Origin of the sequence: Leyella lascolaii (assembly GCF_900079775.1) — a bacterium.
Taxonomy (GTDB): Bacteria; Bacteroidota; Bacteroidia; order Bacteroidales; family Bacteroidaceae; genus Prevotella; species Prevotella lascolaii.
The window spans coordinates 519,045-576,715 of record NZ_LT556049.1; the positions used below are offsets into that span (position 1 = coordinate 519,045).

General features: G+C 54.4%; 42 protein-coding genes (1 of these 42 only partly in view). 15 read left to right on the forward strand and 27 right to left on the reverse strand.

Annotated features, from left to right (window positions below; all coding sequences use genetic code 11):
- Window positions 1-910: 910 nt before the first annotated feature.
- From uvrC to mnmG, 3 genes are all read right to left on the reverse strand, one after another.
- Window positions 911-2,746 carry an excinuclease ABC subunit UvrC gene (gene uvrC / locus BN4609_RS12295; protein ID WP_068856919.1) on the reverse strand — a complete coding sequence of 612 codons (1,836 nt, stop codon included), beginning with the start codon at window positions 2,744-2,746 and terminating at the stop codon, window positions 911-913.
- 334 nt (window positions 2,747-3,080) lie between these two features.
- Window positions 3,081-3,611: an adenine phosphoribosyltransferase gene (locus tag BN4609_RS12300; RefSeq protein WP_068856920.1), complete on the reverse strand. Its 531-nt coding sequence runs from the start codon at window positions 3,609-3,611 to the stop codon at window positions 3,081-3,083.
- A 48-nt stretch (window positions 3,612-3,659) separates the two neighbouring features.
- Entirely contained in the window at window positions 3,660-5,531 is a 1,872-nt protein-coding gene (gene mnmG / locus BN4609_RS12305; RefSeq protein WP_068856921.1) for a tRNA uridine-5-carboxymethylaminomethyl(34) synthesis enzyme MnmG, read from the reverse strand.
- Between the two features lie 211 nt (window positions 5,532-5,742).
- Here mnmG and BN4609_RS12310 point away from each other — a divergent pair, with 211 nt between their 5' ends.
- From BN4609_RS12310 to BN4609_RS12320, 3 genes are read left to right on the forward strand one after another with little or no spacing between them, the layout of a single operon-like run.
- Complete coding sequence (locus BN4609_RS12310; protein WP_021993926.1) at window positions 5,743-6,429, forward strand: succinate dehydrogenase cytochrome b subunit; 687 nt, start codon at window positions 5,743-5,745, stop codon at window positions 6,427-6,429.
- Between the two features lie 36 nt (window positions 6,430-6,465).
- The gene (locus BN4609_RS12315) at window positions 6,466-8,448 is read left to right on the forward strand and encodes a fumarate reductase/succinate dehydrogenase flavoprotein subunit (protein WP_021993925.1); all 1,983 of its coding nucleotides are present in this window, start codon (window positions 6,466-6,468) and stop codon (window positions 8,446-8,448) included.
- A 24-nt stretch (window positions 8,449-8,472) separates the two neighbouring features.
- Window positions 8,473-9,228 (forward strand): succinate dehydrogenase/fumarate reductase iron-sulfur subunit, encoded by a 756-nt coding sequence (locus tag BN4609_RS12320; RefSeq protein WP_068856922.1) that lies wholly within the window; start codon window positions 8,473-8,475, stop codon window positions 9,226-9,228.
- Between the two features lie 459 nt (window positions 9,229-9,687).
- Here the strand turns inward: BN4609_RS12320 and buk are convergent, their stop codons facing one another.
- On the reverse strand, window positions 9,688-10,749 hold the full coding sequence (gene buk / locus BN4609_RS12325) for a butyrate kinase (protein ID WP_068856923.1): 1,062 nt from the start codon (window positions 10,747-10,749) through the stop codon (window positions 9,688-9,690).
- A 62-nt stretch (window positions 10,750-10,811) separates the two neighbouring features.
- Window positions 10,812-11,726, reverse strand: a complete 915-nt coding sequence (locus BN4609_RS12330) for a phosphate acyltransferase (protein WP_068856924.1) — start codon at window positions 11,724-11,726, stop codon at window positions 10,812-10,814.
- 446 nt (window positions 11,727-12,172) lie between these two features.
- Here BN4609_RS12330 and BN4609_RS12335 point away from each other — a divergent pair, with 446 nt between their 5' ends.
- Window positions 12,173-12,847 (forward strand): M15 family metallopeptidase, encoded by a 675-nt coding sequence (locus BN4609_RS12335; protein ID WP_084791600.1) that lies wholly within the window; start codon window positions 12,173-12,175, stop codon window positions 12,845-12,847.
- Between the two features lie 1,373 nt (window positions 12,848-14,220).
- Here the strand turns inward: BN4609_RS12335 and ybeY are convergent.
- Window positions 14,221-14,634 (reverse strand): rRNA maturation RNase YbeY, encoded by a 414-nt coding sequence (ybeY, locus tag BN4609_RS12340; protein ID WP_021992494.1) that lies wholly within the window; start codon window positions 14,632-14,634, stop codon window positions 14,221-14,223.
- Window positions 14,635-14,709: 75 nt separating this feature from the next.
- Window positions 14,710-15,156 carry a pantetheine-phosphate adenylyltransferase gene (gene coaD, locus BN4609_RS12345; protein WP_068856926.1) on the reverse strand — a complete coding sequence of 149 codons (447 nt, stop codon included), beginning with the start codon at window positions 15,154-15,156 and terminating at the stop codon, window positions 14,710-14,712.
- Window positions 15,157-15,359: 203 nt separating this feature from the next.
- Between coaD and ruvB the strand changes: the two genes are divergently transcribed.
- Window positions 15,360-16,394: a Holliday junction branch migration DNA helicase RuvB gene (ruvB, locus tag BN4609_RS12350; RefSeq protein ID WP_021992491.1), complete on the forward strand. Its 1,035-nt coding sequence runs from the start codon at window positions 15,360-15,362 to the stop codon at window positions 16,392-16,394.
- A 108-nt stretch (window positions 16,395-16,502) separates the two neighbouring features.
- Here the strand turns inward: ruvB and BN4609_RS12355 are convergent, their stop codons facing one another.
- The 10 genes from BN4609_RS12355 to BN4609_RS12405 form a co-directional block, all read right to left on the reverse strand.
- Window positions 16,503-18,206 carry a phosphoethanolamine transferase family protein gene (locus BN4609_RS12355; protein WP_068856927.1) on the reverse strand — a complete coding sequence of 568 codons (1,704 nt, stop codon included), beginning with the start codon at window positions 18,204-18,206 and terminating at the stop codon, window positions 16,503-16,505.
- The gene (locus BN4609_RS12360) at window positions 18,193-19,374 is read right to left on the reverse strand and encodes a BamA/TamA family outer membrane protein (RefSeq protein ID WP_068856994.1); all 1,182 of its coding nucleotides are present in this window, start codon (window positions 19,372-19,374) and stop codon (window positions 18,193-18,195) included. The genes BN4609_RS12355 and BN4609_RS12360 overlap by 14 nt, the downstream gene beginning before the upstream one ends.
- A gap of 34 nt (window positions 19,375-19,408) precedes the next feature.
- Window positions 19,409-20,353, reverse strand: a complete 945-nt coding sequence (locus tag BN4609_RS12365) for a PCMD domain-containing protein (protein WP_106390603.1) — start codon at window positions 20,351-20,353, stop codon at window positions 19,409-19,411.
- A 221-nt stretch (window positions 20,354-20,574) separates the two neighbouring features.
- Window positions 20,575-21,588: a cadherin repeat domain-containing protein gene (locus tag BN4609_RS12370; RefSeq protein ID WP_068856929.1), complete on the reverse strand. Its 1,014-nt coding sequence runs from the start codon at window positions 21,586-21,588 to the stop codon at window positions 20,575-20,577.
- Between the two features lie 36 nt (window positions 21,589-21,624).
- Complete coding sequence (locus BN4609_RS12375; protein WP_068856930.1) at window positions 21,625-22,599, reverse strand: T9SS type A sorting domain-containing protein; 975 nt, start codon at window positions 22,597-22,599, stop codon at window positions 21,625-21,627.
- A gap of 25 nt (window positions 22,600-22,624) precedes the next feature.
- Window positions 22,625-25,174, reverse strand: coding sequence for a TIM-barrel domain-containing protein (locus tag BN4609_RS12380; RefSeq protein WP_068856931.1), 2,550 nt, complete (start codon window positions 25,172-25,174; stop codon window positions 22,625-22,627).
- A gap of 179 nt (window positions 25,175-25,353) precedes the next feature.
- A complete protein-coding gene (locus tag BN4609_RS12390) occupies window positions 25,354-26,904 on the reverse strand; it encodes a S41 family peptidase (protein ID WP_241033261.1) in 1,551 nt (516 codons plus the stop codon).
- 117 nt (window positions 26,905-27,021) lie between these two features.
- Window positions 27,022-28,977 (reverse strand): DNA topoisomerase IV subunit B, encoded by a 1,956-nt coding sequence (locus BN4609_RS12395; protein WP_068856934.1) that lies wholly within the window; start codon window positions 28,975-28,977, stop codon window positions 27,022-27,024.
- A 17-nt stretch (window positions 28,978-28,994) separates the two neighbouring features.
- Window positions 28,995-30,167, reverse strand: coding sequence for a hypothetical protein (locus BN4609_RS12400; protein WP_068856935.1), 1,173 nt, complete (start codon window positions 30,165-30,167; stop codon window positions 28,995-28,997).
- Window positions 30,168-30,362: 195 nt separating this feature from the next.
- Window positions 30,363-31,634 (reverse strand): THUMP-like domain-containing protein, encoded by a 1,272-nt coding sequence (locus BN4609_RS12405; protein ID WP_068856936.1) that lies wholly within the window; start codon window positions 31,632-31,634, stop codon window positions 30,363-30,365.
- A gap of 165 nt (window positions 31,635-31,799) precedes the next feature.
- On the opposite strand from BN4609_RS12405, the gene BN4609_RS12410 reads away from it, so the two are divergent.
- Both BN4609_RS12410 and BN4609_RS12415 read left to right on the forward strand, forming a co-directional pair.
- Window positions 31,800-33,662, forward strand: coding sequence for a heavy metal translocating P-type ATPase (locus BN4609_RS12410; RefSeq protein ID WP_068856937.1), 1,863 nt, complete (start codon window positions 31,800-31,802; stop codon window positions 33,660-33,662).
- A gap of 81 nt (window positions 33,663-33,743) precedes the next feature.
- Complete coding sequence (locus tag BN4609_RS12415; RefSeq protein ID WP_021992036.1) at window positions 33,744-34,178, forward strand: Fur family transcriptional regulator; 435 nt, start codon at window positions 33,744-33,746, stop codon at window positions 34,176-34,178.
- A gap of 580 nt (window positions 34,179-34,758) precedes the next feature.
- Here BN4609_RS12415 and BN4609_RS12420 read toward each other — a convergent pair.
- From BN4609_RS12420 to BN4609_RS12455, 8 genes are all read right to left on the reverse strand, one after another.
- Entirely contained in the window at window positions 34,759-35,952 is a 1,194-nt protein-coding gene (locus tag BN4609_RS12420; RefSeq protein ID WP_068856938.1) for an esterase, read from the reverse strand.
- A 96-nt stretch (window positions 35,953-36,048) separates the two neighbouring features.
- On the reverse strand, window positions 36,049-37,038 hold the full coding sequence (gene dusB / locus BN4609_RS12425; protein WP_021993718.1) for a tRNA dihydrouridine synthase DusB: 990 nt from the start codon (window positions 37,036-37,038) through the stop codon (window positions 36,049-36,051).
- Window positions 37,039-37,048: 10 nt separating this feature from the next.
- Window positions 37,049-38,185 carry a DNA-processing protein DprA gene (gene dprA / locus BN4609_RS12430; RefSeq protein WP_068856995.1) on the reverse strand — a complete coding sequence of 379 codons (1,137 nt, stop codon included), beginning with the start codon at window positions 38,183-38,185 and terminating at the stop codon, window positions 37,049-37,051.
- Window positions 38,186-38,244: 59 nt separating this feature from the next.
- A complete protein-coding gene (locus BN4609_RS12435; RefSeq protein WP_068856939.1) occupies window positions 38,245-38,643 on the reverse strand; it encodes an acyl-CoA thioesterase in 399 nt (132 codons plus the stop codon).
- 19 nt (window positions 38,644-38,662) lie between these two features.
- Window positions 38,663-39,985 (reverse strand): DUF2851 family protein, encoded by a 1,323-nt coding sequence (locus tag BN4609_RS12440; RefSeq protein ID WP_068856940.1) that lies wholly within the window; start codon window positions 39,983-39,985, stop codon window positions 38,663-38,665.
- Window positions 39,986-40,083: 98 nt separating this feature from the next.
- Window positions 40,084-41,706, reverse strand: a complete 1,623-nt coding sequence (locus BN4609_RS12445) for a calycin-like domain-containing protein (RefSeq protein ID WP_068856941.1) — start codon at window positions 41,704-41,706, stop codon at window positions 40,084-40,086.
- A 16-nt stretch (window positions 41,707-41,722) separates the two neighbouring features.
- Window positions 41,723-42,481 carry a porin family protein gene (locus BN4609_RS12450; protein ID WP_106390605.1) on the reverse strand — a complete coding sequence of 253 codons (759 nt, stop codon included), beginning with the start codon at window positions 42,479-42,481 and terminating at the stop codon, window positions 41,723-41,725.
- A gap of 14 nt (window positions 42,482-42,495) precedes the next feature.
- Window positions 42,496-43,656, reverse strand: coding sequence for a PCMD domain-containing protein (locus tag BN4609_RS12455; protein ID WP_068856942.1), 1,161 nt, complete (start codon window positions 43,654-43,656; stop codon window positions 42,496-42,498).
- A 158-nt stretch (window positions 43,657-43,814) separates the two neighbouring features.
- On the opposite strand from BN4609_RS12455, the gene dapB reads away from it, so the two are divergent.
- The 4 genes from dapB to BN4609_RS12475 all read left to right on the forward strand — a co-directional run bounded on the left by dapB (window position 43,815) and on the right by BN4609_RS12475 (window position 47,407).
- Complete coding sequence (dapB, locus tag BN4609_RS12460; RefSeq protein WP_068856943.1) at window positions 43,815-44,570, forward strand: 4-hydroxy-tetrahydrodipicolinate reductase; 756 nt, start codon at window positions 43,815-43,817, stop codon at window positions 44,568-44,570.
- Window positions 44,571-44,626: 56 nt separating this feature from the next.
- A complete protein-coding gene (gene lepB, locus BN4609_RS12465) occupies window positions 44,627-46,075 on the forward strand; it encodes a signal peptidase I (protein ID WP_068856944.1) in 1,449 nt (482 codons plus the stop codon).
- 32 nt (window positions 46,076-46,107) lie between these two features.
- Window positions 46,108-46,722 (forward strand): WbqC family protein, encoded by a 615-nt coding sequence (locus BN4609_RS12470; RefSeq protein WP_068856945.1) that lies wholly within the window; start codon window positions 46,108-46,110, stop codon window positions 46,720-46,722.
- Between the two features lie 133 nt (window positions 46,723-46,855).
- Window positions 46,856-47,407, forward strand: coding sequence for a DUF3332 domain-containing protein (locus BN4609_RS12475; protein ID WP_021993707.1), 552 nt, complete (start codon window positions 46,856-46,858; stop codon window positions 47,405-47,407).
- A gap of 207 nt (window positions 47,408-47,614) precedes the next feature.
- On the opposite strand, the gene BN4609_RS12480 is transcribed toward BN4609_RS12475, so the two are convergent.
- Window positions 47,615-49,483: a DEAD/DEAH box helicase gene (locus tag BN4609_RS12480; protein ID WP_068856946.1), complete on the reverse strand. Its 1,869-nt coding sequence runs from the start codon at window positions 49,481-49,483 to the stop codon at window positions 47,615-47,617.
- Window positions 49,484-49,707: 224 nt separating this feature from the next.
- Between BN4609_RS12480 and BN4609_RS12485 the strand changes: the two genes are divergently transcribed.
- On the forward strand, window positions 49,708-50,247 hold the full coding sequence (locus BN4609_RS12485; RefSeq protein ID WP_068856947.1) for an LOG family protein: 540 nt from the start codon (window positions 49,708-49,710) through the stop codon (window positions 50,245-50,247).
- Between the two features lie 395 nt (window positions 50,248-50,642).
- Here the strand turns inward: BN4609_RS12485 and BN4609_RS12490 are convergent, their stop codons facing one another.
- Window positions 50,643-51,206 (reverse strand): hypothetical protein, encoded by a 564-nt coding sequence (locus BN4609_RS12490; RefSeq protein ID WP_068856948.1) that lies wholly within the window; start codon window positions 51,204-51,206, stop codon window positions 50,643-50,645.
- A 324-nt stretch (window positions 51,207-51,530) separates the two neighbouring features.
- Here BN4609_RS12490 and BN4609_RS12495 point away from each other — a divergent pair, with 324 nt between their 5' ends.
- The 3 genes from BN4609_RS12495 to BN4609_RS12505 form a co-directional block, all read left to right on the forward strand.
- Window positions 51,531-54,704, forward strand: a complete 3,174-nt coding sequence (locus tag BN4609_RS12495; protein ID WP_068856949.1) for a SusC/RagA family TonB-linked outer membrane protein — start codon at window positions 51,531-51,533, stop codon at window positions 54,702-54,704.
- Between the two features lie 100 nt (window positions 54,705-54,804).
- Window positions 54,805-56,343, forward strand: coding sequence for a RagB/SusD family nutrient uptake outer membrane protein (locus BN4609_RS12500; protein ID WP_021993445.1), 1,539 nt, complete (start codon window positions 54,805-54,807; stop codon window positions 56,341-56,343).
- A 23-nt stretch (window positions 56,344-56,366) separates the two neighbouring features.
- A protein-coding gene (locus BN4609_RS12505) for a hypothetical protein (RefSeq protein WP_068856950.1) crosses the window boundary here: on the forward strand, window positions 56,367-57,671 show its 5' portion. The gene runs 564 nt beyond the window's last position; the window shows 1,305 of its 1,869 coding nt (coding positions 1-1,305); its start codon is at window positions 56,367-56,369; the stop codon falls past the right edge of the window.

The following is a 57,671-nucleotide window of genomic DNA, read 5'->3' on the forward strand; positions in this document are numbered from 1 at the left end:
GCAGCGCATATCATCCTTATACTCCTCATCATTCACTCAATGGCGTAAGCCCAGTAGAGACGCAAAATCTTGCGTCTCCCGTCCATGCCATAGCAATATACTCATTCAGTAATAGCTTGACAATAATCGCATATACCCCCTTGTGAGGCGCAAGATTTTGCGTCTCTACTATTGCAGCCAGCGCATATCATCCTTATACCCCTCATCATTCACTCAATGGCGTAAGCCCGGTAGAGACGCAAAATCTTGCGTCTCCCGTCCTTCCCATAGCAATACACTCATTCAATAATATGCTGACAATAATCGCATATACTCCCTTGTGAGACGCAAAATCTTGCGTCTCTACTTTTGCCGATAGCGTTGGTAGGATGGTGTTTCCTGATTGTCATACGATAGAATACAACACATTGTTCCGCAAACATCACTTTCTCACGGCGTGATTTTAACTTAAAAAATCTGCTGCAATTTACCTTCCGGATATTGAATTTTAGCGTCTGTGACTTCCTTTTTACCCCTATAGGTTATTATAAGGATATGTGTGAGATGTCGCGTCAGACGCCTTTAAATTGTCCGAAAAGCCCTTTTTGATGACAGATGTGTGCTCACGGATGTATAGAACCGCATCTTTTGGCTCACGTAACGTGCTCTTTGGCGAGCCGGAACGGGCTCTTTGGGAGGGTGAGAAAGGCTCTTTGGAGAGGTGAGAGGGTGTGTTTGGGGAGGGTGAGAAGGGATGATGGGGAGAATGTGAAGTGTAATGTGGTGATAGTCAGGGTGTTATTGAAAGCGCGTATTTTGGCGTTATTTGCAGCCGAGGGAACTGTCGGGCACAAATATGCGGGTTTTGAGAACGTTTTATTTAACACTTGCGGCTTTTTAGTTGACATATGGCAACTATGTACACAGTTGCTCACTGTGCGTTGTCGAAATGGCGTCTCAGAGCCTCTGCCCGCGCCTTTCCCACCACCTCCGCTATCGCCTCGATGTCCGCCTCACGTATGCGCTTCACGCTCTTGAACCGCCTCAGCAGTGCCTCCGCGCTCTTCTTTCCTATTCCGCTGATGTTGTCGAGCTCGCTGTGCAGTGCGTGCTTCGACCTTTTGTCGCGGTGGAAGCTGATGGCGTAGCGGTGTACCTCGTCCTGAATCTTCGTCAGGGCGTGGAAGAGTTCGCTGTCGGTCTTAAGTGCCACCACCTGTGGCGGGAAACCATAGAGCAGTTCGTTGGTGCGGTGACGGTCGTTCTTGGCGAGTCCGGCGATGGGTATGGCGAGTCCGAGCTCGTCCTCCACCACCTTGCGCACCACCTCCATCTGACCCTTTCCGCCGTCGGTTATGATGAGGTCGGGCAGGGGTTCGCCCTCCTCGCTCATGCGTCCGTAGCGCCGTCTCACCACCTCCTGCATCGAGGCGTAGTCGTCCGGACCGCAGACGGTGCGTATGTTGTACTTCCGATAGTCCTTTTTCGACGGTTTCATGGCTTTGAACACCACACATCCGGCTACGGCGTCGGTGCCCGATATGTTGGAGTTGTCGAAGCACTCTATGTGATACGGCATCTTCTTCATCTGCAGTTTCTGCTGCAGTTCCTTCATAAGCCGCGTCTGTTTCTGCTCCGGATTGAGCTTCTCTGCCTGTTTCAGACGGTCGAACTTGTATTGTCGGCAGTTCATCTCCGACAGTTCGAGCAGGTGCTTCTTGTCGCCCCGTTGCGGTACAATGAACGTAGCCTCGCGCATCTTCCAGCTCATCTCGAACGGGACGATTATCTCCGAAGCCTTGCTGCCGAACCGTTCGCGTATCTCCGGAATCGCCGTGAGGAGCAGTTCCTCGTCGGTCTCGTCGAGCTTACGCTTGTATTCGAACGTGAAACTCTGGTTTATCGCACCGTTTTTCACGTGTATGAAGTTGATGAAAGCGTTGCGGCGGCTGTCGTCGTCGGCTATGCTGAACACGTCAATGTCTGTTATGGTGTGGCTCACAACCTCGCTCTTGGCGCAGAAACTCTCTATGAGGACGTACTTCTGTTTCAACGCTTCCGCCTCCTCAAACTTCATCTCGGCTGCCTTTTGCATCATCTCCGCATATATGGCGCGGCTTATCTCGCGCGTGTTTCCCTTCAGAATCTCCTTCGCCTGCTCAATGTTGGCGCGGTAGTCCTCCCATGTCTGGCACCCGGTGCACGGCGCGTTGCAGTTGTGTATGTGGTATTCCAGGCATGGTTTGTATTTGTTCTGCTCTATTCCCTCCTTGGTTATCGGCATGCGGCACGTGCGGGGCTTGTAGAGCTTCTTTATAAGGTCGAGTATGGCATACATGCTTGCCAGATGACTGTATGGTCCGTAGAATGTGCCGAACTTGCGGTTTATCTGCCGCGTCTTGAATATTCTCGGCAGATATTCGTTGGTTATGCAGATGCTGGGGTAGGTCTTTCCATCCTTCAGCAAAACGTTGTAGCGTGGGTTGTATTTCTTTATCAGACTGTTCTCCAGCAACAGGGCATCCTCCTCGGTGTTCACCACCGTGTAGCTGATGTCTCTTATCTTCGAGACGAGCACCTTTGTCTTGAACCGGTCTACCTCCTTATGGAAATAGGAGGATACGCGCTTCTTCAGACTCTTTGCCTTGCCCACGTATATTATGACGTGGTTTTCATCATAAAACTGATAGCTCCCCGGCTTGTCGGGCATGCTCAGTACGATGCTCTTCAGTCTCTCGGTTATCTGCTGTTTCTCGTCTTTGTTCATGATGCGTAACTTGTTTATATAGAGTGATTTTGTGTGTTAAAGTTTCACGTGAAACCTTAATTGTCTCTTGCCTGCTTCCGTCTTGTCCCTGATGATGTTTGCTGGTGCTCCGGCACAAGTACCGTGCGCTCGTCGGAGGGCATACGTTCCGCGCTGTAGAATGTCTGTTGTATTGCTGTAGAATGTCTGCCGTGCTGTGGTCAGATTTTTTCTCGCGTCGCACGGTATCGGTGACGTGTGAGAGGTGATAAGTTAAAAACAGCCGGCTGAGCCGCGTTCTCCGATACGTCATTGTGTCGGTGTCGCGTTTCAGCCGGCTGGTGGAGTGGGTGCGTTACACTTGCAGAAGTGTGGTTATCTCTATGTCGTCGTCGAACACGTCGCGTCCGTTCATATTCTCGTTTATCAGTTCTATGATGAAGTTGCAGTACACCTTCTTCGGGTGGAACTTCTTCACGAGGTCGCATGCCGCCTTCATCGTGCCGCCTGTGGCGAGCAGGTCGTCGTGCAGCAGAATCACGTCGTTCTCGTCGATTGCATCGTTGTGAATCTCTATTGTGTCTGTGCCATACTCCTTCGCATATGTTTGCTGGACGGTGTCGCACGGCAGTTTGCCAGGTTTGCGGCACAATACGATGCCTGCTCCGAGACGGAGCGCGATGGCGGAAGACATGACGAATCCGCGCGACTCTATGCCTACTATCTTCGTGATGCCTTTATCTTTATAAAGCTCATACAGTTCGTCGTTTATTATCCTCAGACACTCCGGATTCTTGAACAGTGTTGTCACGTCTCTGAAGTTCACTCCTTTCTTCGGCCAATCCTTTATGCAGCGCAGGTTTGCCAGTAATACTTTGTTGTTCATTTTCAATAAGTTATGATGTGTTTATTATTCTTTTTGTTTCACGTGGAACTATCGGTGCATCAGCACAAGCAGTACATTGATGTCGCTCGGTGACACTCCCGGAATCCTGCTTGCCTGTGCCAGTGTCTCGGGATTTATCCTTTCGAGTTTCTGGCGCGCCTCTGTCGAGAGCTCGTGCAGTTCCGCATAATTGAAGTGTCCTCTTATCCTGATATTCTCAAGACGGTGCATCTTGTCGGCAATAAGCCGTTCACGTTCTATATAACCTTTATATTTGATACATATCTCAGCCGCTTCCACCGTCTCTTCCCGTCGCGCGTCTATCGAATAAATCAGTTCTTTCAGTAACGGAACAATCTCGCTGAGGTTCTCCATCGTTATTTGCGGGCGCGATATAAGGTCTGCCAGACTGCATCCCATGCGCAGCGGGGCAGTGCCGAGACGCTCGAGCGCGTCGTTTATTTCGCGCGGTTTTACCGATGTACGGTTACAGAATTCAACGATTTTATCGATGTTCTGTTTTTTCTTTATCCAAATGTCGTAACGCGGTCTTTTCACAATTCCGAGGTCATATCCCATCTGTGTGAGCCGCGCGTCGGCGTTGTCCTGACGCAGCAGTATGCGGTATTCGGCGCGCGACGTGAACATCCGGTACGGCTCGTCAACTCCTTTGGTGGTCAGGTCGTCTATGAGCACGCCGATATACGCCTCGTCGCGTTTGAGCACCACAGGGTCGCTGCCTGCGCAGGCGAGTGCGGCGTTGATGCCGGCGATTATTCCCTGTCCTCCGGCTTCCTCATATCCGGTGGTGCCGTTCACCTGTCCTGCCATGTAAAGACCTTTTATTATCTTCGATTCAAGCGACGGGTAGAGCTGCGTAGGGTCGAAGTAGTCATACTCTATAGCGTATCCGGCGCGGTAGACCTTCACATCGCGCAGTGCCGGAATCTTTCTGAGAGCCTCTATCTGTATGTCCATCGGCATGCTTGAGGAGAAACCGTTGAGATACATCTCGTTCGTATCCTCGCCTTCGGGTTCGAGAAAGAGCGGGTGCTGGTCCTTGTCTGGGAATGTGACGAGCTTTGTCTCGATGGACGGACAGTAGCGCGGACCGGTGCTCTGTATCTGTCCGTTGAAGAGGGGAGAGTCCGCCAGTCCCGACCGCAGTGTGTCGTGCACGTCCTTGTTGGTGTAGCATGTCCAACACGAAAGCTGTTTTAGAGGGCGCGGTTCGCTGATGTAGCTGAAGCAGTGGTGTCCGTTCTCGCCCGGCTGCTCTTCCATGTTCTCAAAGTGAACGCTCCGTCTGTCTATTCTCACAGGCGTCCCCGTCTTCATGCGCATGGCGTTTATGCCGTGGCGAGTTATGCTTTCCGTGAGATGAAGTACCGCCGGTTCGGCGCAGCGTCCGCCCGGAACCTTGTGCCGTCCGATGTGCATCAGTCCGTTGAGGAATGTCCCCGCCGATATGATTGTGCAGCGGGCGTGCAGCTCCACTCCCCATATCGTGCGCACACCTTCGGCGTGTCCGTCCCTGACAATCAGTTCCTCAGCCTGGTCCTGCCATATGTCGAGGTTGTCAACGGAGTCGAGCACGTGTCTCCACTGCCAGATGAACTTCTCCCGATCGCACTGTGCCCTCGGGCTCCATACGGCAGGTCCCTTGCCCCGGTTGAGCATTCTGAACTGTATCGATGCCGCGTCTGTCACCAGACCCATATATCCTCCGAGCGCGTCTATCTCACGCACGATCTGTCCTTTGGCTATTCCTCCTACGGCGGGGTTGCAGCTCATCTGGGCTATCTTGTTCATGTCCATTGTCACAAGGCATGTCCTCGCTCCCATTCCGGCTGCGGCTGACGCTGCCTCGCAGCCCGCGTGGCCTCCTCCGATTACGAGTACGTCATAAAATAAATCCATTATTTGCTGTATAATTTAGAGTCGCAAAATTAAGAATAAAAATCGATTTTTGCCTTAAAATAGTTTGATTTATCATTAAAATATAGTATTTTTGCATTCTGTATGGGGCAGCCGTTACCTACAAGAAAGTAACGGAGGGCGCGTGCTTAACTGCTATGTTATGTTGAATCTAAATAAATCTAACAGTTAAATAATTAAATTTCAATCATTTATGTGGTTAATCAATTCTTCTATTGGTAGAAAGGTTGTGATGTCGGTAACCGGTGTCGCGCTTATTCTATTCTTGACATTCCACATGTCAATGAACGTTGCGGCTCTCTTTTCCGGAGAAGCCTATAACATGATTTGTGAGTTCCTGGGTGCCAACTGGTATGCCTTGGTGGCTACGCTCGGTCTGGCATTCCTGACAGTGGTGCACATCGTGTACGCCTTCTGGCTAACGATGCAGAACCGTGCCGCACGCGGCAACGAGCGCTACTCGGTAACCGCGCGTTCCAAAAAAGTGGAGTGGGCGTCACAGAACATGCTCGTGCTGGGCATCATCGTATTGCTCGGACTGCTGCTCCACCTGTTCAACTTCTGGTACAACATGATGTTCGCCGAGCTGACCGGAATGGAGATGGCACACGACCCTGCCGACGGCTTCGCCTACATTCAGGACACTTTCGCCAACCCTCTTTATGTTGTGCTCTACATTGTCTGGCTTGTCGCCATCTGGTTCCATCTCTCTCACGGTTTCTGGAGCGCGATGCAGACATTCGGCTGGAACGGTAAGGTATGGTTCAACCGTTGGAAGGTCATCGGCATCGTGTACACCACGCTTCTGATGCTCGGCTTCCTCGTCGTAGTGCTGGCTTTCGCTTTCAACATAGCTCCGAGCCTGAACTGCTGCTACTAATTCATTCACACAAAACAACTCATAATTCATAAAGTTATGGCAAAACAACTCGATTCGAAGATTCCTGCCGGCCCCGTGGCTGAAAAATGGACAAACTATAAGGCTCACCAGCGTCTGGTGAACCCCAAGAACAAACTGAAGCTCGATGTTATCGTTGTGGGTACCGGTCTCGCAGGAGCCAGTGCGGCTGCCTCTCTCGGTGAAATGGGCTTCAATGTCCTGAACTTCTGCATTCAGGACTCGCCGCGCCGCGCCCACTCCATTGCGGCACAGGGCGGTATAAACGCCGCAAAGAACTATCAGAACGACGGCGACTCTGTATACCGTCTGTTCTATGACACAGTGAAAGGCGGTGACTATCGTGCACGCGAAGCCAATGTATATCGTCTGGCAGAGGTGTCAAACAACATCATCGACCAGTGCGTGGCGCAGGGCGTTCCCTTCGCCCGCGAGTATGGAGGCATGCTTGCCAACCGTTCGTTCGGAGGCGCACAGGTGTCGCGTACATTCTATGCCAAGGGTCAGACAGGACAGCAGCTCCTGCTCGGAGCGTATTCCGCGCTCAGCTGCCAGATACATGCAGGACGTGTGAAACTGTATACACGCTATGAGATGGAGGACGTTGTCATCGTGGACGGACGTGCCCGCGGTATCATAGCAAAGAATCTTGTGACAGGCAAACTGGAGCGTTTCTCCGCAAACGCGGTGGTTATCGGCACCGGCGGCTACGGCAACACATACTTCCTTTCAACAAATGCCATGGGCTGCAACTGTACGGCTGCCATGGCTTGCTACCGCAAGGGAGCTTACTTCGCCAACCCTTCTTATGTGCAGATACACCCGACCTGTATCCCTGTTCATGGCGACAAGCAGTCAAAACTGACGCTTATGTCGGAGTCGCTGCGTAATGACGGACGCATATGGGTGCCGAAGAAGCTTGAGGACGCCAAGGCTCTGCAGGCTGGAACAAAGAAAGGCAGCGACATACCTGAGGAAGACCGCGACTACTATCTGGAGCGTCGCTATCCTGCATTCGGCAATCTCGTTCCGCGCGACGTTGCCAGCCGTGCAGCCAAAGAGCGTTGCGACAAGGGCTACGGTGTAAACAATACAGGTCTTGCCGTGTTCCTCGACTTCTCTGAAAGCATCGAACGTCTCGGCATCGACGTTGTATTGCAGCGTTACGGAAACCTCTTCGACATGTACGAAGAGATAACAGACGTCAATCCGGGCGAGCTCGCCAACGAGATAAACGGTGTGAAATACTACAACCCGATGATGATTTTCCCAGCCGTGCACTACACCATGGGCGGCATATGGGTTGACTATGAGCTGATGACAACCATCAAGGGACTCTTCGCTATCGGCGAGTGCAACTTCTCAGACCACGGTGCCAACCGTCTGGGAGCGTCCGCGCTGATGCAGGGACTTGCCGACGGATACTTCGTTCTGCCCTATACCATACAGAATTATCTTGCAGACCAGTCCATATGGCCGCGCATCTCAACCGACCTGCCGGAGTTTGACGAGGCGGAGAAGGGTGTTCAGGCAGAGATAGACAGGCTGATGAACATCAAGGGAAAACGCTCTGTCGACTCCATACACAAGGAACTCGGACACATCATGTGGGAGCATGTAGGCATGGGACGTACGGCTGAAGGACTGAAAGAGGGTCTTGAGTTGATCAAGAAACTGCGCAAGGAGTTTGAGACCAACCTCTTCATTCCAGGTTCGAAGGAGGGTCTCAATACTGAGCTTGACAAGGCTATCCACCTCCGCGACTTCATCACCATGGGCGAGCTTATCGCTTACGACGCGCTCTCCCGCAACGAGTCGTGCGGCGGACACTTCCGTGAGGAGTATCAGACCGAGGACGGTGAGGCTAAGCGCGATGACGAGAACTTCTTCTATGTTGGTTGCTGGGAGTATCAGGGCGATGACACCAAGGCACCTGAACTCATCAAGGAACCGCTTGAGTATGAGGCTATTAAGGTTCAGACACGTAACTACAAGAATTAATAAACAACCACAGAACATACAATTATGGACAAAAATATAAGTTTCACACTTAAAGTTTGGCGTCAGAACGGTCCTAAGGCAAAGGGTCATTTTGATACCTTCGAGATGAAAGACATTCCCGGTGACACCTCTTTCCTCGAAATGCTCGACATTCTCAACGAGCAGTTGATAGAAGAAGGAAAGGAACCTTTCGTGTTCGACCACGACTGCCGTGAGGGCATCTGCGGCATGTGCTCGCTCTACATCAACGGTCATCCGCACGGTCCGGCTACCGGAGCGACAACCTGCCAGCTCTATATGCGTCGTTTCAACGACGGAGATGTCATCACCGTAGAGCCGTGGCGTTCGGCTGCGTTCCCCATCATAAAGGACTGTATGGTGGACCGCGGAGCGTTCGACAAGATCATCCAGGCAGGCGGATATGTCACTGTACGCACAGGTCAGCCGCAGGATGCCAACGCCATCCTCATACCTAAGGAGGCTGCCGACGAGGCTATGGACTGCGCCACATGCATCGGCTGCGGCGCATGCGTGGCTGCCTGCAAGAACGGTTCGGCAATGCTCTTCGTGTCGTCAAAGGTGTCACAGCTCGCACTTCTGCCGCAGGGACGTCCTGAGGCGGCAAAGCGTGCCAAGGCAATGATAATGAAGATGGAGGAGCTTGGCTTCGGTAACTGCACCAACACACGTGCCTGCGAGGCTGAGTGTCCTAAGAACGAGAGCATCGCCAACATCGCTCGCCTTAACCGCGAGTTCATCAAGGCGAAGCTTGCCGATTAATCTGAATCCTCGTTTTACAATCGTTTATGGGGCGGAGACTGTGGTCTTCGCCCCGTTTTTGTGTGATGCAGGATGCGTACGCCGGTGCATTGGCGGGCATGAATGGTAGTCACCGGCATTGTTATGATGCTCAACCGTTGCGTCATTGTGGCTTTTTATTGCGTGTGACGGCGTTTCCCTGCAATCGTGGACAGTTGTTCCGTTTGGAGGGTTTGTGCGCCCTGAGGCGCGCGGAAAAGCCTTTCCTGTGTTTTTATGTGTTATATGTTCATACGACGGAGTGTTTTTGCAGCGCGGTACGGATTAAAAGTAGAGACGCAAAATTTTGCGTCTCACAAGGGGGTATATGCTTTTGTTGTTTGCGATGTGTTGTTTGCTGGTGTCGCTATGGGCTGGACGTGAGACGCAAGATTTTGCGTCTCTACAGGCTGGCGCCATTATTTTTTTGAATGAAAAACATTACACATACTCCTGCACGGGCAGTTCTCCGTTGAGCGCACCCAGAGCGTTGTATGCCAGCGACTCCATCTCGCCCTCACCGGGCATCACCGTCACCGGCGCGAGAAACTCCGTCTGGCTTCTCAGTCTGTCCACGCAGTATGTGCTGTAGGCTATTCCTCCCGTGAGGATGATGGCGTCGGCATGTCCTCCGAGAGCCACATACATCGCGCCTATCTGTTTCGCCACGGTGTAGAGCATTGCTTCGAGCACCGACCGCCACGGCTCCTCACCCTGCTCAGCCTTGCTTGCCACCGTAATCATGTCGTTGGTGCCGAGGTGCGCCACGAGTCCTCCCTTACCGCTGAGCATAGCCTTTATCTGTTTCCTGCTGTACATTCCGCTGAAGCACATGTCCACCAGCTGACTTGCGGGCAGCGTGCCTGCGCGCTCGGGAGAGAACGGACCCTCACCATCGAGGGCGTTGTTCACGTCAATCACCTGACCCTTGCGGTGCGCCCCCACAGATATTCCTCCTCCCAGATGCGCCACGATGACGTTCATGTCCTCATATCTGCGTCCCACGGAGGCAGCGTGCTTGCGCGCCACCGCCTTGCTGTTGAGCGCGTGGAATATGGATTTGCGTTCTATGCCCGGCAGTCCGGTGAGCCTTGCCTGCGGCTGCATCTCGTCCACCACCACGGGGTCTGCGATGAATGCGGGGCAATGGCACTGCTGCGCTATCTCGTCTGCTATGAGCGCGCCGAGGTTGCACACGTGCTCGTGCTGCGCGTGTCTGAGGTCGTGCTTCATCCGTTCGTTCACGGCATACACACCTCCGTGCAGCGGCTTGAGCAGTCCTCCGCGTCCTATCACCGCGTCGAAGTCCAGCGCGATGCCCGCCTCCCTGAGGTTGCGCATGATGAAGTCGCGCCGGTACTCATACTGGTCGTTCACACATCTGAATGCCGCCGTCTCGTGTGCGGGATGGTGTCCGCCCGACATCCACACCGCCTTCTCGTCCTCGAAGACAGCGGTTTTTGTTGATGTCGAGCCGGGATTGATTACGAAAATCCGTTTCATTGGGTTGTGTAATATGAATATATGTCAGTCTTTTTTATTGGTAACGTCTCCTGCCGTATGCCTCATGCCAGACTGCATGCCATGAGCATGCTGCACATCTTTGCCTCCGCCGAGTCGGCTCTCGATGCTATCACCACCGGCGCGACGGCTCCGCAGAGCATTCCTGCGGTTGTTGCCCCTGCGAAGAGAGTTATGGTCTTGTAGAACGTGTTCGCCGCCTCTATGTTGGGAAAGATGAGTATGTCGGCATTGCCCGTCACCTCAGAGGTCAGTCCTTTTATGCGTGCGCTCTCGCTGTCGCATGCCGTCTTCACGTCCATCGGGCCGTCTATGAGCATCCGTCCGTATCTTCCTTCGGCGGCGCGCCGTCTCAGTTCGGCGTAGCTCAGTGTGTGCGCGAACTTCGCGTTGGTCTTCTCCGTGCAGTGTATGAGAGCCACCCGTGGTGTGCGTCCGTGTCCGTTGAGCTTTCTGAAGATGTTAAGGGCATATCTGAGTATGGCGTCAAACTGTTCGGTATCTGGGTGCGGGATCACCGCTGCGTCGGCAAAGAGCAGCAGCTTACCGTATTGCGGTATCTGCGTTGCCGTGATATGGCTCAGCGTGCGTCCCGGAATGAGCAGACCGTTCTCCTTGTCGAGCACAGCCCTGAGCAGCACGTCGGTGTTCAGCGTTCCTTTCATCAGCACGTCAGCCTGTCCTTCTCTCACAGCCTTCACAGCCATGCGCGCCGTCTCTTCGGGCGTGTCCGCCGTCACCGTCACTGCGTGTCCGGGGCATACCGCGGCTATTCTTTCCGCCGTTTCCGCCTTCTCGCGCCGTGCGAAGAGCACGAAGTCGGCAATGCCTTCCCTCATGCACCTGTCTATCACCTCCTCCGTGTGTGCGTCCTCCGGTGCCGCCACTGCCACCCTCCTGCGTCTGCCGCTGTGGAGAAGTCTTTGTGCCATGGCATCAAAATCAAGTTTCTCTTTCATACATATCCGGTTTTTAGTAAAAAACAGTGCCAGCGAGCGCAATGAGAGCTTGCTTTCTGATTGCCGAGTGCCGCCTGTTTTATTCAAAAACAGTGCCAGCGAGCGCAATGAGAGCTTGCTTTCTGATTGCCTAGTGCCGCCTGTTTTATTCAAAAACAGTGCCAGCGAGTGCAATGAGAATCTTCTTTCTTATTGCCTGTCGCAGTCTGTTTTTTACAAAAATAATGCATTTTCTTCAATCCGTATCAGCCATAATGAGTTTTTTTCATTAAGTTTGCAGTTAAAGAAGATTTATCGGACAGGAATGCGGAAGGGCAGGACAATCAGAGCAACTTGCGCTCCGTCGTTCGCGCCCTTTGCGATTGTTTGCGCGCCGGGTACGCTCCGTGTGAAAGACACCGTGCGTTGGCGGCGTGATGAAACACAGAATACAAAAAAGTCAGAATATGAAGAACTTATTATTACTCACGGCATTTGTCTTGTCGCTGTTTGCTGCGACGACGGGCGGAAAGCTCAGCGACACGGCACGGTCGCTGGAGAAGCGCGGCTATGTGAACGTACAGAAAGCCGACCCTTCAATCTTTGTGTCGCTCATGTACAGCCGTGCCGACAATTTCACGGGCGAGGTTTTGTATACCGATTTGCGCGAGGCTTATCTGCACCCCAAGGCTGCCGCAGCCCTCGTGAAGGCACAGAAGAGGCTCCGTCAGTTGCGTCCTGACCTAAGTCTGAAGGTGTATGACGCGGCACGTCCTATGTCCATACAGCAGAAAATGTGGGATAAGGTGAAGAACACGCCTAAGTATTTCTACGTAAGCAATCCTGCGCGGGGAGGCGGACTGCACAACTACGGCATGGCGGTCGACCTCACCCTCTGCACGCTGGAGGGCGACAGCGTACCCATGGGTACGAAGATAGACTACATGGGAGCGGCAGCCCACATCGACAAAGAGGCGTCGCTCGTCGCCTCCGGTCGCATATCGCGCGAGGCACAGGCTAACCGTCGGCTGCTGCGTGAGGTGATGGCATATGCCGGTTTCAAGCCGCTGCGCACGGAGTGGTGGCACTTCAACTACGTGTCGCGCGCTGTCGCGAAGAAATATTATAAGGTAATTGAATGACGCGCACGCCACCGCAGCTGCATCCGACGCCCGCGGTGGGGTGTGCGTGGTGCCGTGTGTGCGTTGCCGCTGCGGCTTGTGTGTGGGTGAGTCCTCGCGTTTCCGACGACCGTCTGCGGCGTGTTTGCGGAGCGGTCAAGTGTTCCGCATAGTGTATGCATGTTCTTGAAAGAATATGCATTTTTTGTCTCCGTATGTGCATAATGTCACAGTCTCAACTCCGCGAGAGTGCCTCCGTTTTCCCTCACCGCGTTTTCAGTGGCGTACGCGCCGTTTTTCAGCGTTTTTGTCAATGCCTTGACAGCCAGGCATTTGTGCTGTCCTGCCATCCGTATGAGGCATCATCGGATTATGAAAAAGGCTTTTCCGGACAGCCGAAGAGCCTTTTCCGTGCGGTGATAAGGTGCTTCCTGTGGTGCGGCGGAGGCGTTTCCGGCATGCGGGAGAGCCTTTACGGCAGTACAGTGGAGTGTTTCCAGTGCCCTGTTCGTATTATTATACGCATATTATACATGTCCGGCAGGCTTCCCGTTCCTGGTTTACGAAAATATTTTGTCATGATTTTTTACTGTCCGCAGATGTATAATTATGCAGTGGCGTAAAGCGGGCGACGCAGCGATATGGCGGTATTTTAATTGCGGAAGCATGGGAGCGCGGTGCGGGGGAGGATGTGATCGAGGATGATATTCGCTGTTTTAAAAGTAGAGACGCAAGATTTTGCGTCTCACAAGGGAGAATATGCATTTATTGCCAGTGGCGTTATAGTTGGGTATATTGCTATGGGTTGCTTGTGAGACGCAAGATTTTGCGTCTCTACTGGGCTCGCGCCATTGAGTGAATGATGAGGAATTAAAGGCAATATGCGCTGCCTGCAATAGTAGAGACGCAAAATCTTGCGTCTCACGAGGAGGTAAATGCTATTATTGTCAAGCGATTATTGAATGCGAGCATTGCTATGGGATGGACATGAGACGCAAGATTTTGCGTCTCTACTGGGCTCGCGCCATTGAGTGAATGATGAGGAATTAAAGGCAATATGCGCTGCCTGCAAAAGTAGAGACGCAAAATCTTGCGTCTCACGAGGAGGTAAATGCTATTATTGTCAAGCGATTATTGAATGCGAGCATTGCTATGGGATGGACATGAGACGCAAGATTTTGCGTCTCTACTGGGCTTACGCCATTGAGTGAATGATGATGGATTAAAGGACAATGTGGCTGCCTGTAAAAGTAGAGACGCAAAATCTTGCGTCTCACGAGGGGTTATATGCTGTTGTTGACAGCGGGCTTATTGCATGGGTATATCGCTATGGGCAGGACGGGAGACGCAAGATTTTGCGTCTCTACTGGGCTGGTGCTGTGGCGGTGGTCAGGTCATATCCTCATCGCCAGGGCGCGGTTCTCGGCGCGTTCCATTATCTCGCGTTCGCCCGGACCCTTGTCGTTGATGCCGCAGAGGTGCAGTATGCCGTGTATGATGACCCTGTGCAGCTCCTCGTCGTAGCTTTTGGCGTACAGTTCGGCATTAGACTTTACGGTGTCGAGCGATATTATTATGTCGCCGCTCACTATGTCGTCCTCGTCGTAGTCGAATGTTATGACGTCAGTGTAATAGTCGTGTCCGAGGTATTCGCGGTTCATCTCGAGCATCTTCTCGTCGTTTACGAAGAGGTAGCCCACGTCCCCTACGCGCCTGCCGTAGGTGGCAGCCACCGCCCTTATCCACGAGGTGATTGTCCTTTTCTTTATTTTCGGCATGTCGACGCCGTCAGTGTTGTATGATATCATATATTGTCTTTTGGTTTTTATCCGGTGTTCCGGAGCATGCGGGTGTGTCTTTTACGGTGTGTCTGCGGAGCCGTGTCATTCCTTGCCGGGTAGCAGTGCGGACACGTCTTTGCCGAAGTGCGACAGCTCTCTCACCACCGATGAGCTCACGCAGTCGAGTCCCGGCTCGGCAGGCAACAGTATTGTCTCCACTCCGGAGAGCATTCGGTTGATGTCAGCCTGTTCGCGCTCAGCCTCGAAGTCTCTCACGCTGCGCACCCCCTTCACTATGTATTCCGCTCCCATGGTGCGTGCGAAGTCTGCCGTGAGTCCCGAGTATGTCATCACGCTCACGCGGTCGTCTCCTTCGAATATGCGCTCTATCGCCTCCTTGCGCTGCATCGGTGTCATCATGCATTGCTTCGTCTCGTTCACCCCGATGCCTATTATCAGTCTGTCGAACAGCGGCAGCGCGCGTCTGACGATTGACATGTGACCTATGGTGAAAGGGTCGAAACTGCCTGCGAATAGTCCTGTTTTCATTGTCCGGCTGTTGTTTGATGTGTATTGCAAAAATACATATTTTCTATGAATAACGCCAAATTAAAGTGACTTTATATTAAGAGGAATCGGATTTTTTGCACTATCTTTGCAATAAGATAGGCTGCACTCGGAAAAAGGAATGCAGGTTTTCCGGCGGCAGGTCTCACTGTGTCTGCACACAGCATTAAACGACAGCGATTATAATGACGGACGATTTTGACATAAGACAGGAAAGTGCGGTATCGGGAGAAAAGGACTTCGAGAACGCGCTTCGCCCGCTGCGGTTCTCCGACTTCAGCGGTCAGCAGAAGGTGGTGGAGAATCTTGAGGTGTTTGTCGAGGCTGCCAGATACCGCGGCGAGCCGCTCGACCACACGTTGCTGCACGGTCCTCCCGGACTGGGCAAGACCACTCTGAGCAACATCATAGCCAATGAGCTGGGCGTGGGATTCAAGCTCACGAGCGGTCCGGTGCTCGACAAGCCGGGCGACCTTGCCGGTATACTCACGTCGCTCGAGCCGCGCGACGTGCTCTTCATCGACGAGATACACCGCCTCTCGCCTGTAGTCGAGGAATATCTTTACTCTGCCATGGAGGACTATCGCATAGACATAATGATAGACAAGGGTCCTTCGGCACGGTCGATACAGATAGACCTCAACCCGTTCACGCTTGTGGGGGCAACCACCCGCAGCGGTCTGCTCACCGCTCCGCTGCGCGCGCGTTTCGGCATAAACCTCCATCTGGAGTATTATGAGCCGGAGACGCTTGTGAGGATAATAAGACGCTCGGCAGGCATTCTGAACGTGCCGATAGACGACGATGCCGCCGTGGAGATAGCGCGCCGCTCGCGCGGTACGCCGCGTATAGCCAACGCGCTGCTGCGGCGTGTGCGCGACTTCGCACAGGTGCGCGGCACCGGGCGCATAGACATCGCCATAGCGGGCATGTCGCTCGCCGCCCTTAACATAGACCGTTACGGTCTTGACGAGACCGACAACAAGATATTGCTCACCATCATCGACAAGTTCAGGGGCGGACCTGTGGGAGTGTCTACCATCGCCACGGCAATAGGCGAGGACGCCGGAACCGTTGAGGAGGTGTATGAGCCGTTCCTCATAATGGAGGGATTCATCAAGCGGACGCCCCGGGGACGTGTGGTCACACCGCTTGCCTACGAGCATCTGGGGCGCAACCCGTATAAGGGAAACATCATGGAGCCGCATCTGTTCGACTGACGTAAGGCTGCCGCCATGACAGGCGGGCGGCTGGCGGCTGATAATGAAATGCCCACGAAAGCGATGTTACGGCTTTCGCGGGCATTTCGCGTGTGTGGATTTGATGTCCTATATGTCTGTTATGCCTTTCTTGCGGAACATTTCGAGGTCCTCGTCGTCCATGCCCGTCTTGTCGAGAGTGACGGGCTGGTTGTGGTCGTTGAGGTAGTGGCGTCGTCCGGGTGTGTAGAGGCGGCTTGCCACCGACAGGCTGTCGTTGCGGTATGCGGTGCTGATGCCTGCGAGATGGAGCATGGTGTGGAATGTGGTGACGCTGTTCTCCACGGTCTTCCCGCTGTTTGACGCGACGGCTGAGACCGTGGACGGATATGCGTCGGCGTACGACCGCGATGTCCACACTATGAACGGCACGTGCAGGTCGTAGTATGACGGTACGGGCGAGGCGTGCAGGAAGAGCCTGCGGCTGTCGTCGAAGATGTTCTCGCCATGGTCTGACGTGTATATAAGAGCCGACATCGCGCCGCTCTTCTCAAGCATTGTCATCAGTCCGGCAAGCAGGCGGTCGGTCTGCCGTATGGTGTTGTCGTAGGCGTTGATGAGCTGCGGTCGGTTGGCGGCTTTTGCCTCTGTGGCGTCGTCGGGTTTGAAGAAGGCGTCGCGGGAAGGGTAGCGTTCGCGATAGTTGAAGTGTGAGCCGTACGTGTGGAGCACCATGAACAGCTTTTTATGTCCCTCTGCCAGCTTCTCCTCCACGAGCGGAACAAGTCTCTCGTCAGGGGTGTTCGCGCCGTCACGGGAGCCGTCTTTGATGAATTTCCATTCGTCAGCTTCCATCCCGAAGAAGTCTATGAACGAGTGGTTGGGCTTCTGGTTGGACAGGAATACTGTGTGGAAGCCGGCTTCGCGGAACGCCGTTATGACGCTCCGCTCGCGGTAGATGCGGTCGTAGTCGGTGGCGTCGGCGGCTGAGAGAAGCATCGGCACGCTCTTGTGGGTGGTGTTCGACTGCGTGAGGGCATGGCTGAAGGCTGTCAGACCGGGCATGCGGCTCATCAGGGGAGTGGTGTCCCGGTGGTAGCCATAGATGCCGAAGTTGTCTGCGCGCGCCGTCTCTCCAATCACGAGAACGTATATCTCGCTGCTGTCGGCGGGGTGGGCTGACGATGCCTTGAACGAGAATCCCTCGGAGGTCTGCCCGTAGTGTGCCGTGGCGTCGGAGCGTTCCACCGCCAGCGCGAGGTTGTAGAACACGTTGGCGGGATAGATGTCGTTCTCGGTTCTGAAGTAAGAGTCGCCGAGCATGCACACAATGAGGCACAGCACACCTGCTATTATGCCGGTGAGGCTGTGTCTGCGCTGCTTCCTGACGAATGTCATGGGCAGCTCATGGCGCGCTTTCATGGAGCACGCCGCGAACACAAGCAGCGGCAGATAGACCACTATCACGCCGATGACGGCAGGGAGCAGGTTGTCGAGCAGTTCGGTGGCTTCGCCCGGATTGGTGGTCACGAGGTTGAGAAACATGTCAACGGCGATGACCGAGCGTCCGAACAGATAGAGCAGCACCATCTGGAACGCGGCGAAGAACACGAGCGGGAAGAGCAGCCACACCATCTTGCCGGTGTTGCGGCTGAGCGTCATCAGAAACCAGTATATCGCGACCGGAAGCACGACGTTGGTGATGCGCGTCATCAGCGGCACGCTCTCAGTGAAGGCAAGTGATAAGTTTGGCAGCGACAGAGCTATGACCGCCGCGATGAAAAGTACGTGCGGTGACGTACAGAAATGGTATGTTTTCCTAAAAAGCTTCATTTATGTTGAATATGAATCCTGACTGTCCGCCTTTGCCGAATCCGTAGTCGAGGCGCACGTTCACGTCTTTCTTGAATTCCCAGCGGTAGCCTATGCCGAAGTTGGGCAGCACGTGCGACGCCCGCATGGAGCTGAACTTATCGAACACCGTTCCCGCCCCGACCCACGCCACAAGGCTGTTGCGCTTCCATATGTGCTGTCTCAGCTCCGCCTGCGCCTCTATCTTGTGCTTGTCGCGGTAGCGTCCCTCGTAGTAGCCGCGCATGGAATAGGAGTTCCCCAGAAGAGCCATCATGCCCCATGAGGGGTTTCCGAAGTTGAGCTGGCTGCGCAGGTCGGTGGCGAGGATGCCCCCTTTCCACAGGCGGCGGTAGGCGTTGAAGCGCAGGTCGGTGGTGGAAAAGGCGTATCGGTTGCCGAGGAACGCCGGGCGGAAGTTCTGGGAGAGGCTCACGTAAATGCCCCGTTTGGGGTTTGTGGTGACGTCGCGCGAGTCGTAGGCGAAGGTCAGTCCCACGCCGACGTTGCGCGTGGTGCGGTCCATCCCTTCGAGCAGCTCGGGTCTTTTTATGTCCTTTCCCTGAATGAAATCGAAGGTGAGCATGGGTCCCACGTATGTGTTGCGCGCCACTCTGAACAGGAAGCTCGCCTTAGCCTGCGCCTGCCAGCGTTTCATGTCGGACTCGTTGTCGTCGTTGTCGCCGTTGGCGTAGCCCATTCCCCAGTATTTGCACGGGAACGAGTAGAAGTAGAGCGTGTAGTCCAGACGGTATCTGTCGTGTGGAAATATGTGCAGTCCGCGTACGCCGAGCATGTAGAAGCCCACGGTGGACACGTCTCCGAAGAGACTCATGTTTGACGGCGGGAGGATGGTGTCGTTGCGGTCTGTGCGGTAAAGCCCTGCCGCGACAAGTCCTATGCCGAGCTGTGTGTCAGAGCTGTAATGCGGTCCTCCTATTATGCTGAAGTCGAACTTCTTGCTGTAGTCGGTCTTGTTGGCGTCGTTGAAGTAGTCGAGAATCCTGTTTATAAACCCTTTTTTCCTCACCGTACTGTCCGCTGCTGCCATGTCGGCGATGACGCTTCCGGTGTGCGACAGAGTGTCGGCGGCGGTAAGCGGTAGTGCGAAAAGCACTGTAAGCGCGAATGATAAAGCCTGTTTTTTCATTGTGCCTGCAAGTGTGACGGATGGTATGAAGGTGTCAGTAGACAAGTTTTACGTTGTCAATCCACAAAGTGTTTCCCGGCGTGCCGATATATGCGCCTCCGTGGCTTGACGCGAACTGTAGGGCGAGATGCGTCGGCTTCTCGTCAGCGGCAGCCCATCCCGTCTCTCTTACAAGCACGCTTTTCCCGTGGCTGTTGAGCGCATAGTCGGTCTGTCTGAGCCCCATGAGCGCGGCGTCATACTTGGGGTTGTTCCTTATGTCGCCGTACATGATCTCGTATGTCGCGCCGTCCACCCATCCGTTTGTGCTCTTGCCGTATCTCACAACCATCGTCCCGACACGTTTTGCGGTGATGTTGCCCTTCGCGTCTTCCGTGCGTTTCTGAAGCACAAGCACCGTTATGGCATAGTCCTGTCCCGCTACGGTTGACGGTTTGCTGAATCCTGTCTGTCTGATTCTGTTCTTCTCGCCCGGCACATACACCTTGTAGTCGTATTTTATAGCCTTCGGCCTTTCCGTGAACGGAATGCCCCAGTTGAGGCTTTTGGGTCCGTCCTTAGTGCTTGTGATGGGTTCTTTCATGCTTCCGAGAAACATCGAGCCTGCCGCAAGCACCTTGATGTTCATCAGTCCGAGCACTTTCACGCTTTCGATGTGTGTCGTCATCTTGGCGCAGTAGCCGTTGCCGTGCCGGTCGCGGGTCACGGAGCAGTTTGTCTTAACCACTCCCATCACCTTCGCCATGACGTTTGATGTAGCCCACGGCGAGTTGCCTGTGTTGCTGTATGGCTTGTTGCCGTTTATGGTCTGGTTCGGTCCTACTTCGTATAGAGTCTTTGTGTTTCCTCCTATGACTGCTGACTCGTGGATGTTTCTTATCACCCAGCGGTTCATGTCACCGTAAGGTATCAGCTTTTCCTTGCTCTGGGCTGTGGCAGGACTGAATGTCCCGAGTGTCAGAACAGCCGCGAAAAGCATTGATGACAGTTGGTTTTGATTCATCATTATCTCGGTTTTTAATATGTTGCGAACGGCAAATATAGGCTAATTAGCGCAAACATGAAAACTAAAAGAGATAAATCAGTTTTACTTTATACATATTTTATACATATTAACAGAATACATATTATATTAACGTAAAAACGGCTGCATGGTGCGGAAACCTTGCAGCCGTTTTCTGTAAATGTATGGTTATAATGTTATTTTACCATTATTTTCACGGTTTTGTAACCTGTTCTGACTATATAAAGTCCGGGTGACACGTCCGTACGCGGGCTGTTCTTGCTTATGAGGGAGCCTCCGGCAGTGAATATCTCTGCCTTGCTGAAATCACCGTCTATGATGATGCAGCCTTTGCCGGAGCGCACGCCCGTGTTGTCGGCGGTTGTCTGCTCTATTCCGTCTGTGACGTTGTTGAATGTCACCTCACCCTTGTTCATGTCGAACAGCACATCATACCATCCCGGTGCGATAAGCCATTTGCGGTCGCCGTAGTAACGTGTGCAGTGTGCGGTCTCGCCGGGCTGCAGCACTTTGAGGTCGTCGCTGCTTCCGTATCTGCCCTCTGCCCAGTTGAGGTCTCTTCTGTGCGTGTATGTGGCGAAGACGGTGGCTTCGGCATATCCGGGGTTGTTCACACCCTCAAGCAGGTGTACTGTGCCCCGGTATATGCCTCCTCCGATGTGTGGAAGCGACTTTCCGTTGCGTCCCCAATACTCCTCATAGTTGGTGCCTACAAGGAAAACCTCTGGCATCCATGCTATGTTCCCGGTGTCGAAAGGAGTGATTTTCACTGTCATGGCTTTAAGGTCCACGTTCACTAAATATGCCCCGCCGTTGGTCTGATAGACGTTTTCGGGCTGTGAATATTCCTGAAGCGGACCCTCGCATATGGCAGGAGTGAGAAACCGTTCGATGTTGCTGTACGGACAAGAGAGAATCCGGTTGTCGTCGTTACCATAGCTGAAGAAGAGGTCACTGCGGTTTCCGTAGTAGTCGCCGCTGTCCTCGTTTGAGGCGTCAACATCCACCGTGCCCTCGTATTTGCCGTCACCGACGTGGTTGAGCGGATAGTTTTTCGTCGGATTCCATGCCGACTTGTCTGCCAGACCTCCGCGGCAGTAGAGCTTGTCGGGCCAGTTGTCCTGTGCTGTGGCATATATGCTGAATAGCGACACTGCCGCTGCTATTATGGATTTAAGAATGTATCTCATGTTGTATTACTGTTTTTGATGTTTTGTGTTATGCTGTTATATAATCACCTTCCGCACTGCGCTGCCGTTCTTTCCGGCAGCCTTTATGATGTAAATGCCTTTTTCGGGAATGCTTATCGTGACTTCCTGACCGGTCTGTCCGGCAACGCGCAGTCCTGACATGTTGAACACGTCGACGGTGATGCGTCCGTTTCCTTTCACAATGACGTCGTTGCCGTGCAGTGTGATGACGGGTGCGGAGCTTTCTTGCTGGGCGGATGAGACGCCGGTAGGCTCTTCCGTGCCGAGATACTCACAGCTGAACGACTGGAAGAAGATGTCCACCGATATCCTGTAGTAGCCGTCTTTGTCGATTGCCCATTTGTAGTCGTCGGGACAGTTAATCATGAGTTGGGTGGAAGTCTCGACCGGTTCGTCCTGCGTATAGGGATGAAGACTCTTTGGACTCCAGTCGTTTTGTCCGAGAATTTTGAACCGTTTGGGCTCCACATTCTCCTGTCTGTTCTTCAGTTCTCCCGTCCATGTCCATATGTAAGGATTGTTCTCGTCCTGTATAAGGGCGGGAGCCTTGCCTGCGTCCCATCCGCATTCTACGCATCCTCCGGCTATGTAGAGCTCGAGCCATGGCGAGAACAGCTCGCCGGAGACCTTGCGTGCCGATGTGTTGACGGTGAACTTGTACCGCTCGTCATCGAACAGTACCACCCATCCGGGGTCTGACGCGTCGGTCGTGGTGGTGTATGCCAGACCGTTGCTAACGATGTTTGAGTCGACATACCGCGGTTTCAGATATATCGTGTTTTCGTTTACGCCTTCGGTGTTTATTATTTTCACTTCGCCGTCAACGAGTTTTCCGGCAAACTTAAACTCGTTGTCAGGGAACTTTTCCAGCTGCTGGAGTCCTCCCGGTACGGCACTGCCTGTTATCCAAAGCTCGTCATAAGTCTGGGCACATACTACATTATGAGACACGATGGCGGCAAAAAGAGATATTATATATGTCTTGTTCATATCGTTAATCTTAAGTTATAGTCGGTTATTTTACTATCTTCCGCGTAACGCTCTTTCCGTCGGCGGTTATTCTGCATACGTATGTTCCGCGTCCGAGTGATGAGATGTCAGCGGTGATACTGTTGCAGTCGGTTCCTGTTGCGGTACATGTCTCGGAGCCGTTCGCTGAAACTATCTCCAGCTTGGCGTTCTTTGCCGTGGCGGCGAGATGTGCGGTTACTGTCCCGTCCTGTGCGTTGTATTCTATGGATGTCGCACCGTTCTCAGTGCCGTTGATGCCGGTAAGCTCGCTCTGCAGCACGGCATACCTCAGCTCTATCGCTGTTGCGACATCGCAGGATGCTGTCGGGATGTTTACTGTTACGGTTCTGTTGTCACTGTCATAGCTCCATGTTCCGGATGCGGCTTCATTCCCGTTGATGAGTACCCTTTCCGGTTTCTCGCTGCCAATGAACTCAGCTCTGTAAGCCCTTTCGTCCGGCATGCCCGGATATACGCCTGTGCGTGCTCCGATGTTGAGCGTCACGCTCTGTGCGTTTCTTGTCTGTGTGAATTCCGTGCGTGAGAAAACACCGTCCTTATAAAGCTCTGTGTCGCCCTCGTCTTCGTAGAGAGAATACGATCCGTCGGCACCTGGAACCACCTTTAATATAAGTGTCGGCGCTTTGGTAGTGACACTTTTCTGAGGCGGATTGTTCACTATGATGCTGCCAGCCTTATAGAAGTAAGGGATATCTTCCTGTCCGTAAGTGTCTGTAAAGGTTACGTTGCCGTCCATAAGCTTGGAGCGGCACACGTTCCACCATTTGCCTTCAGGCAGCCATACGGTGCGTCTTACGGTCTTGTCGGCGTCAGCCGGAGTCACGATGGGAGCTACGAGAATGTCATTTCCGAACATGTATTCGTCTTCATATTTGTATGCGTTGGCGTCTTCCGGATGGTCGTAATACAATGGTCTGCACATAGACACTCCCGTGTCGTACGCCTCGCGTGCCGCAGTGTAGATGTAAGGGAACATGGCATAGCGCAGTTGTACGGTCTTGAGGAGCGACGGGAAGTTCTCATACACCCATATCCTGCGCTCTATGTTAGCCGCGTTAGTGGCGTGAGTGCGGAATATTGGAGTGAACACTCCGAACTGCATCCAGCGCAGATAAAGTTCTGGGTCGTTGTCGCCCGGCTGCTGGTGTCCTCCGAGGTCGTGTCCCCAGTAGCCGAAGCCCACGTTGGATGCGGTTGCTGTGAAGTAGGGCTGGAATGCCAGAGTGGGGAAAGTGGCGAATGTGTCACCCGAGAAACCTATTGGATAACGGTGGCTTCCGAGTCCTCCCCAACGGTGGAATATCACCGGACGGTGCTCCGGACGGTTTAGTCTCATGTCCTCATAGAACACGTGGTTGCACCAGAACGTCTCGCCTAATCCCGTCATATTGTTGTTTGTAAGACGCTGCTGCCAGTCTATCCACCAGAAGTCCACGCCTTCGCTTTCCCTCAGACGAATGATGTTCTTGAACATAGCCTTGTAGAAATTGTAGTCTTCCAGCTGCCAGGGGATATTGGTTGTTGTCCCCGGATCCTTCCCGAGGTCAGCGCACATTTGCGCGAAGTTGTCCTCATAGTTGTTCACCCCGTCGGCAGGATGCAGGTTCAGAGACACCTTCATGTTGTGTTGGTGCATCCAGTTTATGAGTCCTTTAGGGTCTGGAATGAGGCTTGTGTTCCAGCTCCAGCCAGTCCATCCGTCCTTGTGCCAGTCCATGTCCATTATCATAATATCAATAGGGATGCGGTTGTTTTCAATGTCCATTGTTATGTCCATGAAGTCCTGGGCTGTGTATCTCTGGTATTTGCTGTACCAGTAACCGAACATGTAGTCTGGCGGCATCGGTATTCTGCCGGCTATTTTCACGTAGTCGCCGAGAGCTTTCTTGTAATCATGTCCGTAGCAGAGGATGTACCAGTCGGTCGCCGATTCGTCTGCGAGCGGTTTTGCCCAATCCATTCCGCCTTCCTCCATAGGTTCGAAGGCGAATGTCCGGCTTCCGTCGCCGCGCTTGGCACTTGCCGATTCGTCGATAAGAGCCCATCCCCCTCTTGACAGGATGCCGTTTTCGAGCTCTCCGCGTTTAGAGTCTCCGCGTCCGTTGTCGAGTGTACGGGTTGTCCCTTTCAGGTTGAGCGCGTCGTCTTTTCCCGGATACCACACCACTTCATGACCGTTCATGTTGAATGTGACGCTCAGAAACTCAGGTCTGTTCCTCAATGTCGTCGGGTTGCTTCCCGTTCTGTACTTCAGCGTCACAGCCTCGGTCTTGATGTATAGATAGCCGTCCTCCTCGCTCGTAGTGAACGCAGGCACAGGCAGTCTTCTGTTGACAACGGCGAAAGTAGCCCTGTCCTCGAACACCTTCTTGCTGCTGTACTGTATCCGTATCATCTGAGGCGTAAGGACAGTGAACCTCATGTTGCCCGACTGAACCACAGCGTCGGGGTCTGCAACAGGATTATACTCCTCCTGCGCATACGATTGCATCACGGTGAATAATGCAAGTATAAATGTAAATAAGTACTTCATTCATTTATTGTTTTGGTTAATAATATGATGTCTAACTCAGGTTTTATGCCCGGTATATTGACGGTCAGGTAAATAAGGTTTTCGTTTCCGGCGTATTTGTATGCCGTCTCCGATGGTCTCGTTTTATGTGTCCTGCGGGATATGTCGGCTTTCCGTCTTATCCCGCAGGACACCATTTGTCATTCAGATATCCTCTCCACGGCTTTCATAACAATGTGGTTGCTTGTGTTGATGACCTGGAAATATTCGCTCATATCCCACAGGTCGCGTGCCACGAGAGCCTTCATCTGCAGTCTGAGCTGCGGCAGAGTCCGTTTCAGCTCGTCTTCGTCCTTTGGCTTTATCTTGTCTTTCTCCGCCTCTTTCAGCATGCCGTCAATCACGCTCTGCGGAATCTCGAACTCCTTGTCGAACTGTTCGAACGACGCATATCTGGTGCGCAGTGTGCTGCGGTTGGCGTCAACGTATTTCAGGTTTGCGTTTATGATGTAGCTGCGTGCGCTCAGCTGCCGGTGCAGCGGAGTGTATTGTGTGGTGTCGAGCGGCACGAACAGGTCGGGCATTATGCCTCCTCCTCCATACACGGTGCGGTGCTTCCGCAGTGTCTGATATTTCAGAGAGTCGGCGAAGTGTATGCTGTCCGCGCTGTAAAGTTCTCCGTGTCTGAACCTCTTCTCTATGTCCATGGCATAGTCTTCGATGTCTCCTTTGCTGTAAGGCTTCTGTATGCACCTTCCGGCAGGTGTGTAGTAGTGCGCTATTGTGAGGCGCATCATCGAGCCGTCGGGGAATTCTATGGGCCGTTGCACAAGACCTTTGCCGAACGATCTGCGTCCCACTATCTCTCCGCGGTCCTGATCCTGTATGGCTCCGCTAAGTATTTCGGCAGCCGACGCAGAGTATTCGTTCACCAGCACAATAACCTTTCCGTCGAGCAGCCTGCCGTTTCCCCTCGCGCGGTATTCCTCGCGTTTCGACGTACGTCCCTCTGTATAGACTATCAGGTCGTGCTTTGCCAGAAACTCGTTAGCCACAAGCACGGCAGCCTGGAGATAGCCTCCGCCGTTGTCCTGCAGGTCTATTATGATGTTCCTCATGCCATGGCTTTTCAGCGAGTCGACACACTCCATGAACTCCTTGTGCGTAGTCGCGCCGAAACTTCCTATGCGTATGTATCCCGTCTCGGGCGTTATCATGTATGAAGCGTCCACTGTCTTCACCGGAATCTTGTCGCGTGTCACCATGAAAGTGAGCACATCCCTTATCCCGCGCCTTACTATCCCGAGCTTCACGTCAGTCCCGCGTTTGCCTCTCAGCCGTCTCATTATCTCCTCGCGGTCCATCTTCACGCCTGCTATGGTGGTGTCGTTCACGCTCACTATGCGGTCGCCCGCGAGTATTCCCACTTTTTCCGACGGTCCGTCAGATACGGGCTGGATTATCAGCAGAGTGTCTTCCACCATGTTGAACTGCACGCCTATTCCCTCGAACGAGCCTTGCAGCGACTCCTGCATTGCCTTTGTCTCCTTTGCCGTGGTGTATGAAGAGTGCGGGTCAAGCTCTTTAAGCATGCCTCTTATGCCGTCTTCCACAAGTTTCTGCTCGTCCACACTGTCCACATACAGATTGGTTATCGCCATTTCGGCTATCTGCATTTTGCGTATCGGACTGTCTTCTCCGAAATTCAGCCTTATCTGTGCCTCGACGCCTGTCGCAGCATACAGACACATGGCTGCGGCTGCGGCAACCGCTTTTGATATGATGTTCATGATGTTTGTAATGTCGGTTTAATGTTATACGATGGTGTACTCACACTCCGTCTGATATTCAATCAGCCGCACATCGCCTCACATCCGGTCTTCAGGCAGGTCTTCCTCTACTACAAGATTGTCTATTATGAAGTTCTGGCGTTCCATGGTGTTCTTTCCCATGTAGTATTCCAGAAGTTTCTGCACCTGGTCTGTCTTGTGCAGGGTCACCTGCTCCAGTCTCATCTCCGGACCTATGAAATGTGCGAACTCCTCCGGTGAAATCTCTCCAAGACCTTTGAACCGCGTTATTTCCGGGTCGGGTCCGAGCTCGCGTATCGCCTTCAGCCTTTCCTCGTCGCTGTAGCAATAGCGCACCACGAAGTCCTTTTTCTTTTCCGTCTTCGACAGTTTCCTGTCGGCGTCAGCCACCACCGACTTGTCCTTTATCCTCGACCGCTTGTTCCTCACTCTGAAAAGCGGAGTCTGCAATACATACACATGCCCCTTCTTTATCAGTTCCGGGAAGAACTGCAGGAAGAATGTTATTATCAGCAGCCGTATGTGCATGCCGTCCACATCGGCATCGGTGGCTACAATCACCTTGTTGTATCTAAGCGTGTCGAGCCCGTCCTCTATGTCGAGCGCGGCTTGCAGAAGGTTGAACTCCTCGTTTTCGTACACTATTTTCTTCGTCAGTCCGAACGAGTTGAGCGGCTTTCCTCTCAGCGAGAACACCGCCTGCGTGTTCACGTCGCGGCTTTTCGTTATGCTTCCGCTTGCCGAGTCGCCCTCTGTGATGAATATAGAGCTTTCCTCCTTCCTGTCGTTTTTCGAGTCGGAAAGATGTATGCGGCAGTCGCGCAGCTTGCGGTTGTGCAGGTTGGCTTTCTTCGCTCTCTCCCGTGCGAGCTTCGTTACGCCAGCCATAGCCTTGCGCTCCTTCTCGCTCTCCTGTATCTTCTGCTGCATCACCTCAGCCACGTCGGTGTGTATGTGCAGGTAGTTGTCCACTTCGGTTTTTATGAAGTCGCCCACATACTTGTTGATGCTCACTCCGCCTCCCGGCTCCATTGTGAGCGAGCCGAGCTTTATCTTGGTCTGGCTTTCAAACATCGGCTCCTCCACGTTGATGGCTATCGCCGCCACCAGACCGTTGCGTATGTCGCCGTATTCATAGTTCTTGCCGAAGTATTCCTTTATCGTCCGCGCTATGTGTTCCTTGAAAGCGCTCTGGTGAGTGCCCCCTTGCGTGGTGTGCTGTCCGTTCACGAAGGAGTGATATTCCTCTCCGTACTGGTTCGTGTGTGTGAAAGCTATCTCGATGTCCTCGCCCTTCATGTGTATGATAGGGTAGAGCCCGTCGGTTGTCATTGTGTCGTTGAGCAGGTCCTGAAGTCCGTTCCGGCTCGTTATCCTGTGCCCGTTGTGCATTATGATGAGCCCGGAGTTCAGGTAAGTGTAGTTGCGCAGCATCGTCTCCACATAGTCGTCGTGGAACGAATAGTTGGTAAACAGCGTGCTGTCCGGCTCGAAGAAGATGTATGTTCCCTGCTCGTCGCTGCTGTCCTCGGTTATGTCGTCAATGAGGTTGCCCCGTTCGAACGTGAGCCTCCTCACCTTTCCCTCCCTGTAGGAGCGCACCTCGAAGCGCGAGCTCAGCGCGTTCACCGCCTTCACTCCCACGCCGTTCAGTCCGACACTTTTCTTGAACGCCTTCGAGTCGTACTTTCCTCCCGTGTTGAGCACGCTCACCGCCTCCACGAGCTTTCCCTGCGGTATACCCCGTCCGTAGTCGCGCACGCTCACCCTGAGGTTGTCCTCGATGTCCACCTCGATGCGTTTGCCGGCGTTCATCTTGAATTCGTCAATCGAGTTGTCTATCACTTCCTTGAGCAGGACGTATATTCCGTCTTCCGGCAGCGAGCCGTCGCCCAGTCTGCCGATGTACATTCCCGGTCTGGTGCGCACGTGCTCCATGTCGGAGAGGTGCCGTATGTTGTCGTCCGTATATTCTACTGTCTGTATTATTTCGTTTTCGTTTGTATCTGGCATGTTTATGTTTTAGTCGTTTACAATGAGCTTTCCTCCTCCTGCGGGGAAATTCTCTTCACGTAGCATTTTCTTCTTTTGTGCATCACGGGGTTCAGCGCGTCCCACTGGCTCTGCACACCTCCGTTGGTTTCCATCTCCACCTGGCTCTCACCCCATTCGAATCCGTATTCCTGATATCTCGGTATGAGGTCGGCGAACATGAGCGCGTTGGCTCCCTTGCTGCGGTATTCGGGCAGCACACCCATGAGCAGCAGGTCCACGATGTTGGTCTTGTGATATTTCACGGCTCTCAGCAGATGCCACCATCCCATAGGCAGCATGCGTCCGCGCTTGCATTGCTGCAGGGCTTTCGAGAGTGAGGGGATGGTTATTCCCACGCCCACGAGCTTCTTTCCGGCGTTCCAGTCCTCCACTAAAGTGATGAGGCTGAGGTCGGCGAGTGGCAGATACATCTCCACATACTGGTCTATCTGTCTCTCCGTGAGTTCGGAGAAGCCGTACAGGTCTTTGTAAGTCTCGTTTATAAGCCGGAATATCTTCCGTCCGTATCCTTTCTTGAAGATGTCCGCGCGGGTCAGTTTCTTGATGTGCAGATTATATCTTTTCTCTATCATCTGCGCTATCTTGACATATTTCTCAGGCACGGTGTCGGGCACATACAGTTTGTATTCCACATATTTGTTGTCCACCTCGAATCCTCCGAGAGCCTCCATGTGTTGCGGATAATATTCGTAGTTGTAGATGGTAGGCATCGTTCCGAGCTGGTCGAAACCCCATGTGAGCATGCCCTCTGGGTCGAGGTCGGTGAATCCGAGCGGTCCCACCACCTCCGTCATGCCCTTCTTCCTGCCGTAGTCCTCCACCGCTTTGAGCAGCGCGCCTGACACCTCCAGGTCGTCGATGAAGTCAATCCATCCGAACCTAACGCGCTTCTGCTTCCATTTCTCGTTTGCCCGGTGGTTTATTATCGCAGCCACGCGGCCCACCATCCTGCCGTCTTTGAATGCCATGTAGTATTCAGCCTCGCAGAAGTCGAACGCCGCGTTCTTGTCCTTTCTCAGTGTGTTGACATCATCGCTGTACAGGTTTGGCACATCGTAGGGATTTCCCTCATAAAGGTCATAGTGAAACTCAATGAACTTTTTAAGGTCATACCTCGATTCCACTTTCTTTATTTCTATGGATGACATTGTTTCTTTTTTTATGTTATACTGAGTCCCTGCATATACCTATGCAGTAAAATGCAAAAGTACTGAAAATCATGCTAATCGCAAAAAATATGCCGTTTATTTATGATTATTTTCAAGATGACGGCGCGGTGTGCGCGCTTTTGCCATGCAGCCTGTTTCCCCGCGCTCCGGAGGTGCGTGCGCGCAGCCTTGCAGTCAGGGTTTCCCGCATATCAGCAGCAGGTGCTCCCCAGCCACTGTCGTGCCGAAAATGTATGTGTCGCCGCCGTCCTTCAGCCTCAGACGTTTCCTTAGCGCGTCAGCCGTCAGCGGGAAGTTGCGCACCGCCACGTTTGCCTTTTCCGTGCCGCCGAGCGCGCGCCTGATTTCCTTGCGGTTCATTGTGGCGGCGTCCTTTATGCGGAATGTCCTGCCGGGAAAGCCGTCCGACGCCCTGCCTGACACGAACATGTGCGAGTTCTTGCCGAGCGCAGCCACGTCCTGCCTTGCCGCAAGCAGACCGAAACATCCGGCTTTCATCACCGATGCGTCGGGAACGTGCAGCCACAGCCCCCTCAGCGCGTCCGCCACACTGCCTCCCGCCGCAGCCTCCGCCAGAAGAGCCGCGCATCGGGAAGCCTCGCCCGTTGCAGGCGGTTCCGCTGTCTCGCCGTCGTCATAGCCGAACACGCTGTCGCCGTTCACGCAGAAAATCCTTCTGCCTCCGCTTCCGCCGCGCCTTATCACCACAAGCATCTCCTTGCACTCGTTGCCTGCCGACACTATGTGCACCTCGCTCACGCGCGCCTCTCCGCCCTGTTCCACCTCGCGTATGGTCTGCGATATGTCGAGCATAGGGGAGAGCTTCACCATCACCGCCTCCGCTTTCCCGAGCATCACCGGCATCATCCGCACTATGTCGGGCGTGCAGTCGCTTATGGCGTAGGTGCGCGCGCCGTTGCTGTCGCGCCGTGCCGGGTCGGCGTAGAAGAGCGTCACCCGTCCCGAACCGGGCAGGTAGTCGGTGCAGTCGGCGCACACCGTGCAGGCGTTGTCGAGCCCGAGCCTTCTGAAGTTGTCCCCGGCTATGTCGCAAAGGCGTGCGTCGCGCTCCACGTAGACAGCCCTTCCGAACTCCCTCGCCATGAACGAGAAGTCCACTCCCAGACCTCCCGTGAGGTCGGTGAGCACCGTCCCGCCGCCGTTCTCCGCCACAGCCTGCTCCGCTATGCGGCGTGCCACTGATGCCTTGTAGCGTGCCGTCTGTTCAGACGAGCACTGTTCCATCGACAGATGCGGAGGATAAGTCAGTCCCTCCGTCGCCGCCCACGACGGCAGTTTGCGCCGTGCCGTCTGCCGTCCGGCTATCTGCTGGAGCGCGAACTTCAGGTCCACGCCTTCCGTGCCCTGATATTTCAGTGCGAGACGCCGCACGTCCTCGTCGATATGGGCGGCTATGAATGCAGCCGTGTCTGTTGTCTTTGTCATTTGATGTAGGGTGATGTCTGGCTTTACAAAGATAATGTTTTATTGTCAGAAAACACCGCAGCGCGTGTCATTTATTTGTCTCCCTGCGTGTGTAAAAGGCTGTTTGCAACCGGGTTGCACGGCTTTTGGACTAATTTTGCCGTTGTTAAAACAAAACATCAGGATATGTGTGAACATCATGAAAAGAATAATATAGCGCCGATAGCTGTGTCGGCTGTCATGCTCGCCGTAGGACTTTTAGCCTTCGGCACTGGTATGGAATGGACTGAGATTATTCCTCCGCTGCTGTGGTATGTCGTGGCTTTCCTGCCTGTGGGGTGGGGAGTGGCGCGCGAGGCTGCCGGACATGCATTGCGCGGCGACGTGTTCAACGAGTATATGCTCATGACCCTTGCCTCCCTCGGAGCCTTTGCCATAGGCGAGTATCCAGAGGCTGTGGCTGTGATGCTGCTCTATCAGACGGGCGAGATGCTCCAGGAGCGCGCCGTGGAGCGTGTGCGCCGCAACATCAGCAGTATGGTGGCGTTGCGTCCCGACCGCGCTTCGGTGGTGAGAGACGGCACCATTGTGGAATGCTCTCCCGAGCAGGTGGCAACGGGAGAGGTGATAGAGGTGAGGCCGGGAGAGCGCGTGCCGCTCGACGGTGAGCTGCTCACAGCCGGTTCACCGTTCGACACCTCCGTGCTCACAGGTGAGTCGCTGCCACGCATGATAGCCACCGGCGGCGAGGTGTCTGCCGGAATGATAGCCGCAGGAAACGTGGTAAGGCTGCGCGTGACACGTCCCGCGGGCGATTCGGCTGTTGCCCGCATACTGCGCCTTGTGGAGGAGGCGTCGGCGCGCAAGGCTCCCACCGAACTGTTCATACGCCGCTTCGCACGTGTCTATACGCCCGTGGTGTTCTCGCTGGCGGTGCTCGTGGTGCTCGTGCCGTGGCTCTGCAGCCTCGCCGGGCTTGCCGGTGCGTTCGACTTCGCGCTGTGGTTCAGGCGCGCGCTCATCTTCCTTGTCATCTCCTGTCCGTGCGCTCTTGTCATAAGCGTGCCTCTCGGCTATTTCGCCGGAATAGGAGCGGCGTCGCGCCGGGGCATACTGTTCAAAGGAGGCGGAAGCATAGACGCCGTGGCGGATGTTGACACCTTGGCGTTCGACAAGACCGGAACACTCACCTGCGGACGCTTCGAGGTGCTCCGTGTGGAGGGACTCTCCGACGACGACATTGCCATGGTGGCTGCGATGGAGCGCACGTCCGTTCATCCGGTGGCGCGTGCCATAGTGGAGTATGGAGCCCGTCTGGCGGCTCCTGACGCGGTGCCCGATGTCACCACAGTGCCGGGCTACGGTCTGGAGGCGGGCGGATGGCTTGCCGGGTCGCCGCGTCTGCTCGAACGCCACGGCATAAGCGTGCCTCAGATGGAGGGCGGCGAGGACGGCACTGTGGTCTGCGTAGCCGCCGGAGGAGCATACAAGGGGCGCATCGTCCTCGGCGACGTGCTGCGCGACGACGCCCGTCAGGCTGTGCAAGGTACGGGCTTGCGCACGGTGATATTGTCGGGCGACCGCCAGCCTATTGTCGACGCGGCGGTGGCGGCGACGGGTGCCGCGCTCGGCATAGGCGACCTCCTGCCGGGCGGAAAGGCTGAATACATAGAGTCGCTCAGGCGTGAGGGACACCGGGTGGCGTTCGTGGGCGACGGCATAAACGACGCTCCGGTGCTCGCTGCGAGCGATGTGGGCATAGCCTTCGGTGACGGCAGCGCGGACATGGCTGTGGAGACGGCAGACATAGTGATACACTCCGGACGGCTTGTGAAGACGGGCGAGGCGATAGCCGTGGCACGACGCACGCGCCGCATAGTGAAGCAGAACATCGTGTTTGCCGTGGGTTTCAAGGTGCTTGTGATGGTGCTGGGCGTCCTGGGAGCAGCCAACATATGGATGGCGGTGTTCGCCGACACAGGCGTGGCGTTGCTTGCGGTGCTCAACTCGATGCGCGTTTTTTCGCTCCCGAACCGCCATAAGGAGTGAAAACATTTTGAAATGTGCGTTTATTTGCCTATCTTCGCGGCATGAAGTGTACGGATATTCCGTATGGTTATAACAAAGACAATGACTGACGAACAATTCTTTCTTGACAAACTGAAGCACCGCGACATACGCCCTACGGCTACACGGCTGCTCATTCTGCGCGAGATGATGCGCGGTGATGAGGCTGTGTCGCTGCCCGACCTCGAGCGTTATCTGCCCACGGTGGACAAGTCCACCATATCGCGCACGCTGTCGCTGTTTCTGCTCAACCGCCTCGTGCATGTCATAGACGACGGCTCGGGCTCGCTCAAATACGCCGTCTGCGCCGACGACTGCGACTGTTCGGTGGAGGACGAGCACACCCATTTCTACTGCACATCGTGCCAGCGCACGTTCTGTCTGAAGCAGATAGCGGTGCCGGTGGTAGACCTTCCGCCCGGATTCACGCTTTCGAGCATCAACTATGTGCTCAAAGGGCTGTGTCCGGAGTGTGCCGCCGGAGAGCGGAGAGACTGACGGCTGAGGCGTCGCCGCGCGCTGACGGGGCATGGGCGGAGACGGCGGGAATGCATGATTATGCATTCGTGAAAGTAAAAAATATTGACAGAAGTTTTTCGTGAAATAGAAAACGGAGGAGCGCGGAAAAGGCTCTTCCGCCACGGCGGGGGCATGTCCGGACGGCTGTAGAGGCTGTCCGGACATGCCTTTCCAGTGTCTTCATGATGCGGAAAAGCCCGTTCCGCTCAGCCGCAAAGCCTTTTCAGAACGCCGGAACAGCCTTTGCCGTGACACAGGAAAGCCTCTTCGGCAAGTCGGAAGAGCCTTTTCCGCAATCCGGAAAAACACGTTCTGAACGGCTGATGCGCGCAATGCACTGGCTGACAAGGACTTGCCGCAAGTGTCTGAGAATGGTGCATACGGAGCATCCCGCGCTTTTTCCTGCCGCGACGGCACTCTCGCGGAGTTGTGGATGGATAAATATGCGGCTCCGATGTGCATTATCGCATAATTATGCATGGCGGCATGTCTCCGGCGTGAGATGCTTTCATATGCCGGCATGTGCCCTTTGTTCGCGTGCGGACACGCGGTAGGGCAGCTACATGTCCTTGAATATCATCTGCGCGTACATGCTCAGATATATTCTCCAGTTGCGCCAGATATGTCCTCCGTCGTTCTCGTAGTATTCGTATTTGTATCCTTTCTCGTCGAAGTACTGGCGCAGGTCCTTGTTCGGTCCGTACAGGAAGTCGTCCTTGCCTATGGCTATCCAGTAGAGCTTTGGGTGGGAGTCGAAGAGCTTCTGAAGCCTTCCGCACGTCTCCTTGTCGGCTCTCAGCCTTGCGGCGAAGTCTTTGAGGTCGCGGTTGCCCTTTATCCACGGTGCGGCGGAGAACAGTCCGTAATAGTCGAACGTGTCGGGATAGAGCATCGAGATGCCGAAAGTGTGGCCGCCGCCCATTGACAGTCCGCACACGGCTCGTCCCTCGCGCCTCTTTATGGTGCTGTAGTTGGAGTCGGTGAAGCTTACGATGTCCATGAAGCTTTCCTCCATCGACGCCTTCGCCTTCGTCTTTATGGTGTAGTGACCGGGGATGTACATGCCCGCCGACCATTCTCCCGGAGCCGCGCTGCAGTTGGTGTTGCCGTTGGGCATCACCACAATCATCGGCGTGGCTTTGCCCGAGGCGATGAGGTTGTCGAGTATCTGTGCGGCTCGTCCCAGCTCGCTCCATGCGTTCTCGTCGCCTCCCATGCCGTGCATGAGATACATCACGGGATATTGCTTCTCTGTGCTGTATCCCGCCGGAGTGTATACCGTGAGGCGTCGTTTCATGCCCAGTGTCGGACTGTCATACCACACCTTAGCCACCGTTCCGTGCGGCACGTCGTTCACGCTGTAGAGAGAGCCGCGGTCGCCTTTCTCCTTCGATATGATGAAAAGGCTGGAGTAGGTGGTTATGTCGCGGTTCATGTAGGCGTTGGACGGGTCGGTGACGCGCATGCCGTCCACATTGAAGCTGTATGAGTAAAGCTCCGGAGCGAGCTGTGAGGTGGTGGCAGTCCACATGCCCTTGTCGTTCTTCGTCATGGGCAGCGTCACCGGGCTTGTCTGGTTGAAGTCGCCCGTCACCTCCACTTTCTTCGCTTCGGGCGCGAAGAGGTTGAATGTCACGCTCCCGTCGGGATTCTCCACCGGCGATACGGCGGATGCCTTGTCCCACAGAGCCTGCTGTGCCATGGATGCCACGCTGAGTGCCATCCCTGCCAGAAAGATTGTCAAACGTTTCATGTCTGTGCTGTTTTAGTTATGTTATTGGTATAAGTGATTGCTGTCGGACGGATTTCCGGAATTGATTGCCGTCATGTCGCGTGCCGTTTATAGCCGTCATTTCAGTCCGGCGAGCCTGTGGCGGCAGTCCTCGAGGATGGCGGTGAGCTCGTCGGTGGTGGTGGCTCGCAGCATGGCTATGCGCGTCTGGCGGAAGTCGGGTATGCCCTTGAATACGGGAGTCGCGGCAAGATGCCTTCGCGTATGGAGTATGCCCCGGTATTCGTCGATGCGTTCCACGTTGATGCGGAGCTGTTCCTCGAGGATGTCAATCTTGCGGTCGAGTGTGAGCGAGAGGTCTTGCGGACGTCCGTCGAGGCGGTCGCGCATCTCCTTGAATATCCACGGGCGTCCGAATGTGGCGCGTCCCACCATCACGGCGTCCACACCGTAGTCGTTGAAAGCCCTCTCAGCGTCTTCGGGCGACGTGATGTCGCCGTTGCCAATTATGGGTATGTGTATGCGCGGATTGCGCTTCACCTCGCCTATGAGCGTCCAGTCGGCGTTGCCGGTGTACATCTGCGCGCGTGTGCGTCCGTGGATGGTGAGAGCCTGTATGCCGCAGTCTTGCAGCTGTTCGGCGAGAGTCGTGATGATGAGGCTGCCGCTGTCCCATCCCAGGCGTGTCTTCACTGTGACGGGCGTCCGCACCGCGCGCACCACCTGACGTGTGATGTCGAGCATCAGCGGTATGTTCTGCAGCATGCCCGCGCCCGCTCCCTTGCCTGCCACTTTCTTTACGGGGCAGCCGAAGTTGAGGTCTATGACGTCGGGACGCGCCTGTTCCACTATCCTCGCAGCCTCCACCATGGCGTCTGTGTCGCGCCCGTATATCTGTATGCCTACGGGTCGTTCACTGTCGCTTATGTCGAGTTTGCTTACCGTCGATTTGATGGAGCGCACGAGAGCTTCGGCACTTACAAACTCGGTATACACCATTGAGGCTCCGAAACGCTTGCAAAGCTGACGGAAGCCGATGTCTGTCACGTCTTCCATCGGGGCGAGAAAGAGAGGTCTTTCTCCGAATTCTATGTTTCCGATTTTCATTGTCTTGATGTTATTGAAGTAGATGATAGATGCCGCCGGCGTACATTTTCACCACTCCTTTCATCTCTAACGAGAAGAGGAGGGCTGACATGCGCTGCACGGGGATGCCCGAGCGTGCGGCGAGCATGTTGGTCTGCATGTCGTTGGTCTTTGCCAGTGTGGCGACGATGAGCCGCTCGTCGCCGGTGAGCTCGGGGAAGAGCTGCCTCTCGATGCCCTGCTGTCTGGCGTGGAGCAGGGCTTGGTCGCTGTCCCATGCCATGGATGCGGCAAGGTCGGCGGCGCAGGTTATGAGCGCGGCTCCGTTGTCGCGTATGAGTCTGTTGCACCCTTCGCTGTATGCCATGCCCACCGCTCCGGGGAAGGCGAACACTTCCCTGCCGTAGCTCTGGGCAATGCTTGTGGTGATGAGTCCGCCTCCTCGCTCCGCGCTCTCTACGAGAAGGGTGGCGTCTGCCATGCCCGCCACGATGCGGTTGCGGCGCACGAAGTTCACCTTGTCGGCGTTGGTTTGTGTGAGAAACTCGGTGATGAGCCCGCCGTGTGAGGTCATCTCGCATGCCGTCTCCCTGTGGCTCGACGGATAGACGGTGTCGAGTCCGTGGGCGAGAACGGCTGCCGTGTCGAATCCGGTGCGCAGTGCGTTGCGGTGGGCGCATATGTCCACGCCGTAGGCAAGACCGCTTATGATGAGCACGTCGGGGCATATCTGCCTCAGGTCGTCGCAGAAGCGGCGTATGAGATCTTGCCCGTAGGCGGTGCAGTGGCGCGTGCCCACGATGCTGAGCACACGTGTGCGGTTGAGGTCGGCGTTGCCCTTGTAGAACAGCATGAGCGGAGCGTCGCCGCATTCGCGCAGCCGTGAGGGGTAGCGCGTGTCGTTCATCGTGAGCGGAGTGATGCCGTGCTCCTCGTCATACCTCAGCTCCGCCTCGGCTATACGCAGCGGTCCGCTCATGTCTTTCAGCGCGTCGGCGAGCCTGGGCGACGCTTCGGGCACTATGTCGCGTATGTCGTTGCGGTGCTCCATGACAGCCGTCGCCGAGCCGAGCCGCCTGTACAGCTCGAGCATTCCGTTGAGGCTGAAGTAGTTTATGCGCGTCAGCGCGATGGTGTTTATTATCTCCTGTTGGTTGTCTGTCGGCATGATGCTGTCGGTATTGGTGCCTCCGTCGTCGTGTGGGTCGTCGTAAGGCATGTCGGGTGTCATATGTACGGAGCGAATGCGCGGTCGTAGTCGTCGCTGTTTCCGAGTCGTCCGTTGATGAGGCACACCAGTTCCACCGTGGCGCGGAAGCACAGGCGTCCGTCGCTTTTGCGGAATATGTCCTGGCTGAAGATGTAGCGCAGTCCCTCCTTGCGCAGGGCGAGGCGCGAGACAAATACGTCGTCGCATCTCAGCGGAGTCTTGTATTGCAGGTTCATGCGTGCCACCACGGCGTCTGTGCCCTGCTCGTGGAGCTTCGAGAAACTCACTCCGAGTGAGGAGAGAAACAGGTGTCGCGTGTGCTCGGTGTAGTGCAGGTAGTTCGCGTTGTTCACTATGCCCTGGATGTCGCACTCATAGTCGCGTACCTCCATCTCTGTTTCAAATATGTATTTCATCCTTATCGTTGTTTTGTTTTCAGTCAGTTACTTTGGCGGCAGGCGCCTCCCGGCGGCTCAGATACTCATATCCGAACCGGCACCGCAGACAGTCCTTGCGGTCGCAGTAGTTTTTCTTCAGCTGTATGAGAGCCTGCGTGTCGCCTGCGTTCTGCACCTCCAGTCCGCAATCCTCCCACATGCGCACGATGTTGTTGCGCTCGGGCGCGAGCTGTTCGAGAAAGTCTGTGGCGCGCCAGCACATCTCTTCAGACGACAGATGGCGTCCGTAGGCGAAGAGCATGGGTACGACGGTGTTGATGATGAGCAGGTCGACAGACTGTCGGGAAAGGGTTTTCGCGCTCTCGCGGCTTTCATGTCCGAAGGTGTAGTGGGTGCGCCAGTATGGCGTTACTGATGCCGTGAGCATGCGGCGGGCACCGTCGAGGGTGGGGCATTCGGCAATCATGCTCAGGCTGGTGCGGCGCGAATGGTAGAGCGATGCGAGCTGCGCGATGCGTATGTGAGGGAAGTTCTGCGGCCGGAGGCGGAGGAATTTCCACAGGCGGAAGTCTGTAGGAGTGAGCGAGAACTTGTGTGCGAGATACCGGTATTCGCCGCTCAGACGCACGAAATAGCCGTCGGAGAGAGCCGCCTCACGCTGCCGCTCGGGCATGGAGTCGGCAGAAAGCAGTCCTGCCTGACCGAGAAAGAGGGCTTCTGTCTGGAATATGTCGTCGCGGTGACGGGCTATGTGTGTCATGGGCATGTTGAGAGCCCATGTCTCGAATGCCTCGCTGTTGGTGCCGAAACCGTAGTTGCGCGCCAGCGTCACGAAGAAGGCGTCTTCCCACGAGCCGTCGCAGCGAGCCACACGTGCGTATATCGCCTCTGTCTTCTGTTCGAGACGCTCGGTCTGGAGCGCGCTCATCCATGAGTGTACCGATATGGACGGCAGGTCGGGAATGAGCTTGTGGCAGGGCGGATACCTGTCTTCGTGCAGCAGACGCTCGTAGTTTGACGACACGCCCGGGGGCACTTCGAGCCGCATCTGCGGAAGTGTGTTGCCGTTGGATGTCCTTACTTCAGAGTCGACGGTAGCCGCTATGTGGAGTATCACGTTGTCGTAGCGGCTGTCGCGGTGGTGTCCGTGGGTGTACCAGTCGGACGAGCGGTCGTGTATCTCGATGTTTCCCACCCACATGGTGCCGCCAATCCTCACCTTGGCATTGAAGAAGTCGGGACCGGCATCGTCGTTGTGGAGCCCCGGGTCGATTACTTCAACGCTGAGACCGTCGGTTGTCTCGAGTCTTCTAAGCGGGAAAATCTTGTGTTTCCATATGTAGTGGAGAAGCTGTTCCATATATAGCAAGGACTAAAAGGAATGTTACAAAGCTACACAAAAAATCCCGAACTGCGGACAGTCCGGGATTTTTTTCTTTATGAATATGTTGTCTTTGCTTATTTCTTCAACACTTTTACGGTCTTGCCATCAGCCTGACGGATGATGTAAAGACCTTTCTGCGACATGTTGTCCACGCGCTGTCCGTTCACGTTGTAGATGGCGGCGGTGCCTTTGCCTGTCGTTGTCTCTACCTTGTTGATGCCTGTTGTGGTCGCGCCTTCGATGTTGAGGGTATATACGTTTGTTGTCTTGAGGTCGTTCGATGTCACTGTTATTGTTACCTTCACGCCTTTGTCTGTGCCCTCCAAAGCCTTTGTGACGTATGCGCCCTGTCCGTCTGATACAGCCTCGATGTCGTCAACGCTTATCGCGCCTTCGCCTTTGAGGTCGTAGCTGAGCACGTTCTTGTCGAAGCCTTCAACCTCTGTGCCCTTCACTTTCAGCGATGCGAGGTGGGAGTTGTATACGAGTGATATGTCATCAACAATAATCATGTCCGGATTTTCGGCATCATTGCTTCCCACACCCGGCTGCGCGTTTGTAGAGATTGTCACAAGAAGGGCTTTTGCCTGAGCATCGTTGGAGGCGTAAGAGGTATAGTCGAACGGTATGACAAGATTCTGCCACTCGAATCCTTTGCTCTCAATTGTTTTGTCCTGTGCCTTTGCCACCACGTTGGTATAGGCTTTATCCTCAGGATCCTGATAGCGTGTTCCGTCTGTGATTACGGCACTTACAGTGGCGTAAGGATATTGTTCGTTCACCTGACCTTGCTTGTATTTCACCCATACTGACAGCGCGTCGGGACGTCCGTTCAGTACGGTGTAGAAGGGGTCACCGTTGCCGTCAGTGTCTGTTGAGGACATATCGAGGAATGAACAGTTGGCAGCGTCGGTGGCAGTTGTGCTTCCTGCCTGAAGCCTGCCGGTTGTCATTGTACCGTTGGCAGGCTGGAATCCCATTACGATAGATGATTTTATTGCCACACTCTTTGTTCCTGTCGAGCCGGGACGGACATCGTCTGATACAGACGTATTGCCGTTCTGAAGTGCGTATTTTGTAAGGAAGGATAATGATCCTGTGGCTATTCCGCTGTTGAATGAATGCCATGCGTTGGGCTCGTCGCTTGTGTATTTGTTCTTGCCATCTACATAAGTGGCAGTGTGGAAGTTCTCGAATCCGGAGTTCTCTATCTGATAACCGCCGTTTCCGAATACCACATCTATGTTCATTCCCATAAAGTTTATGTTGATTACGGTGTAGAACTTGTCACCGCGTATCTCTCCTGTCATGTTCACGGGAATGAGTGTTCCGTCCGCTGAAAGACCAGGACCTATCCACGAACCCTCATATGTGGGGTCGTCGCCTTCTGCTATCTCTATATCCTGACTGGTCTTCAGGGTGGTCACATCACCTTTTGTCACAGCCTCGACGTTTTCCAGCACGATTGTCCCGACAGGCATCGGAAAGACCTGGTCGCCTGAAGTCGTGTAGAGAACAAAGTTCTTCAGACTGAGCGTATAGCCGCTGTCGTCTGTCTTTTCAACAGAAATGGTGGTCTCTGTCGGCGTGGTCGGATTGCCGTCGAGGCTGACCGTCATCATGTCTTTGTAGTCGGTCGCCATGGAAGAGACGGCAAATGCGGCTGTCGCCAATAATGAAGTAAAAAATCTTTTCATCCTTTAAATGCTTTAATTAATTTAGTTTGTAAGTTATACCTATTGTTCCGTAAATCGGATAAAGGGTCTGTTCTATTGTCTTGAAGTTCTGTTTGAACACTCCGGACAGTCCCCATGACATGTCAAGATAGGCTCCGAAGTGGCGCGAGAAGTACCAGTCGGCACCCACGTCAACGCCAAACTGCCATTTGCGCATGTAGTCGGAGAAGTCGTAATTGCCCCGTGAGCCCTTGTCGGTTCCCATCTCCACCTTCTCGCCGGTGGGATTGCCCACGCGCAGATAGCCGTCGTAGGCGTAGCCGTCGAACTTGTTTGAAAGGAGATAAGAGAAATACGGACCGAGCTTCAGTCTCACTTTCCCGCTTACATCATAGGTGGCCTGCAACGGAAGTGTGACCATACGTGCCTCCACGTTGGACACCACCTGACCGGTAAAGACACCTTTCAGCGACTCGTTACCCTGACGCATCTCCATGCTGTAGTTCTTTACGCGGGCATCGGTGCCCATACCTTTCGTCTCGATATGGAATCCGCCCATTATCCCCCATTTGCCTCCTAACGGCTTGTAGGCGTCGAGACCGATGATGATGTTTGCCTTGACGGTGTATTTTGAAAGGCTTCTGATGGTTTCCGGCATGCCTATCGGCGCTGTCCCGCCGAGGCTGTAGCCAAGACGTCCGTAGTATGTGAGGTTGTCGAAGATGCCTTCACCTCTGGCACAGACAACGCCTGTCACAAGCAGGAGGGTTGTCAGAATGTGTCTGAAATTGTTCATTGCTGCCTTTTTTGTCATTCTGTTGATTCACAAATAACTCTTACCTTGTCTATGTAAAGGGTGCTTCCGATGGCTCCTTCGAAGCTTGCTCCCTCGATGCTTGAGGTGAACACCACTGCAAGATTGTAGCCGTAGTTGGCGAGCAGTTGCCCGTCCGGCTCCTGATTGTAGTTGAAGCTTACTTCAAACTCGGTCCATCTGTCGGTCTCTTCCACCTTGCCGACACGCGCTATCGCCACAATCTGCGGGCTTGTGAGCACGTTGTCGCCGTAGAGCACAGTCGGACTGCCGCTGTCGTCGGTATTGCGGTAGAGCACGGCATATATGTCTCCGGTGTCCTGTTTGTTCTCTACGGGCTTGCCGTTCTTGTCCTGGAACACTTCGCCACGCTTGTATTTGTAGTATCCCATGAATTTCACGGGCGGTTTTCCGGTGGTGTATTTCAGTCCGAACATTGTGGCTTTCATCGCTCCTCCCGGCTTTATTGCCGAGGTGGCGTCAAAGCGTCCGATGAAAAGATTGCCTGCCGCGATGCGCATGCCCTTTATCGCGCCGAACGGACCCGTGTCGCATGTGGTCAGCTTTACTGCCGAACCGTCCAGCCCGTCGACTACAGGCGTGGTGGGATATTCCTCCGGCTTGGCGGTGGAACGGCTTATTGCGAACCCCGGATTGCCTGTCGCCCAGTTGTTGGCTTCAGTCCCGTCCGGGTTCAGATCGCTCCATATGTAGTATTTGTTGTTTGAGTTGAGGGCGTATCTTTCGAAATCATAGTATATGGTATCGCTCACAATCTTAGTCTGGATGTTTACGGATACGTTGTATTCACGGCTCCACTGTCCGTCCTCCGACGTCACCTTATACTTTACCGGACCTTTTGAGAAGTCCTGTACAGAACCGCTCGCCGGAACAATCGTCGCTCCTTCGGTTATCCTGAAGCATGGCGCAATGGCTGTAAGGTCAGTCTCTTTCCTCACTCTGAAGTCTATATCGTGCTCCGTGTAAAGCACTTTTATCAAAGAGTCTGATGCATTGAAAAACATTTCTTCGGGATTGTCTGCATGTATGTACGCCTCCTCTATGTCGCATTCTGCATTGAGCGGCTCTTCCTTAAAACACGACGAGAGCGTTGCGCAGCATACGACGGAGATAAATAATACGTATGGCCTTCTCATTATTATAACTGAAAAAAACGGTGTAAAGGTAAGAAAAAAACTCTTTACGACCAAAAGTTTTTATAAAATATGGCTGTTTTTTACTTATATATCCTAATAAATGGCATGATTATAATAAATAATTAATAACTTTGCATGAATGTAATTTTTTATTTATTATGAACATAGCATTGATCGGTTACGGCAAGATGGGCCACATGGTAGAGTCCATCGCGAAAGCACGTGGCCACAGTATAGTAAGCATTATAGACGTTGATAATCTTTCCGACTTTGACAGTGAGGCGTTCGCCTCTGCCGATGTGGCGATAGAGTTCACCAATCCCACCGCCGCCTACGACAATTATCTGAGGGCGTTCAGGCACAACGTAAAGGTGGTGAGCGGCTCCACGGGATGGATGAAGGAGCATGGCGACGACGTGCGGCGTCTGTGTACTGAAGGCGGGCACACCCTTTTCTGGGCAAGCAATTTCTCTGTCGGAGTGGCGATATTCTCTGCCGTGAACAGGTATCTGGCGAAGATAATGAACGGTTTCCCGCAATATGACGTGCGTATGAGCGAGACACATCATGTCCATAAGCTCGATGCGCCGTCGGGCACAGCCATCACTCTTGCCGAGGAAATAACCGAACGGCTCGACCGTAAGAGCGGATGGACGAAGGGACGGCAGCTCCACGCCGACGGCACTGAGGACGGCACGAACGATGTGGACGCCTCGCTGCTTCCCATAGAAAGCCTCCGTCGCGACGAGGTTCCGGGAATACATTCGGTCATATATGACAGTCTTGCCGACTGCATCACGATAACCCACGACGCCCACTCGCGTGAAGGGTTCGCCCTCGGGGCTGTCCTTGCGGCGGAATACACCAAAGACCACACAGGTCTTCTCACCACCGCCGACCTGTTCAAGTTCTGATATGGCGGTGCGGAGATGCCATAATTATACCAAAACATCAAAACAAATAAGAAGCAATGATTGATAAGGAAAAAGAAAGAATAAACATGAAGGTGCAGTGGATAAAGTTCACTGCCGTTGCCATTCTTTATCTGCTGTTCCTCTATTGGGTGGGAAGCTGGTGGGGACTGTTGGTCCTTCCGTTCATCTTTGATGTGTATATAACGAAGAAGATACGCTGGCAGTGGTGGCGGTATGCCGACCGTCCCGTGCGCTTCATCATGTCATGGGTAGACGCTCTTGTCTTTGCTCTCGTGGCGGTATATTTCATCAACCTGTTCTTCTTTCAGAATTACGTCATCCCTTCAAGCTCTCTCGAGAAATCGCTTCTCACGGGCGACTATCTCTTCGTGAGCAAGATAAGCTACGGTCCGCGCAAGCCGAACACCCCGCTTACCATGCCTCTCACCCAGCATACGCTTCCGGTGCTCAACTGCAAGTCGTACATAGAGTGGCCGCAGTGGGGCTACGACCGTGCGCCGGGACTGGGCAAGGTGAAGCTCAACGACATTGTCGTGTTCAACTATCCTGCCGGCGACTCGCTCTGCACAGCCGAACAGTGGCAGGCGCAGGACTTCTATCAGATGGTATATTCGTTCGGTCACCAGATATATCAGGAGCAATACCCTGACCCTGTGGACTACAGGAACCTCGACGCAGCGGCACGTCTCAAGTTCTTCGACTACATCTACTCCATCGGCAGACGCTATATCGCGGAGAATCCGCAGCTTTACGGGGAGGTTGCATCGCGTCCGGTGGACCGCCGCGAGAACTATGTGAAGCGTTGTGTGGGACTTCCCGGACAGACTATACAGATAAAGAACCGCATAGTATATGTGGACGGCAAGCCCAACAAGGAACCCGACAACGTGCAGTACACATATTATGTGAAGCTGAAGACATCCTTACCGGATGACCTCATGAAGCAGCTCGGCATCTCGATGGAAGACCTCATGAGTCTCAACGAGCGCGGTTATCTGCCTCTCACGGCACGAGCCGCCCGCATACTGAAGTCGCGCCGCGACATCGTAGAGAGCATCACGCTCAACACCGACGCCACCACCGAGGACATATATCCGCTGAACGGAGCCACGGGATGGACGCGCGACAACTACGGTCCGGTGTGGATACCGAAGAAAGGAGCCACCATCAACCTGACGCTCGACAACATCGCGATATACGAGAGACCAATACGTGTGTATGAGGGTCACGACCTTAAGATATCCAACGGCAGCATATACATCGACGGAAAGCTCGCCAAGACCTACACGTTCGGCATGGACTACTACTGGATGATGGGCGACAACCGCCACAACTCGCTCGACTCACGCTACTGGGGATTCGTTCCTGAAGACCACATCGTGGGCAAGCCGATATTCATCTGGTGGTCGAGCGACCCCGACCGTCACGGTCTCGGAGGCATACGGTGGAACCGTCTGTTCCGCTTTGTGGACAATATAAAATAAGGTGGAAGTATTCCAGGGCACGTCATCATAACATGTCGCAGGCATTGCTATCATCAGCTTACTTCGGTCCGGTGCAGTGGTTTCAGAAGCTGCACCGCTATGACCGGTGTCTGATTGAACGCTACGACAACTACGTGAAGCAGACCTACCGCAACCGTTGCGTGATAGCCGCGACGGGAGGACCGCAGACCCTTACGGTGCCCATAGAGCGTTATGATGGCAGCAAATGCCTTATGCGCGACATCCGGATAAGCGACCACGGCGCGTGGCGGCACGTTCACTGGAACGCAATAGTGTCGTCCTACGGCGAGAGTCCGTTTTTCGACTATTACGCCGACGACATCCTTCCTTTCTTCGAACGCCGTTGGAAGTATCTGTACGATTTCAATCTCGACATAACCCACACCGTATGCTCGCTTCTCGACATACGTCCTGTCATAGAGCCCACCTCTGACTATATCCGGACAGAAGACGTCGCGGCAGACGATTTCCGCGACGCCATCCGTCCGAAACACCCTTTGCCTGACGCGACGTTCGAGCCTCGCCCTTACTATCAGGTGTATTCCCGCAAACACGGATTCCTCCCCAACCTCAGCATTCTCGACCTCCTGTTCAACGAAGGACCTGAAGGCATATTCCTGCTTTGACGTTCAGTTATGTTTTTTTGCACTTTCATTTACATATAAACAATATATGTTAAATGATGGTATGCTGAAAGTGAGGTTTTCGTATATATTTGTTATCTTTACGATACGTTGAACACTAAAACACCATTACAATATGAAAATCAAGCATTTGAAAGTATCTGCCATTGTCATGACCGGGTGTCTGGTGGCAAGTTCGTGTGTCGGCTCTTTCCAGCTCACCCATAAGCTGGCTATGTGGAACACAAGGGCAACCGACACAAAGTTCCTCAATGAGATAATATTCCTGCTCATCAGCCCCGCCTACGCGGTGTGCGGAGTAGTCGATGCGCTCGTGATAAACTCGATGGAGTTCTGGTCCGGCTCCAATCCTCTTGCCAAGAACGAGGGCAAGACGCAGAACGTGATGGGGCAGGACGGCAGGTATTATGCCGTCACAACGCTCAAGAACGGGTATGAGATAAAGAAGCCTGACGGTGAGATAATGAAGTTCCTGTATGACAACAAGACCGATTCGTGGTCGCAGGTTGTCGACGGCAAGACCACGGAGATATTCCGTTTCAACGACGACGGGACAATACAGGCGTCCTTGCCCGACGGCGGCAATATCACCGTATCGCCCGACGCGGCAGGTCTTTTCGAGACCCGTATGGCGACAGGAGGCGGCACTTTGTGGGCGCTGAGGTGACAACGGACAGCGAGTAAATAATGAAATAGCGGAAGGGACATATCTCCTTGGCGCGGCTTATTGGCCGGGAGATGTGTCCCTTCCGTGTTCTTATCCCTTCTGTCGGTTTTTTTCTTCCCGTTATGAGATTCCGGTGCGGCAGTCAGGCGATTCGCGTTCTCCGCTTGTCAGCGGCTGTGCGCCGGACTGTCGCGCGGCATGCGGCTGTCATTTCTTGCGCGGGCGGCGGCGTGCCCATCCTTCCTCGCTGAAGTCAGGCTCCTCGCCCACGAGCTTTATGTCGGGATTGTCGATGAACTGCCTCCAGTCGTCCTTGCGTCCGCTCTCCCTGAACGGCTTCGCGTCAGCCGCCCTGTTGCGTTTCTTCGATTTCTTCTCATATCTGCCGAAGTCGTCGCGGCTGTCGTCCTTTTTCGTCCGTCTGTCGCTCCGTTTGCGGTCGTCGGCGTCGTTGCATCTCACGGTGCGTCCCCTGTACTGCCTTCCGTCGAGAGCCCTCATCACCTTCGCCGCGTCCTCCTCCGGCACCTCTATGTATGAGAACTTGCCGAGCAGGTCGATGTGTCCCACCTCCTGGTGTCCGCGCATGTTCTTGTTCAGAAACTGCATCACCTCTCCCGGATAGAATCCGTCGTCCTTGCCCAGATTGATGAAAAGCCTGCGGTAGCCGTTCTCCGCCTTTCTCTGTCCGCGCGTCCTCGCCTTCTTTCCGTCCTTGCGCGCCTCGCCTTTCCTCGCGCGCTCGGTGGAAGGCTTCACTATCTCGGGCGCGTCGGCATAGTAGGCGAGGAACCGTCCGAACTCCAGACTCACTATCTTCTTCAGTATGTCCTCCTTGTCCACATACTCGAAGTGCCTGTTTATGTCTTCCATGAACGGAGCTATCTCCTCCTCGTTCACGTCCACCTTCTCTATCTCGTCTATCGCCTTGTAGAGCTGTTTGGTGCATATCTCCTTTGGAGAGGGCAGGTCTCCGTCCACGAAACTCTTGCCTATGACCTTCTCTATGGCTTTCACCTTGTGGCGTTCGCGTGTGTGTATGATGCTGATAGACGTTCCCTTCTTTCCGGCTCTTCCCGTTCTGCCGCTGCGGTGGGTGTAGCTCTCGATGTCGTCGGGCAGTCCGTAGTTGATGACGTGCGTCAGGTCGTCCACGTCGAGACCTCGCGCCGCCACGTCGGTAGCCACGAGCAGCTGTGTGAGATGCTGTCTGAACTTCTGCATGGTGAGGTCGCGCTGCTGCTGCGAGAGGTCGCCGTGTAGCGACTCCGCGTTATATCCGTCGCGTATCAGCTTGTCTGCCACCTCCTGCGTCTCCACCTTCGTGCGGCAGAATATTATGGCGAAGATGCGCGGGTAATAGTCTACTATGCGTTTGAGAGCCAGATATTTGTCCTTGGCGTTCACCATATAGTATATGTGGTTCACGTTTTCCGCCCCCTCGTTGCGCGAGCCCACCACAATCTCCTTGTGGTCGTGGAGATAGTTGAGGGCTATCTTCTCAATCTCCCTGCTCATTGTCGCCGAGAAGAGCAGCGTGTTGCGGTCTTGCGGAACACCCTCGAATATCTCGTTTATACTGTCCGAGAAGCCCATGTTGAGCATCTCGTCCGCCTCGTCGAGTACCACGTTCCTCACGTTGTCGAGGTTTGCCGCGCCCCGGTTCATCAGGTCTATGAGCCGTCCGGGCGTAGCCACTATTATCTGCGCCCCGTGCTTGAGGGCATGTATCTGGTTTATTATGGACGTGCCGCCATACACCGCCACGATGTTTATACCTTTGATATACTTGGCGAAACTCTTCAGGTCGTCGGCTATCTGCAGGCACAGCTCGCGTGTGGGACTCAGAATGAGAGCCTGCGTGGTGCGGTCTGAGGCATCGGTGCGTTGCAGCAGCGGGATGCCGAAAGCGGCGGTCTTGCCTGTTCCGGTCTGTGCGAGGGCTATCACATCGTTACCGTTTCCGAGCAAAAAAGGAATCACTTCTTCCTGTACAGGCATCGGGTGCTCAAATCCGAGTTCTGTGATGGCGCGGCGTATATCCTCGCTTACGCCCAATTCTTCAAATGTTTTCAATGCTGTTGTATTTGTGAATGAAATAAGTGGAATGTCCGTGCGATAATGTCGCACGTAAGAGTCTGGTCTTTATCCCGAATCCGGCTGCAAAGTTAAGACAAAAGAGATATAATACAAAATTTATTCACTTGTTTTATTGTATATATCAAAATAATTCTTATCTTTGTCGCGATGCGTCCATGAGAGGGATGCGGCGACTTCAGACAATCACAATAACGGGATTCATGCACATAGGAGTTTTCTGCTCGGCGAACACCGGTATAGACAGCGTTTTTTTCGACCTCACGCGCCGTTTCGGCGAGTGGATCGGAAGCGAGGGGCACACGCTGGTGTTCGGCGGATGTAATCTCGGACTGATGGAATGTGTGGCTCGCGCGGTGCATGCGTCGGGAGGACTGTGCGTAGGAGCCGTGCCGTCGATAGTGGAGAAGGGCGGACGCACTTCAGACTTTGTCGATGTGAAGATATTGTGCGACAGTCTGAGCGACCGTAAGGACATAATGCTTGCCAAGAGCGACGTGCTGGTGGCGTTGCCGGGAGGCGTGGGCACGCTCGACGAGATATTCACCGTCGTCGCCTCAGCGTCGATAGGCTACCACAGCAAGCCTGTCATTCTCTACAACATGAAGGGCTTCTGGAATCCGCTTCTCGACATGCTCGCAGCCATGAGAGAGGCAGGCATGATGCGCGACGGCTTCGAGAGACAGTTGCTCGTGGCGTCCTCGCACGACGAGCTTGTGGAGACGCTCTCGCGCATGGGATGAGGATGCCCTGCACTATGCTCCGCGCTCTCAGGGCGGAAAGCCTCCGGCATGAGGCATACTGCCGGTCTGCGGATGCTGCGTCAGGATGTTCCAATGTGTCGGGACGCGCATTTCAATACCGCGTTACTGATGAGTTTAATCGCTTGAGATATATAATGATAAACCTTTGGATAATAGATTTATTTTTAAATTTATTAGAAACGTAGACAGAAGTGGGCTGTGAAGCCCGATATGGTAATATGATTAGTAATGTTAATGATCATGTAGAATGTCTGTTGCGCGTGATGCGCAGCAGATGCTTTTTTATGTCCTGACATGCCGCACTGCCGCCGACGCTGGCGTGTAAAGCTGTGCCTGACCATGCGTAGCCGCTCACTTTCTGTCCCTCCTCATCCTCACCGCGTGCCGGAGCCGTCCGGCATGGTTTCCGCGTTTGCCTGCGGTGCGGCGTAACGCATAAGGAGAAGGCGCGTGACCGGATGACGTATGCTTGTCGGAAGACGGATGAATGGCAGACCGTAAGATATGAAAACGGCTATGGCTCCGTGATTGCACCTTCGCGACAAAGACACTATCCTATGCGAACAACCGTACAGTCTCTTCTCCATATAAATCCTCTTCCCGCTCATTCTCCGCTCTTCTGCCGCAAATGCGCCGTTCTCGGGCGTTTCGGCTATCTGCCTGTCATTCAGCCGCTTGCAGTCTTTCGCCTTCCGCCACCGTCTTTTCAGTGTCGCCAAACGGGCTTTTCCGTCCTGCCATAGAGCCTCTTTCGTGCCGTGGAAGAGCCTTTGCCGCATGCCGGAAGAGCCCGTCAGGCATGCCGGAAGAGCAGTCTGTGCGCTGTGTCGCATCCTTTTCGTCCTGCCGGTTGGATGAAAACGGAGCCGCCGCGCCTTCTCCGCCATGTCGCGACACCGTGTCCGTGCCTTCTCCGTCTCTCTTTTGCAGATTTGCATTGTCAAAAATTTTTACTTGGCGTATTCGCTTTCATTCATTTCCGTCGTCCCTCTGCCGCTCCGCAGTTGCGCCATAACGCCTTCACCTTCTCTTTTTCACGGTTTCACCGCTGTCGGTCCGCTGTCGCGCGCTTATTCCGCATCCACTTTTTTGCAGAGGCTCTGTTTTCATAACACATTGGTTTTCAAGCGGGTTGTTGCCGTCTTACCGCGCCCGCAATCCACTTTTTGTTTTTGTGCGCTTTTTTATGATTCTTTTAATCGATAAATTTGCGACGGTTAATTCATGAACGTACCTAAACAAAACAAAACGTGATAATCTGTATGAAAAAAGCAAAATCTTTCATTCTCACATTATTGGTTTCGTTGCTGTCTACGGTGATGCAGGCGCAGGAGTTCGTATGCTCCGGCACGGTCGTTGACGAACAGGGCGAGCCGATAATCGGAGCGTCTGTATTCCTGAAAGGAAGCAAGAACGGTGTGTTCTCCGACATAAAAGGAGAGTTCAGGTTGGAAAACGTGGCTGAGGGAAGCCCCATCACCATCTCGTATATAGGATGCAAGACAGTCGAGACGAAGGCGGCTGCGGGCATGCGCGTGGTGATGCGCGAGGACAACGAGATGCTTGGAGAGGTTGTCGTCGTGGGCTACGGAGTGCAGAAGAAGAGCGTCGTCACGGCGTCGATAGCCAAGGTGTCGTCAGACGAGCTTGCCGCCACCGCGCCGGTGCGTATGGACAATGCGCTGAAAGGTCTGGCGGCGGGCGTCACTGTCACCTCGTCGTCGGGTCAGCCCGGTGCGGCTGCGCGTATAAGGGTGCGCGGCATAGGCACCATCAACAACTCCGACCCGCTGTATATTGTTGACGGCATGCCCATCGAGGGCGGTCTCGACTATGTCAATCCGAGCGACATCGAGAGCATCGAGGTGCTCAAGGACGCCGCCTCGGGAGCCATCTACGGTGCCCGCGCGGCAAACGGAGTGGTGCTCGTGACCACAAAGTCGGGAAAGAAAGGCAAGGTTAAGGTGAACTACAACTTCTCTTACGGATGGCAGAGCAAATGGCGCAAGCGCGACGTTCTCAACGCCACGGAGTATGCCGTGATGATGAACGAGGGCTACATCAACGCCGGCATGAAGCCGCTCTATGCCGACCCGTACCATCTGAAGGACGCCATGGGCAATCAGGTGACCGACGGAACCGACTGGCAGGACGCCGTTTTCAACGACAACGCGCCGGTGATGAACCACGACCTTACCGTGAGCGGAGCCACCGACAAGGTGAACTATTACCTCTCTCTGGGCTACTACACGCAGGAGGGCATCGTGGGCGGCAACTTCGACCGTTCCAACTATCAGCGTCTCTCGCTGCGCAGCAACACGCGCTACAACGTGCTCGACCTGTCGAAAGAGCGCAAGTCGCTCAACAAGATAGACATCATCGTGAACCTGTCTTACGCGCGCATCAAGTCGAAAGGCATTGATACCAACTCGCAGTGGGGCTCTCCTCTCGGGTCGGCTCTCGCCCTCTCGCCTGTCCTCACGCCCACTCTTACGGGCGAGGCTGCCGACGCACAGGACAAGTTCTACCGTCAGACACAGCCCGACTATCCCGGTCCGATACTCTCGCCCAGGGGCAATCCTTACACCATAGCAGGCACGACATACAACGAGATGGTCAATCCGCTGGCGGCGCTCTCGCTGCCCGGAGCGCAGAACTGGAGCCATAAGTTCGTCGCCAACTTCGCAGCCGAGATGCAGATATGGGACGGTCTGAAGTACAGAATATCCTACGGAGCCGACATGTCGTTCTGGGGCAACAACAGCCACACCATATTGTATTATCTCACAACCAACAACAAGGCTACCCATACAAGCGCGTCGCAGGAGAGCGACCGCGGCACCGTGTGGCAGATAGAGAACGTGCTGACCTACGACAAGACCTTCGGCGACCACACATTCAACGTGGTGCTCGGACAGTCGGCTATGAAGAACACCGGCTGGACGCTCGGTGCGAGCCGCTGGAACCTCATCGACCTCAACAAGCCTTACATCAACTTCGCCTCCGGTCTGGCGGAGAAGGGCGAGCGCGACGGATGGGGCGGACCGTCCAACCCGCACACGCTGTCGTCCATGTTCGCGCGTCTGAGCTACAACTACGCCGAGCGTTACATGTTCCAGGCTACGGTGCGCCGCGACGGGTCGAGCCGTTTCGGAGTGAACAACAAGTACGCCACATTCCCCTCATTATCTCTCGGATGGAACATCACCAACGAGCCGTTCATGCGGAAGGCTCCGCAGTGGCTGTCCAACATGAAGCTGCGCGCAAGCTGGGGAAAGAACGGCAACGAGAACATCGACGACTTCCGTTACGCCGTTTTCACAGCGACGGGCAACAACTACATCTTCGGAAGGGGAGAGTCGGTCGTGAACGGAGTGAAAGCCAACGGACTGTCAAACCCTGACCTTAAGTGGGAGGAGTCCGAGCAGACCGACATCGGACTTGACCTTGGGTTCATGGACAACGCTCTCACGTTCTCCGTCGACTACTACATCAAGAAGACCAACGGCATGCTCATGACCATGGCTATTCCTTCCTATGTGGGCGAGACGAAGCCCATTGGCAATGTCGGAAAGATGGAGAACTCGGGAGTGGAGTTCGAACTGGGCTATAAGTTCCGTGTGTCTGACGCGCAGTTCAGCATAAGGGGCAACGCCTCTTATCTCAAGAACAAGCTCGTGAACCTCGGAAACGACACCGGCTGGGCGGCATACGACTCGTTCCAGAGCGTCGGGACGATAACCCGCGCCATGAACGGAGAGCCGTTCCCTTACTTCTACGGACTGAAGACAGACGGCATCTTCCAGACTCAGCAGGAGGTGGACTCGTATGTCGGTCCTGACGGAAAGACTCCCGTGCAGCCTGACGCGCGCCCAGGCTACGTGAGATTCGTTGACATCAACCGTGACGGAGTGATTGACGACAACGACCGGACGAAGCTCGGCAAGGGCATGCCTGACTGGACTTTCGGTGTCAACCTGTCGGCGTCATGGCGCAGGTTCGACCTCAGCATGATGTGGCAGGGCACAGCAGGCAACGACGTTTTCGACGCCACACGGCGCATAGACATCAATTCCACCAACCTGCCGTCATGGATGCTCGGCAGATGGACGGGTCCGGGAACGTCTGATAAATACCCGCTTTTCATCGTGGGCGACTCTTCCGACAACTGGAAATCGTCAGACCTCTATGTGTACGACGGCTCTTATCTGAGACTGAAGAACATCGAGCTGGGCTATACCCTGCCCGACAAGATAGCGCACAATGTGCAGATAAGCAGGCTCAGACTGTTTGTCTCGGCTGAGAATCTGCTCACGTTCACAAAATATCACGGCTTCGATCCTGAGATATCATCGGGAGGAACGTCACTCGGAGTGGACTACGGTGTCTATCCGCAGGCACGTGTGTGGCGTATAGGCTTCAATCTGGAATTCTGAGACTCGACAACGTTCTTAAGGCTACGGGGCGGTTGCCGTCCGGCGGTTGGCGGCGGACAGCGTGCCCAAGGATGCCTGAAAACATAAAAACAAGACGAAAATGAAAAAGCTACATATATATGCCTGCCTGATGATGGCGGCATCTGTGACGCTCTCGGGATGCGGCGACGACTTTCTTGAGGTCACTCCCCCGACGTCAAACCCTATAGAGGAGTATTTCACAACACGTGCTCACGTGTACGAATCGCTTGTCTCTGCCTACGACCCTCTGCAGTGGCCCGACTGGGCGATGGGGCAGTATAACCCCGTAAACATCATGAGCGACATCATGGCGGACGACATATGGCCCGGCGGGGCAAGCAGCACCGACAACCAGTACTGGCACCTCATGATGAACTACAACGCCAATCCCGAGAACTGCATGTCGGGTCTCTGGACCTGTGAGTACAGCGGTGTGAAACGCTGCAACGACGTTCTTACATACATAGGATATGCGGGCGACAACATAAGTGGGGACGAACGCGACCTGTGGACGGCGCAGACGCGCGTGCTGAGGGCTTATTACTATTGCAACCTGTGGAAGTTCTGGGGCAATATTCCTTTCTTCATGAAGAACCTGGAGTTTCCTTATCTCGCGGAGCAACTGTCCGCCGGAGATGTCTACGACAAGGTGATAGCCGAGCTGGAGGAGGTCATCGGCATGAAGGTGCTGCCCATGAAGTGGGAGGACAGCATGTCTGAGGAGAACGTGGGCAAGGTGTCGCAGGCTATGGCTTACATGCTTTATGCGGACATGGTGATGTATAATAACGATGAGAGCCGTTATCCCAAGGCTCTCGCATACATGAGGGAGATAATAGACAGCGGCAAGTACAGCCTCATGGAGAGTTATTCCGCATTGTTCGAGGAAAGCGGAGAGTGGGGCGCGGAGTCCATATTCGAGGTGAACTATAAGGACGACAACGCCGTGCGCTCGTGGAACGCGCCGCTCAACTCGGGCGGTACGGTCCTGCCGCGTCTCATCAGTCCGAGCGCGTGGGCTGCCAACGCGGGCGACGACAGCGGCGTGACCAACGGATGGGGATTCGCTCCCGTGCGCACGGAGACGTTCCGGATGTATGCCGAGGGCGACTTGAGGCGCGACGTGACATGCTTCGACGCCAACGCGCACGGCACTTACGAGCACCGCTATCAGGACACGGGATACTTCCTTGGCAAGTATATCGCCAGGTCGGAGAACAACAAGGACCAGGCTGCTGACGGCGACCTGAACTTCAACAACAACCTGCGCGTTTACCGGTATGCGGAGACTCTTCTCAATGCAGCGGAACTGTTGCTCCGCACCGGAGGCGATGCCGCGCTGGCGGAGACTTATCTCAACCTCGTGCACAACCGCTCGGGACTCACCTCACACGTGAGTGCGACGATTGACAACATCCTGAACGAGCGTCATCTTGAGTTCGTGGGGGAGGGCAAACGCTACTGGGACCTCGTGCGCACCGGAAAGGCTGCCACCACGCTCGTGCCCGACAAGTACGGCTACCGCACCAACACATGGAGCGAACAGAAGAGATATCTGCCTATACCGCAGGCTGAGATAGACGCCGCGCAGGGCACTCTGAAGCAGAACAAATATTAATGGAACAATAACAGTGACACATTATGAAAAAGCTTAATTATATGTTTGGCGCGATTGCCGCAGTGGCGATGTCACTCGCATCGTGCTCACCTGACGATTTCCAGGGCGTGGACGAGAACGGGCTTCCTGTAGCGGCGGACGCCAAGGTTGCTGTTGATGTGGACCAGACCACCAATCAGGCTACGTTCACACTTGACGGCAAAGCCGTCTATCCTATATGGATAATGGACTGGGAAAGCTCCAAACCGTATTCCACCCAGAACGGTCTGAGGAAGATTTTCTCCAAAGCGGGCGACTATGTGCTGAAATATCGTGTGGGCAACCGCAACGGATTCAGTCAGGGCATAGGCTCGGTGACATTCCATATTGACAACTCTCTCGTTGAATACGGCATGTATTTCACAATGCTTGACGGCAAGAAGTGGCGCATCGCTAAGGAGGAACAGGGGCATCTCGGATGCGGAGAGCCTGGCACGGACGGACTCGGATGGTACTCAGCCGCGCCTGACGAGAAGCACGGCACGGCTCTGTATGACGACGTGATAACGTTCTCCTCCGACGGCACATATACCTACAGCCCTGGTGCCGACGGGATGGTGTATGCCAACAAAGGCTGTACGCGGCTGCCCGGAAATCCCGGCGACGGCAACGACTTCAATTCTCCGGCAAAGGAACAGACCTCACACTACACCATAGAAGGACGCGGCAACGACGTGTATCTCGTGCTGGACGACAAGACATTGTTCCCTTACGTGTCGGACGACAGTCAGTATGACAAGCCGGCGTTCCGCATAGAGAGCGTCACTGGCTCGAAACTCGTGCTTGTCTACGACAACGGTTCCATAGCATGGCACTATGTGTTAACGAGCAAGGATGAGGTGAAGGGATTCGACGGATTCGATGCTGACAGCGAGTTCAACATGTTCAAGGGATGCACGTTCACCAACGAGTTCTATTACGCTCCGGGCTGGAACCAGATTGCCGATCCGGCTCTTACGGCTGACGGCAACTCCTATACGGTGAGTCTGCCCGAGGCTACAAGCGACACATGGCAGGCTCAGGTGAAGTTCCTCACAGACATGAGAACAAGCGCGGCGTCGCATTATGACTTCAGCTGCAAGCTCATGTCGAACACCGACCATAACAATGTGACCGTGAAACTCGTGAAGACCGGCGATGACGCAACGTATTATTTCCAGGAGACAGTCAGCCTTAAGGCTTATGAGGAATATGTGTTCTACAAGAGCGACATGCCCGGAATAGACATGGACAAGGTCTCTCTGGTGCTCGATTTCGGCGGTAACGCGGCGAATACTCAGGTCACCGTG

Excerpts from the sequence above, each read along its gene's own strand:
- dprA (WP_068856995.1), bottom strand. The coding sequence starts at position 38,185 with ATGCCGACAGACAACCAACAGGAGATAATAAACACCATCGCGCTGACG.
- dusB (WP_021993718.1), bottom strand. The coding sequence starts at position 37,038 with ATGAAAATCGGAAACATAGAATTCGGAGAAAGACCTCTCTTTCTCGCC.
- BN4609_RS12370 (WP_068856929.1), bottom strand. The coding sequence starts at position 21,588 with ATGAGATACATTCTTAAATCCATAATAGCAGCGGCAGTGTCGCTATTC.
- uvrC (WP_068856919.1), bottom strand. The coding sequence starts at position 2,746 with ATGAACAAAGACGAGAAACAGCAGATAACCGAGAGACTGAAGAGCATC.
- ruvB (WP_021992491.1), top strand. The coding sequence starts at position 15,360 with ATGACGGACGATTTTGACATAAGACAGGAAAGTGCGGTATCGGGAGAA.
- BN4609_RS12400 (WP_068856935.1), bottom strand. The coding sequence starts at position 30,167 with ATGTCATCCATAGAAATAAAGAAAGTGGAATCGAGGTATGACCTTAAA.
- BN4609_RS12355 (WP_068856927.1), bottom strand. The coding sequence starts at position 18,206 with ATGAAGCTTTTTAGGAAAACATACCATTTCTGTACGTCACCGCACGTA.
- BN4609_RS12405 (WP_068856936.1), bottom strand. The coding sequence starts at position 31,634 with ATGACAAAGACAACAGACACGGCTGCATTCATAGCCGCCCATATCGAC.
- BN4609_RS12360 (WP_068856994.1), bottom strand. The coding sequence starts at position 19,374 with ATGAAAAAACAGGCTTTATCATTCGCGCTTACAGTGCTTTTCGCACTA.
- BN4609_RS12395 (WP_068856934.1), bottom strand. The coding sequence starts at position 28,977 with ATGCCAGATACAAACGAAAACGAAATAATACAGACAGTAGAATATACG.
- BN4609_RS12495 (WP_068856949.1), top strand. The coding sequence starts at position 51,531 with ATGAAAAAAGCAAAATCTTTCATTCTCACATTATTGGTTTCGTTGCTG.
- mnmG (WP_068856921.1), bottom strand. The coding sequence starts at position 5,531 with ATGGATTTATTTTATGACGTACTCGTAATCGGAGGAGGCCACGCGGGC.
- BN4609_RS12435 (WP_068856939.1), bottom strand. The coding sequence starts at position 38,643 with ATGAAATACATATTTGAAACAGAGATGGAGGTACGCGACTATGAGTGC.
- lepB (WP_068856944.1), top strand. The coding sequence starts at position 44,627 with ATGATTGATAAGGAAAAAGAAAGAATAAACATGAAGGTGCAGTGGATA.
- BN4609_RS12365 (WP_106390603.1), bottom strand. The coding sequence starts at position 20,353 with ATGCTTTTCGCGGCTGTTCTGACACTCGGGACATTCAGTCCTGCCACA.
- BN4609_RS12335 (WP_084791600.1), top strand. The coding sequence starts at position 12,173 with ATGAAGAACTTATTATTACTCACGGCATTTGTCTTGTCGCTGTTTGCT.
- BN4609_RS12315 (WP_021993925.1), top strand. The coding sequence starts at position 6,466 with ATGGCAAAACAACTCGATTCGAAGATTCCTGCCGGCCCCGTGGCTGAA.
- BN4609_RS12380 (WP_068856931.1), bottom strand. The coding sequence starts at position 25,174 with ATGAAGTACTTATTTACATTTATACTTGCATTATTCACCGTGATGCAA.
- buk (WP_068856923.1), bottom strand. The coding sequence starts at position 10,749 with ATGAAACGGATTTTCGTAATCAATCCCGGCTCGACATCAACAAAAACC.
- BN4609_RS12390 (WP_241033261.1), bottom strand. The coding sequence starts at position 26,904 with ATGTGTCTGTATGCTGCGACAGGCGTCGAGGCACAGATAAGGCTGAAT.
- BN4609_RS12300 (WP_068856920.1), bottom strand. The coding sequence starts at position 3,611 with ATGAACAACAAAGTATTACTGGCAAACCTGCGCTGCATAAAGGATTGG.
- BN4609_RS12420 (WP_068856938.1), bottom strand. The coding sequence starts at position 35,952 with ATGAAACGTTTGACAATCTTTCTGGCAGGGATGGCACTCAGCGTGGCA.
- BN4609_RS12470 (WP_068856945.1), top strand. The coding sequence starts at position 46,108 with ATGTCGCAGGCATTGCTATCATCAGCTTACTTCGGTCCGGTGCAGTGG.
- BN4609_RS12415 (WP_021992036.1), top strand. The coding sequence starts at position 33,744 with ATGACTGACGAACAATTCTTTCTTGACAAACTGAAGCACCGCGACATA.
- BN4609_RS12375 (WP_068856930.1), bottom strand. The coding sequence starts at position 22,599 with ATGAACAAGACATATATAATATCTCTTTTTGCCGCCATCGTGTCTCAT.
- BN4609_RS12310 (WP_021993926.1), top strand. The coding sequence starts at position 5,743 with ATGTGGTTAATCAATTCTTCTATTGGTAGAAAGGTTGTGATGTCGGTA.
- BN4609_RS12455 (WP_068856942.1), bottom strand. The coding sequence starts at position 43,656 with ATGAGAAGGCCATACGTATTATTTATCTCCGTCGTATGCTGCGCAACG.
- BN4609_RS12485 (WP_068856947.1), top strand. The coding sequence starts at position 49,708 with ATGCACATAGGAGTTTTCTGCTCGGCGAACACCGGTATAGACAGCGTT.
- BN4609_RS12445 (WP_068856941.1), bottom strand. The coding sequence starts at position 41,706 with ATGAAAAGATTTTTTACTTCATTATTGGCGACAGCCGCATTTGCCGTC.
- BN4609_RS12440 (WP_068856940.1), bottom strand. The coding sequence starts at position 39,985 with ATGGAACAGCTTCTCCACTACATATGGAAACACAAGATTTTCCCGCTT.
- BN4609_RS12475 (WP_021993707.1), top strand. The coding sequence starts at position 46,856 with ATGAAAATCAAGCATTTGAAAGTATCTGCCATTGTCATGACCGGGTGT.
- ybeY (WP_021992494.1), bottom strand. The coding sequence starts at position 14,634 with ATGATATCATACAACACTGACGGCGTCGACATGCCGAAAATAAAGAAA.
- BN4609_RS12490 (WP_068856948.1), bottom strand. The coding sequence starts at position 51,206 with ATGCAAATCTGCAAAAGAGAGACGGAGAAGGCACGGACACGGTGTCGC.
- BN4609_RS12320 (WP_068856922.1), top strand. The coding sequence starts at position 8,473 with ATGGACAAAAATATAAGTTTCACACTTAAAGTTTGGCGTCAGAACGGT.
- BN4609_RS12330 (WP_068856924.1), bottom strand. The coding sequence starts at position 11,726 with ATGAAAGAGAAACTTGATTTTGATGCCATGGCACAAAGACTTCTCCAC.
- dapB (WP_068856943.1), top strand. The coding sequence starts at position 43,815 with ATGAACATAGCATTGATCGGTTACGGCAAGATGGGCCACATGGTAGAG.
- BN4609_RS12410 (WP_068856937.1), top strand. The coding sequence starts at position 31,800 with ATGTGTGAACATCATGAAAAGAATAATATAGCGCCGATAGCTGTGTCG.
- BN4609_RS12450 (WP_106390605.1), bottom strand. The coding sequence starts at position 42,481 with ATGAACAATTTCAGACACATTCTGACAACCCTCCTGCTTGTGACAGGC.
- BN4609_RS12500 (WP_021993445.1), top strand. The coding sequence starts at position 54,805 with ATGAAAAAGCTACATATATATGCCTGCCTGATGATGGCGGCATCTGTG.
- coaD (WP_068856926.1), bottom strand. The coding sequence starts at position 15,156 with ATGAAAACAGGACTATTCGCAGGCAGTTTCGACCCTTTCACCATAGGT.